General features: G+C 29.0%; 64 protein-coding genes, 3 tRNA genes and 1 riboswitch (2 of these 68 only partly in view). Of the genes, 32 read left to right on the top strand and 35 right to left on the bottom strand.

Annotated features, from left to right (window positions below; all coding sequences use genetic code 11):
• A protein-coding gene (locus tag AC5SLO_RS00615) for a M23 family metallopeptidase (protein ID WP_494573288.1) crosses the window boundary here: on the top strand, window positions 1-508 show its end. The gene continues 797 nt to the left of window position 1, outside the view; 508 of the gene's 1,305 nt are visible here — the last part of the coding sequence; its start codon lies beyond the left edge, outside the window; the stop codon is at window positions 506-508.
• Here the strand turns inward: AC5SLO_RS00615 and AC5SLO_RS00610 are convergent.
• Genes AC5SLO_RS00610 through AC5SLO_RS00590 form a run of 5 tightly spaced genes read right to left on the bottom strand, consistent with a single transcriptional unit; the run spans window position 505 to window position 5,230 of the window.
• A complete protein-coding gene (locus tag AC5SLO_RS00610; protein WP_494573287.1) occupies window positions 505-981 on the bottom strand; it encodes a DUF4167 domain-containing protein in 477 nt (158 codons plus the stop codon). The genes AC5SLO_RS00615 and AC5SLO_RS00610 overlap by 4 nt on opposite strands.
• Before the next feature lie 15 nt (window positions 982-996).
• A complete protein-coding gene (gene prmC / locus AC5SLO_RS00605) occupies window positions 997-1,839 on the bottom strand; it encodes a peptide chain release factor N(5)-glutamine methyltransferase (RefSeq protein ID WP_494573286.1) in 843 nt (280 codons plus the stop codon).
• 2 nt (window positions 1,840-1,841) lie between these two features.
• Window positions 1,842-2,915 carry a peptide chain release factor 1 gene (prfA, locus tag AC5SLO_RS00600; protein WP_494573285.1) on the bottom strand — a complete coding sequence of 358 codons (1,074 nt, stop codon included), beginning with the start codon at window positions 2,913-2,915 and terminating at the stop codon, window positions 1,842-1,844.
• Window positions 2,915-4,015: a flavodoxin-dependent (E)-4-hydroxy-3-methylbut-2-enyl-diphosphate synthase gene (gene ispG / locus AC5SLO_RS00595; RefSeq protein ID WP_494573284.1), complete on the bottom strand. Its 1,101-nt coding sequence runs from the start codon at window positions 4,013-4,015 to the stop codon at window positions 2,915-2,917. Before ispG ends, prfA begins: the two co-directional genes overlap by 1 nt.
• A gap of 3 nt (window positions 4,016-4,018) precedes the next feature.
• A complete protein-coding gene (locus tag AC5SLO_RS00590; RefSeq protein ID WP_494573283.1) occupies window positions 4,019-5,230 on the bottom strand; it encodes an aspartate kinase in 1,212 nt (403 codons plus the stop codon).
• A 67-nt stretch (window positions 5,231-5,297) separates the two neighbouring features.
• On the opposite strand from AC5SLO_RS00590, the gene ubiG reads away from it, so the two are divergent.
• Window positions 5,298-6,020 carry a bifunctional 2-polyprenyl-6-hydroxyphenol methylase/3-demethylubiquinol 3-O-methyltransferase UbiG gene (gene ubiG / locus AC5SLO_RS00585; RefSeq protein ID WP_494573282.1) on the top strand — a complete coding sequence of 241 codons (723 nt, stop codon included), beginning with the start codon at window positions 5,298-5,300 and terminating at the stop codon, window positions 6,018-6,020.
• Here ubiG and AC5SLO_RS00580 read toward each other — a convergent pair.
• Window positions 6,017-6,445 carry a DUF1178 family protein gene (locus tag AC5SLO_RS00580; RefSeq protein WP_494573281.1) on the bottom strand — a complete coding sequence of 143 codons (429 nt, stop codon included), beginning with the start codon at window positions 6,443-6,445 and terminating at the stop codon, window positions 6,017-6,019. The two genes, ubiG and AC5SLO_RS00580, sit on opposite strands and share 4 nt — an antisense overlap.
• A gap of 41 nt (window positions 6,446-6,486) precedes the next feature.
• Window positions 6,487-7,788, bottom strand: a complete 1,302-nt coding sequence (gene argJ / locus AC5SLO_RS00575) for a bifunctional glutamate N-acetyltransferase/amino-acid acetyltransferase ArgJ (RefSeq protein WP_494573280.1) — start codon at window positions 7,786-7,788, stop codon at window positions 6,487-6,489.
• 65 nt (window positions 7,789-7,853) lie between these two features.
• On the opposite strand from argJ, the gene secA reads away from it, so the two are divergent.
• Window positions 7,854-10,418 (top strand): preprotein translocase subunit SecA, encoded by a 2,565-nt coding sequence (gene secA / locus AC5SLO_RS00570; protein ID WP_494573279.1) that lies wholly within the window; start codon window positions 7,854-7,856, stop codon window positions 10,416-10,418.
• Here secA and AC5SLO_RS00565 read toward each other — a convergent pair.
• Window positions 10,413-11,519 (bottom strand): acetyl-CoA carboxylase carboxyltransferase subunit alpha, encoded by a 1,107-nt coding sequence (locus AC5SLO_RS00565; RefSeq protein ID WP_494573278.1) that lies wholly within the window; start codon window positions 11,517-11,519, stop codon window positions 10,413-10,415. The two genes, secA and AC5SLO_RS00565, sit on opposite strands and share 6 nt — an antisense overlap.
• Before the next feature lie 89 nt (window positions 11,520-11,608).
• Window positions 11,609-11,695, top strand: a riboswitch (glycine riboswitch).
• A gap of 83 nt (window positions 11,696-11,778) precedes the next feature.
• Here AC5SLO_RS00565 and AC5SLO_RS00560 point away from each other — a divergent pair.
• On the top strand, window positions 11,779-13,965 hold the full coding sequence (locus AC5SLO_RS00560; protein ID WP_494573277.1) for a malate synthase G: 2,187 nt from the start codon (window positions 11,779-11,781) through the stop codon (window positions 13,963-13,965).
• Here the strand turns inward: AC5SLO_RS00560 and recR are convergent.
• From recR to kdsB, 5 genes are all read right to left on the bottom strand, one after another.
• A complete protein-coding gene (gene recR / locus AC5SLO_RS00555) occupies window positions 13,952-14,563 on the bottom strand; it encodes a recombination mediator RecR (protein ID WP_494573276.1) in 612 nt (203 codons plus the stop codon). The two genes, AC5SLO_RS00560 and recR, sit on opposite strands and share 14 nt — an antisense overlap.
• 4 nt (window positions 14,564-14,567) lie before the next feature.
• Complete coding sequence (locus AC5SLO_RS00550; protein ID WP_494573275.1) at window positions 14,568-14,885, bottom strand: YbaB/EbfC family nucleoid-associated protein; 318 nt, start codon at window positions 14,883-14,885, stop codon at window positions 14,568-14,570.
• On the bottom strand, window positions 14,878-16,566 hold the full coding sequence (gene dnaX, locus AC5SLO_RS00545) for a DNA polymerase III subunit gamma/tau (protein ID WP_494573274.1): 1,689 nt from the start codon (window positions 16,564-16,566) through the stop codon (window positions 14,878-14,880). The genes AC5SLO_RS00550 and dnaX overlap by 8 nt, the downstream gene beginning before the upstream one ends.
• 142 nt (window positions 16,567-16,708) lie before the next feature.
• Entirely contained in the window at window positions 16,709-17,539 is an 831-nt protein-coding gene (locus AC5SLO_RS00540; RefSeq protein WP_494573273.1) for a prephenate dehydratase domain-containing protein, read from the bottom strand.
• Window positions 17,540-17,543: 4 nt separating this feature from the next.
• On the bottom strand, window positions 17,544-18,284 hold the full coding sequence (kdsB, locus tag AC5SLO_RS00535) for a 3-deoxy-manno-octulosonate cytidylyltransferase (RefSeq protein ID WP_494573272.1): 741 nt from the start codon (window positions 18,282-18,284) through the stop codon (window positions 17,544-17,546).
• Between the two features lie 104 nt (window positions 18,285-18,388).
• On the opposite strand from kdsB, the gene AC5SLO_RS00530 reads away from it, so the two are divergent.
• Window positions 18,389-18,928: a c-type cytochrome gene (locus AC5SLO_RS00530; protein ID WP_494573271.1), complete on the top strand. Its 540-nt coding sequence runs from the start codon at window positions 18,389-18,391 to the stop codon at window positions 18,926-18,928.
• Here AC5SLO_RS00530 and argF read toward each other — a convergent pair.
• Genes argF through AC5SLO_RS00515 form a run of 3 tightly spaced genes read right to left on the bottom strand, consistent with a single transcriptional unit; the run spans window position 18,920 to window position 21,834 of the window.
• Window positions 18,920-19,849, bottom strand: coding sequence for an ornithine carbamoyltransferase (gene argF, locus AC5SLO_RS00525; protein ID WP_494573270.1), 930 nt, complete (start codon window positions 19,847-19,849; stop codon window positions 18,920-18,922). The genes AC5SLO_RS00530 and argF overlap by 9 nt on opposite strands.
• Before the next feature lie 2 nt (window positions 19,850-19,851).
• A complete protein-coding gene (locus tag AC5SLO_RS00520; protein WP_494573269.1) occupies window positions 19,852-21,018 on the bottom strand; it encodes an aspartate aminotransferase family protein in 1,167 nt (388 codons plus the stop codon).
• 3 nt (window positions 21,019-21,021) lie between these two features.
• Window positions 21,022-21,834 carry an ABC transporter permease gene (locus AC5SLO_RS00515; RefSeq protein WP_494573268.1) on the bottom strand — a complete coding sequence of 271 codons (813 nt, stop codon included), beginning with the start codon at window positions 21,832-21,834 and terminating at the stop codon, window positions 21,022-21,024.
• Window positions 21,835-21,958: 124 nt separating this feature from the next.
• On the opposite strand from AC5SLO_RS00515, the gene AC5SLO_RS00510 reads away from it, so the two are divergent.
• Complete coding sequence (locus tag AC5SLO_RS00510; protein ID WP_494573267.1) at window positions 21,959-22,459, top strand: GcrA family cell cycle regulator; 501 nt, start codon at window positions 21,959-21,961, stop codon at window positions 22,457-22,459.
• A 159-nt stretch (window positions 22,460-22,618) separates the two neighbouring features.
• On the opposite strand, the gene AC5SLO_RS00505 is transcribed toward AC5SLO_RS00510, so the two are convergent.
• Window positions 22,619-23,587: a complex I NDUFA9 subunit family protein gene (locus AC5SLO_RS00505; protein WP_494573266.1), complete on the bottom strand. Its 969-nt coding sequence runs from the start codon at window positions 23,585-23,587 to the stop codon at window positions 22,619-22,621.
• A gap of 16 nt (window positions 23,588-23,603) precedes the next feature.
• Between AC5SLO_RS00505 and AC5SLO_RS00500 the strand changes: the two genes are divergently transcribed.
• Genes AC5SLO_RS00500 through AC5SLO_RS00430 form a run of 15 tightly spaced genes read left to right on the top strand, consistent with a single transcriptional unit; the run spans window position 23,604 to window position 36,015 of the window.
• Window positions 23,604-24,215 (top strand): ribonuclease D, encoded by a 612-nt coding sequence (locus AC5SLO_RS00500; protein WP_494573265.1) that lies wholly within the window; start codon window positions 23,604-23,606, stop codon window positions 24,213-24,215.
• The gene (locus AC5SLO_RS00495; protein ID WP_494573264.1) at window positions 24,216-25,187 is read left to right on the top strand and encodes a KpsF/GutQ family sugar-phosphate isomerase; all 972 of its coding nucleotides are present in this window, start codon (window positions 24,216-24,218) and stop codon (window positions 25,185-25,187) included.
• Window positions 25,188-25,775: an LPS export ABC transporter periplasmic protein LptC gene (lptC, locus tag AC5SLO_RS00490; protein ID WP_494573263.1), complete on the top strand. Its 588-nt coding sequence runs from the start codon at window positions 25,188-25,190 to the stop codon at window positions 25,773-25,775. It abuts the gene before it with no gap.
• 1 nt (window position 25,776) lies between these two features.
• Window positions 25,777-26,259, top strand: a complete 483-nt coding sequence (locus AC5SLO_RS00485) for an ATP-binding cassette domain-containing protein (protein WP_494573262.1) — start codon at window positions 25,777-25,779, stop codon at window positions 26,257-26,259.
• A gap of 32 nt (window positions 26,260-26,291) precedes the next feature.
• On the top strand, window positions 26,292-26,552 hold the full coding sequence (locus AC5SLO_RS00480) for a hypothetical protein (protein ID WP_494573261.1): 261 nt from the start codon (window positions 26,292-26,294) through the stop codon (window positions 26,550-26,552).
• A gap of 3 nt (window positions 26,553-26,555) precedes the next feature.
• Window positions 26,556-27,884, top strand: coding sequence for a 3-phosphoshikimate 1-carboxyvinyltransferase (gene aroA, locus AC5SLO_RS00475; protein ID WP_494573260.1), 1,329 nt, complete (start codon window positions 26,556-26,558; stop codon window positions 27,882-27,884).
• A complete protein-coding gene (locus AC5SLO_RS00470; RefSeq protein WP_494573259.1) occupies window positions 27,881-28,534 on the top strand; it encodes a (d)CMP kinase in 654 nt (217 codons plus the stop codon). Before aroA ends, AC5SLO_RS00470 begins: the two co-directional genes overlap by 4 nt.
• Window positions 28,534-30,264 carry a S1 RNA-binding domain-containing protein gene (locus AC5SLO_RS00465; protein WP_494573258.1) on the top strand — a complete coding sequence of 577 codons (1,731 nt, stop codon included), beginning with the start codon at window positions 28,534-28,536 and terminating at the stop codon, window positions 30,262-30,264. Before AC5SLO_RS00470 ends, AC5SLO_RS00465 begins: the two co-directional genes overlap by 1 nt.
• Window positions 30,265-30,267: 3 nt before the next feature.
• Entirely contained in the window at window positions 30,268-30,558 is a 291-nt protein-coding gene (locus tag AC5SLO_RS00460) for an HU family DNA-binding protein (protein WP_271516542.1), read from the top strand.
• On the top strand, window positions 30,548-31,225 hold the full coding sequence (gene pyrF / locus AC5SLO_RS00455; RefSeq protein ID WP_494573257.1) for an orotidine-5'-phosphate decarboxylase: 678 nt from the start codon (window positions 30,548-30,550) through the stop codon (window positions 31,223-31,225). The genes AC5SLO_RS00460 and pyrF overlap by 11 nt, the downstream gene beginning before the upstream one ends.
• Complete coding sequence (locus tag AC5SLO_RS00450) at window positions 31,226-31,849, top strand: phosphoribosylanthranilate isomerase (RefSeq protein ID WP_494573256.1); 624 nt, start codon at window positions 31,226-31,228, stop codon at window positions 31,847-31,849.
• Window positions 31,839-33,071: a tryptophan synthase subunit beta gene (gene trpB / locus AC5SLO_RS00445; protein WP_494573255.1), complete on the top strand. Its 1,233-nt coding sequence runs from the start codon at window positions 31,839-31,841 to the stop codon at window positions 33,069-33,071. The genes AC5SLO_RS00450 and trpB overlap by 11 nt, the downstream gene beginning before the upstream one ends.
• A gap of 1 nt (window position 33,072) precedes the next feature.
• Window positions 33,073-33,870 (top strand): tryptophan synthase subunit alpha, encoded by a 798-nt coding sequence (gene trpA, locus AC5SLO_RS00440; protein WP_494573254.1) that lies wholly within the window; start codon window positions 33,073-33,075, stop codon window positions 33,868-33,870.
• Window positions 33,867-34,796 carry an acetyl-CoA carboxylase carboxyltransferase subunit beta gene (locus AC5SLO_RS00435; protein WP_494573253.1) on the top strand — a complete coding sequence of 310 codons (930 nt, stop codon included), beginning with the start codon at window positions 33,867-33,869 and terminating at the stop codon, window positions 34,794-34,796. The genes trpA and AC5SLO_RS00435 overlap by 4 nt, the downstream gene beginning before the upstream one ends.
• Window positions 34,750-36,015, top strand: a complete 1,266-nt coding sequence (locus AC5SLO_RS00430; RefSeq protein WP_494573252.1) for a bifunctional folylpolyglutamate synthase/dihydrofolate synthase — start codon at window positions 34,750-34,752, stop codon at window positions 36,013-36,015. The genes AC5SLO_RS00435 and AC5SLO_RS00430 overlap by 47 nt, the downstream gene beginning before the upstream one ends.
• Here the strand turns inward: AC5SLO_RS00430 and AC5SLO_RS00425 are convergent.
• The 16 genes from AC5SLO_RS00425 to AC5SLO_RS00350 form a co-directional block, all read right to left on the bottom strand.
• Window positions 36,012-36,329, bottom strand: coding sequence for a thioredoxin family protein (locus AC5SLO_RS00425; RefSeq protein ID WP_494573251.1), 318 nt, complete (start codon window positions 36,327-36,329; stop codon window positions 36,012-36,014). The genes AC5SLO_RS00430 and AC5SLO_RS00425 overlap by 4 nt on opposite strands.
• Window positions 36,330-36,401: 72 nt before the next feature.
• Window positions 36,402-37,829 carry an exonuclease domain-containing protein gene (locus AC5SLO_RS00420; RefSeq protein ID WP_494573250.1) on the bottom strand — a complete coding sequence of 476 codons (1,428 nt, stop codon included), beginning with the start codon at window positions 37,827-37,829 and terminating at the stop codon, window positions 36,402-36,404.
• 1 nt (window position 37,830) lies between these two features.
• Window positions 37,831-38,520: a hypothetical protein gene (locus AC5SLO_RS00415; RefSeq protein ID WP_494573249.1), complete on the bottom strand. Its 690-nt coding sequence runs from the start codon at window positions 38,518-38,520 to the stop codon at window positions 37,831-37,833.
• Between the two features lie 37 nt (window positions 38,521-38,557).
• Window positions 38,558-39,655 carry a DNA recombination protein RmuC gene (locus AC5SLO_RS00410; protein ID WP_494573248.1) on the bottom strand — a complete coding sequence of 366 codons (1,098 nt, stop codon included), beginning with the start codon at window positions 39,653-39,655 and terminating at the stop codon, window positions 38,558-38,560.
• Between the two features lie 178 nt (window positions 39,656-39,833).
• Window positions 39,834-40,526 carry an ATP phosphoribosyltransferase gene (hisG, locus tag AC5SLO_RS00405; protein ID WP_494573247.1) on the bottom strand — a complete coding sequence of 231 codons (693 nt, stop codon included), beginning with the start codon at window positions 40,524-40,526 and terminating at the stop codon, window positions 39,834-39,836.
• Window positions 40,526-41,578, bottom strand: coding sequence for an ATP phosphoribosyltransferase regulatory subunit (locus AC5SLO_RS00400; RefSeq protein WP_494573246.1), 1,053 nt, complete (start codon window positions 41,576-41,578; stop codon window positions 40,526-40,528). Before AC5SLO_RS00400 ends, hisG begins: the two co-directional genes overlap by 1 nt.
• Entirely contained in the window at window positions 41,556-42,950 is a 1,395-nt protein-coding gene (gene hisS, locus AC5SLO_RS00395) for a histidine--tRNA ligase (RefSeq protein ID WP_494573245.1), read from the bottom strand. The genes AC5SLO_RS00400 and hisS overlap by 23 nt, the downstream gene beginning before the upstream one ends.
• 4 nt (window positions 42,951-42,954) lie before the next feature.
• A tRNA-His gene (locus AC5SLO_RS00390) sits at window positions 42,955-43,029 on the bottom strand.
• A gap of 235 nt (window positions 43,030-43,264) precedes the next feature.
• Complete coding sequence (locus AC5SLO_RS00385; RefSeq protein WP_271516577.1) at window positions 43,265-43,477, bottom strand: cold-shock protein; 213 nt, start codon at window positions 43,475-43,477, stop codon at window positions 43,265-43,267.
• Window positions 43,478-43,569: 92 nt separating this feature from the next.
• A tRNA-Phe gene (locus AC5SLO_RS00380) sits at window positions 43,570-43,644 on the bottom strand.
• A gap of 6 nt (window positions 43,645-43,650) precedes the next feature.
• Window positions 43,651-43,866 (bottom strand): translation initiation factor IF-1, encoded by a 216-nt coding sequence (gene infA, locus AC5SLO_RS00375; RefSeq protein WP_006997427.1) that lies wholly within the window; start codon window positions 43,864-43,866, stop codon window positions 43,651-43,653.
• Between the two features lie 2 nt (window positions 43,867-43,868).
• Window positions 43,869-45,155: a histidinol dehydrogenase gene (gene hisD, locus AC5SLO_RS00370; protein WP_494573244.1), complete on the bottom strand. Its 1,287-nt coding sequence runs from the start codon at window positions 45,153-45,155 to the stop codon at window positions 43,869-43,871.
• Window positions 45,155-45,550: a DUF2948 family protein gene (locus AC5SLO_RS00365; RefSeq protein ID WP_494573243.1), complete on the bottom strand. Its 396-nt coding sequence runs from the start codon at window positions 45,548-45,550 to the stop codon at window positions 45,155-45,157. Before AC5SLO_RS00365 ends, hisD begins: the two co-directional genes overlap by 1 nt.
• Window positions 45,550-46,803, bottom strand: a complete 1,254-nt coding sequence (murA, locus tag AC5SLO_RS00360) for a UDP-N-acetylglucosamine 1-carboxyvinyltransferase (protein ID WP_494573242.1) — start codon at window positions 46,801-46,803, stop codon at window positions 45,550-45,552. The genes AC5SLO_RS00365 and murA overlap by 1 nt, the downstream gene beginning before the upstream one ends.
• 2 nt (window positions 46,804-46,805) lie before the next feature.
• On the bottom strand, window positions 46,806-47,363 hold the full coding sequence (gene dcd / locus AC5SLO_RS00355; protein WP_494573241.1) for a dCTP deaminase: 558 nt from the start codon (window positions 47,361-47,363) through the stop codon (window positions 46,806-46,808).
• 97 nt (window positions 47,364-47,460) lie between these two features.
• The gene (locus AC5SLO_RS00350) at window positions 47,461-47,661 is read right to left on the bottom strand and encodes a hypothetical protein (RefSeq protein WP_494573240.1); all 201 of its coding nucleotides are present in this window, start codon (window positions 47,659-47,661) and stop codon (window positions 47,461-47,463) included.
• A 103-nt stretch (window positions 47,662-47,764) separates the two neighbouring features.
• On the opposite strand from AC5SLO_RS00350, the gene AC5SLO_RS00345 reads away from it, so the two are divergent.
• A tRNA-Thr gene (locus AC5SLO_RS00345) sits at window positions 47,765-47,838 on the top strand.
• A 185-nt stretch (window positions 47,839-48,023) separates the two neighbouring features.
• Here the strand turns inward: AC5SLO_RS00345 and AC5SLO_RS00340 are convergent.
• Both AC5SLO_RS00340 and AC5SLO_RS00335 read right to left on the bottom strand, forming a co-directional pair.
• Window positions 48,024-49,292: a hypothetical protein gene (locus AC5SLO_RS00340; RefSeq protein ID WP_494573239.1), complete on the bottom strand. Its 1,269-nt coding sequence runs from the start codon at window positions 49,290-49,292 to the stop codon at window positions 48,024-48,026.
• The gene (locus AC5SLO_RS00335; RefSeq protein ID WP_494573238.1) at window positions 49,289-50,008 is read right to left on the bottom strand and encodes a TVP38/TMEM64 family protein; all 720 of its coding nucleotides are present in this window, start codon (window positions 50,006-50,008) and stop codon (window positions 49,289-49,291) included. The genes AC5SLO_RS00340 and AC5SLO_RS00335 overlap by 4 nt, the downstream gene beginning before the upstream one ends.
• Window positions 50,009-50,100: 92 nt before the next feature.
• Between AC5SLO_RS00335 and rpmH the strand changes: the two genes are divergently transcribed.
• The 10 genes in view from rpmH to AC5SLO_RS00285 are tightly spaced (at most 29 nt apart) and all read left to right on the top strand, a layout consistent with a single transcriptional unit that may run on beyond the window.
• Entirely contained in the window at window positions 50,101-50,265 is a 165-nt protein-coding gene (gene rpmH, locus AC5SLO_RS00330) for a 50S ribosomal protein L34 (protein WP_271516905.1), read from the top strand.
• A gap of 10 nt (window positions 50,266-50,275) precedes the next feature.
• On the top strand, window positions 50,276-50,620 hold the full coding sequence (gene rnpA / locus AC5SLO_RS00325; RefSeq protein ID WP_494573237.1) for a ribonuclease P protein component: 345 nt from the start codon (window positions 50,276-50,278) through the stop codon (window positions 50,618-50,620).
• Entirely contained in the window at window positions 50,620-50,871 is a 252-nt protein-coding gene (gene yidD / locus AC5SLO_RS00320; RefSeq protein WP_494573236.1) for a membrane protein insertion efficiency factor YidD, read from the top strand. The genes rnpA and yidD overlap by 1 nt, the downstream gene beginning before the upstream one ends.
• A complete protein-coding gene (gene yidC / locus AC5SLO_RS00315; protein WP_494573235.1) occupies window positions 50,871-52,547 on the top strand; it encodes a membrane protein insertase YidC in 1,677 nt (558 codons plus the stop codon). The genes yidD and yidC overlap by 1 nt, the downstream gene beginning before the upstream one ends.
• Window positions 52,548-53,414, top strand: a complete 867-nt coding sequence (argB, locus tag AC5SLO_RS00310) for an acetylglutamate kinase (RefSeq protein ID WP_494573234.1) — start codon at window positions 52,548-52,550, stop codon at window positions 53,412-53,414.
• Window positions 53,411-54,082, top strand: a complete 672-nt coding sequence (locus AC5SLO_RS00305) for a pyrimidine 5'-nucleotidase (protein ID WP_494573233.1) — start codon at window positions 53,411-53,413, stop codon at window positions 54,080-54,082. The genes argB and AC5SLO_RS00305 overlap by 4 nt, the downstream gene beginning before the upstream one ends.
• A 29-nt stretch (window positions 54,083-54,111) precedes the next feature.
• Window positions 54,112-54,939 (top strand): 2,3,4,5-tetrahydropyridine-2,6-dicarboxylate N-succinyltransferase, encoded by an 828-nt coding sequence (dapD, locus tag AC5SLO_RS00300; protein WP_494573232.1) that lies wholly within the window; start codon window positions 54,112-54,114, stop codon window positions 54,937-54,939.
• Window positions 54,940-56,094: a succinyl-diaminopimelate desuccinylase gene (gene dapE / locus AC5SLO_RS00295; RefSeq protein WP_494573231.1), complete on the top strand. Its 1,155-nt coding sequence runs from the start codon at window positions 54,940-54,942 to the stop codon at window positions 56,092-56,094.
• Complete coding sequence (locus AC5SLO_RS00290) at window positions 56,094-56,288, top strand: hypothetical protein (RefSeq protein WP_011281728.1); 195 nt, start codon at window positions 56,094-56,096, stop codon at window positions 56,286-56,288. Before dapE ends, AC5SLO_RS00290 begins: the two co-directional genes overlap by 1 nt.
• Window positions 56,289-57,139 carry the 5' portion of a histone deacetylase family protein gene (locus AC5SLO_RS00285; RefSeq protein WP_494573230.1) on the top strand. The gene runs 79 nt beyond the window's last position, so the window shows 851 of its 930 coding nt (coding positions 1-851); the start codon lies at window positions 56,289-56,291; the stop codon falls past the right edge of the window. It begins immediately after the preceding gene.

Raw genomic sequence — 57,139 nt, 5'->3', positions numbered from 1 at the left:
AAAGAGTGTTGAAAAAGCTTTAATGAAAACTCCTATTAATGGTGCAAGACTTTCCTCTTCTTTTGGAATGAGAAAACATCCAATAGATGGTTATAATAAAATGCATAGAGGAACAGATTTTGCAGCACCAATGGGCACACCTATTATGGCGTCAGGAAGTGGTGTCGTTACTAGAGCAAGATGGTGTGGTGGTGGTGGAAACTGTATAAAAATAAAACATAACTCAACATATGAAACTATTTATGCTCATATGAAAAATTTTGCACGAGGGATTAAAGAAGGTGTCAGAGTTAAGCAGGGTCAAATAATTGGCTATGTTGGCTCAACAGGAAAGTCTACTGGACCCCATTTACATTATGAAGTTATAGAAAATGGAAAAAAAATTAATTCACAAAAACTAAAGCTACCTTCTGGAAAAATTCTTAAAAGTAAAAATAGAGAATTGTTTGAGGTTACACGAATTAAATTAGATGTTCTAAAGTCAGAGCTTATTATTGGCTTAAATTAAACTGCTGCAGATTTTTTTTCTACGATTTTTTTCTCAATTGTTTTTGAAGCCTTTTTTAATTCTGTCTCTTGAGTATCTTTTTTAACAATGGGGGTATCTATTTTAGCTTCTTTTACAATCTGATCTGCTGGTGTAATAGGCTTTATTATCTCTGTTGGAGATGAATTTACTCTTGCCATTCTAAGACTTTCTTGTTCATTTTGAACTCTTTGAAAGTGATCAGCATGTTGAAAATAATTTTCAGATAAAATCTTATCTTCATTGGCTAGAGCTTCTCTTGCTAAATCATTGTATTTTTCAATTAATTTAACGGCATTATGATTGTTTCTACCTGGAACTTTTCTTTGAAAATTATCATTATTAGAAAATTTTGATCCTTCATTGTTATTTCTAAACGAGGGTCTTCTGTTATTATTATTTCTAAATGGAGGTCTTCTGTTGTTATTTGAATTATTACTTCTAAATGTTACCATAATTATATTTTTAATTTATATTTTAGTGCTGATTATGCAGCGATCATTATTGCCATAGTCTCTTACAGCCTTATTTATATAAAAACCCTCTTGTTTTAATATTTCTTTAACTTTATTTTTTTGATTAAAACCTATCTCTAAAATAAATTTACCATTTTTCTTTATCAGATAGTTTGCTTTATTAATAACTTTTCTGATTTTTGAAAAACCATCAAATCCACCACTCAAAGCTAATTTTGGTTCAAAATTAATTATATCTTTTTCCAAATATTTTAAACTTTCTAATTTAATATAAGGAGGATTTGAAACAATAAGATCATATTTGCCTATAGTGAAATTGTCAACACTAGAGTGAAAAAATTTAGCCCTATTTTCTAAATTTAGCTTTTTTGCATTGAATTTACTCACATTTATGCTTTTTTTAGAAATATCTATTCCTGTTCCATAGAAATATTTTCTTTCTTTTAATATTGATAACAAAATACATCCCGATCCTGTACCTATGTCTAAAACTTGAAGATGAGTATTTTTTGAATATATTTTTAATACTTCTTCAATTATTAATTCTGTATCTGGTCTTGGAATTAAAACATCCTTATTTACAAAAAATTCATTATTCCAAAATTCTTTTTTATTTATCAAATAAGCTATGGGTTCTCCTTTTTTTCTTTTTTCAATAAGACTATTAAAATCACTTAATTGCCCATCATTTAAAATTTGTTTCGGATTTAGGATGATATATCTTTTATCTTTATTAATTGAGTTAGATAATAAAATTTCACAATCTAGCTGTGGATTTGACACACCACTTTGCTTTAAAGTATTGGTTCCCTCAATTAGGATATTTTCTATATTCATTTCTATGTAAGATTGCTTAGTTTTTCTTCCTGTGCTTGGAGAGTTAAAGTTTCAATCATTTCATCAAAAGCTTCTCCTTCTAAAAATTCTTCAAGTTTATGTAGTGTTAAATTGATACGATGATCAGTAACCCTTCCTTGAGGAAAATTATAAGTTCTAATTCTCTCTGATCTGTCTCCAGTACCTATTTTACTTTTTCTATCCTGCGATCTTTCTTGGTCTATTCTTGATCTTTCTAAATCATAAAGTCTGGATCTTAAAATTTTCATTCCTTTAGCTTTATTTTTATGTTGAGATTTTTCATCCTGTTGAGAAACTGATAAACCTGTTGGAATATGGGTTATTCTCACTGCACTATCAGTTGTATTAACAGATTGTCCCCCTGGTCCTCCGGCTCTAAAGACATCAATTCTCAAATCGGAATCATTGATTTTTACATCAACTTCTTCAGCTTCTGGTAAGACGGCTACTGTTGCAGCAGAAGTATGAACTCTTCCTTGTGTTTCTGTATCTGGCACTCTTTGAACACGATGTACTCCACTCTCATACTTTAGAGTTGAGTATATATTCTTTCCTCTAATAGAGGCGATAACTTCTTTAAGACCTCCTGCTTCACTCTGAGACATGCTAATTAATTCTAATTCCCATTTTTTTTTATTACTAACTTTTTCGTACATCTTAAAAAGATCTGAAGCAAATAAACTAGCCTCTAGACCGCCTGTACCAGCTCTAATTTCTATAATAGCATTTTTTTTATCAGCTTCGTCTTTTGGTAATAAAAATAATTTTAATTTTTTTTCAATTGTTTCATTTTCTAACTTAAGATCTTTCAACTCTTTTTCTGCCATTCCTATAAAGTCGTTATCACTACTTGGATCTTCTAGAATTTTTTCTAAATCTTTTCTTTCTCGGTCATATGAAAAATATTTTTTAGCATCATCAATTACATCATTTAAATCAGAGTACTCTTTAGATTTTTCAGCAAATAGTTTTTTATCGACTTCGCCAGTTGACAATTCTTTTTCCAAAGCAGAATGTTTAGAGATTAAATCTTCAATTGTTTTTAGAGGTATCATTATAATTTTTTATCAAGTTCAGCAGCTTTTTTTTCAACTTCTTTAACAACTCTTGATATTATATCTTCTGATAAAACTTTTTCACTTTGAATGCCAGATAAATAAAGCATATTGTTTCCTTTGCCACCACCCGTTATTCCTATATCAGTCATCGCAGCCTCACCTGGTCCATTAACCACACATCCAATAATTGATAAAGTTAGAGGAGTTTTTATATGTGAAAGTTTTTCTTCTAAGGTTTTGACTGTATCAATTACTTGAAATGCTTGTCTTGCACAAGATGGACAAGAAATAATTTTTACCCCCCTATTTCTCAAATTTAATGATTTAAGTATTTCATTGCCTATTTTAATTTCTTTAACTGGGTCATCGGAAAGAGATATCCTTATAGTATCTCCTATACCATCTAATAAAAGTGAACCTAGGCCTATAGATGATTTAATACTTCCCGAAACAAATCCACCTGCTTCGGTAATTCCTAAATGCAAAGGATAATCTGTAACTTTTGAGAGTTGTCGGTATGCCGCCATAGATAAAAAGATATCTGAAGACTTAACACTAATCTTAAAATTAAAAAAATCTTGATCTTCTAATATTTTTATATTTCTTTGAGCACTTTCAACTAAAGCTTCTGGACATGGTTCTTTATATTTATCTAGAATATCTTTTTCAAGAGATCCGGCATTGACACCAATTCGAATGGAACAGCCATTATTTTTGGCAGCACTTAAAACATCGTGAATTTTTAATTTGTCTCCAATATTTCCTGGATTAATTCTTAAACATTTTGCTCCATTTTCAGCTGCTTCTATTGCTCTTTTATAATGAAAGTGAATGTCGGCTATAATGGGTACAGAAACATGTTTGGTAATTTCTTTAAGTGCCACTGAAGATTCTTGATCTGGGCAAGAAACTCTTACAAGATCCGCTCCCTCTTCATGAATGTCATTTATTTGTTTTATGGTGGCCTTAATATCAGTCGTTAAAGTATTGGTCATTGATTGAACGGATATAGGATTATCTCCGCCAACCTTAACGTCACCTACATTGATAACTTTAGTTTTTTTTCGATGGATATCTCTAAATGGTCTAAGGCTCATAAATTAATCTAATTTAAATTCTTTATGAAGTACTGCTACAGCTTTTTTTATCTGTTTATTAGAAATTAAAACTGAGATCTTAATTTCAGATGTTGAAATGACCATAATATTAATTTTTTTAGAAGCTAATGCTTGAAACATTCGATAAGTAATTCCAGGAGTGGTAATCATGCCCACACCAACAATGGAAACCTTCGATACATTATTATCATATGAGAATTTTCTAAAAGAAATTCTTTTATTTTTTTTAATTATTTTTTCTGTCTTTTTCAAATCCTCAGATTTAATGGTAAATGTTAGATCTGTTTCTTTTCCATTTAATGATATATTTTGTACAACCATATCAACATTAATTTGATTTAGTGATAATGGTTTAAAAACAGCTGCAGCTACACCTGGTTTATCTTTAACACCTACTATTGTAACCTTTGCATCATTTTTTGTAGATGTAATTCCTGTAATTATTTGATTACTAAATATTTTTTTAGTACCTGTAATTAATGTTCCTCTTTTTTTTTCATAAGATGATTTTACTGAAAAATTTATATTATTCAATTTAGCATCTTGTACTGAAGTTGGCTGCATAACTTTTGCCCCAAGTGATGCCATCTCTAACATCTCATCGTATGAAATTTTAGAGATCTTTTTTGCTTTTGAATGATTTCTTGGATCTGTTGTATATACACCATCTACATCAGTATAAATATTACATGCATCTGCATTGAAGAATTTTGCAAGCATTATGGCTGAAGCATCTGTTCCTCCTCTGCCAAGTGTTGTTATTCTACTATCTAAATTAATTCCCTGAAAACCAGTTATGATAGGAATGCCGCCTGTTTTCATAAAAGTTAGTATTTTAGTTTTATTGATTTTACTTATACGTGAAGCACTATAAGGACCTTCAGTAATTATTGGAAGTTGCCAAGACATCCATGATCTTGCTTTCAAACCTAAATGTTTAAGTCTGCCAGCAATTAATGCACATGAAGCTTGCTCACCTGATGAAAGTAAAACATCATACTCTGCAGAGTCAAAATTATTGCTTAATTCTTCTGTTTTTCTAATAAGATCATTAGTAGTTCCGCTCATTGCAGAAGAAACCACAATAACATTAAGTTTTTTTCTTTTATATGAAGCAATTATTTTTGCTACTTTTTTAATTCTATCTATATTTCCAACAGACGTTCCGCCAAACTTTAATACTACAATTTTCATTGATAATTTTGTTTAATTTTTGTTTGATAAAATACATCTTAATTGTTATGTCCACAAGTCATCTATTATGAATTCAATAAATAAAAAAGAAATAGAAAAATTTTCAAGAATTGCAGAAGAATGGTGGAATCCTGATGGAAAATTTAAACCTTTACACAATTTTAATCCTATAAGAATTAAATATATAAAAGAAAATATTCTTAAAGATTTCAAAATTAAAGACTTAGATAAACCTTTAAAGAATATTAAACTGTTAGACATTGGTTGTGGTGGTGGCTTGTTATCTGAGCCAATGCGAAGATTAGGTGCTGATGTAACTGCGATAGATGCTTCGAAACAAAATATAGAAGTCGCTAAATTTCATGCAAAAAAAAATAAACTTAAAATTGATTATAGAGTTAGTTCGCCTGAAAAATTAAAAACTACAAATAAATTTGATGTAATTTTAAATATGGAAATAGTTGAACATGTTAATGATATAGATTTTTTTATTAAAGAGAGTTCTAAATTATTAAAAAAAAACGGTATAATGTTTGTTGCTACATTAAATAAAACATTAAAATCATATATTTTTGCAATTATTGGTGCTGAATATGTTTTAAAATGGCTTCCAATAGGGACACATGATTGGGAAAAATTTGTAAAGCCTGAGGATTTAACAGAGATTTCAAAAAGAAATAAACTATTGTTAAAAAAATTAGATGGTATGCAATTTAATATATTAAATAATAGCTGGAAGGTCAGTGATGACACTTCAGTTAATTATATTACAAAATTTATTAAAACTTAATTAGTATTTTCTTTTATCCAGGGAATTACCTCGGCTTCTATTCCCTCTTCTCTCAATTCTTTTATATCTTCCTTTGTAGCAGTGCCATAAATTCCCTTTGAAAATTTTTTATCTTTATAGTGGATAGATCTAGCCTCATAAGCAAAATTTTCACCAACATATTGAAAATTTTTTTTTATAAAATCTTGATATTTATTTATTGTTTTTTTGATATTCTTATATTTTTGGCTTGATGTATCAATGCCAATATCTTTTTTTGACATTAGTATATTCGGTGACATCAAAGTCTTTTCAACATTTAGTGAGTTGCACATATGACAATTGAGAAATTTTTTCTTTTTGAGTTTTTCATACTCTTTAGAGGTTGAAAACCAACTATCAAAAGTTATTTCACAATCTTTACATACAAGCTTATATTTGATCATGCTATATAGATAATAACATAACTATTTAATTCAATATTAAATTAACTTCTATAATCAGCATTAATTTCTATATATTTTTTTGTTAAATCCATAGTATAGGCTGTGAAATATTTTGATCCTGAATTCAGGTTTATTGATATATCAATTGATGAGCTCTTCATGTAGCTTGCAACTTCACTTTCATTATAATTGCTAAAAATTTTTCCATTTTCTACAACTTTTATATCGCCAAAATTAATTGATAATTTATTTGTATCAAAATTAATTCCTGATTTGCCAATTGCCATTATTATTCTTCCCCAGTTTGGGTCTTCTCCTGCAATAGCGGTTTTGACTAAATTAGAATTTGCAATGGAAAAAGCTACAGATTTTGCATCACTCTGAGTTTTTGATTTTAAAACACTTATTGATATAAATTTAGTAGCACCCTCTCCATCCGCAACTATTCTTTTGGATAAATTTAATAATACTGAGTGTAAAGCTTTATCAAAATTATAAAGTTTTTTATCTGTAATATTCCTAACTATTGGATTTTTTACTCTACCAGTTGAAAATATTGAAACCATATCGTTTGTGCTGGTATCACCATCGCATGTAATTGCATTAAATGTTGTATCAATATTTTTTTTTAACAATTTGCTTAAGATATCATTTGAAAGATCTGCATCTGTAAAGATATAGCCTAGTGTTGTAGCCATATTTGGAAAAATCATTCCTGAGCCTTTTGCAATTCCATATATCTTTATTTTTTTATCACCAATTTTACACTCTTCCATTGCGAGCTTTGGTTTTAAATCTGTTGTCATTATTCCTAAGGCTGCTTTTACCCAAATTGATTTATTCTGTGTGTATCTAATTTTTTTTATTAATTCTGGAATATTGCTTTTTATTTTTTTTGTAGGATATCTTTCGCCTATTGTGCCAGTGCAACCAAAAAGTATCTCCTTTGCCAATACTTTTTCGGGGAAATCTTCGTCTTCATTTTGTTTTTTTGAAAGCTGTATTGAAAGCTCTTCTGCTATTTCTTTTAAAGCCTTATAACCTTCAGATCCTGTGAATGCATTAGCATTTCTAGTGTTTACCAAAAGTGACTTTATTTTTTTACATTTTATATTTAAGTTCCATTTTATGTTTTCTGAAATTATTTTAGATTGTGTGAAAACAGATGCATAATTTGCTCCATCTCTAAAATAAAACATAACAAGATCATCTCTTGGTTTGTTGTATAAATTTGCACAAATTGTTGAAATCGAAAGTCCATCTATATGGTCTAAATCTTGAAAGTCTTGCATTTTTGACATTGAGGCCAATGAGATTGCAAAGTTTTTTAAATTTAATGGCATATATTTAAAATATTTATTTAATACTTATATTAAAAGCTGTAATTAATTATATATCAAAAAATAAGATGCTTAATCCATTAAATTTTATCTCAAAATTCATAAAATCAAGCAATCAAAAAGAGCTTGATAGAGTTGCAAAGATTGTTGAAAAAGTTAATTCTTTTGAAGACAAGATTAAAGACATTCCAGATGAAGACTTTCCTAAAAAAACAATAGAACTTAAAAAACGGTTAAGTGATGGAAGAGATATAAATGATCTTTTGCCTGAAGCTTTTGCACTTGTGCGTGAGGCATCTAAAAGAACAAGAAATGAAAGGCATTATGATGTTCAAATAATAGGGGGTATTGTTCTTCATGAAGGCAAGATAGCTGAGATGAGAACTGGAGAAGGAAAAACATTAACTATCAGTTTGGCAGCTTATCTAAATGCTTTACACGGTAAAGGTGTGCACATTGTTACTGTAAATGACTATTTGGCAAAAAGAGATTCTCAAGAAATGGGGGAAATCTATCAATTTCTTGGGCTAACATCTGGATACATTAATAATGACCAAGATGATCATGAAAGAAAAAAGAATTATAATTTTGATATTACCTATGCAACTAATAGCGAGCTTGGCTTTGATTACTTGAGGGATAATATGAAATTCTCTAAGGACCAAATGGTTCAAAGAGGTCATGTGTATACAATTGTTGATGAAATTGACTCTTGTTTAATTGATGAGGCTAGGACGCCACTTGTAATTTCAGGTGCTGCAGAGGATAAAACTGAACAATATCTTGCTATTGATAAATTGGTTAAAAAACTTACTCCTGAAAATTATGAGATAGATGAAAAAGATAAAAATATATTATTAACAAATGAAGGAATTAATAATGTTGAAAAAATATTTTCAAATGCTGGAATATTAAAAAATAATAATTTCTATGATCCTGAAAACCTAAGTCTCGTACATCATGTAAATCAATCTTTGAGGGCTAATCATTTATTTGAAAAAGGAAGAGATTATATTGTAAGAGATGACTCTTTAAAAATCATTGATGAATTGACAGGTAGAATATTAGAAGGAAGAAGATATGGTGATGGACTTCATCAAGCACTTGAGGCAAAAGAAAGAATAGATGTACAGGCTGAAAATCAAACCCTTGCATCAATAACTTATCAAAACTATTTTAAGCTTTATGAGAAAATTTCTGGATGTACAGGAACGGCTGCAACTGAATCTCAAGAATTTTATGAAATATATAATTTAATGGTAGTTGTTATCCCTACTAATAAAGAAATGATCAGAAAAGATTGGAATGATCAAATTTTTCGAACTGAATTAGAAAAAAATAAAGCAATTATAGATAAAGTTTTAGAATGTCATGAAAAAGGTCAGCCAATTTTAGTTTTCACTTCAAGCATCAACAAGTCTGAAATCTATTCTAAACTATTAGATAAAAAAAAAATTAAACATGTAGTATTAAATGCAAAAAATCATGAAAATGAAGCTGAAATCATTGCAAATGCTGGAAAAATGAAGTCAGTTATAATTACAACAAGTATTTCAGGAAGAGGTGTTGATATTCAGTTGGGTGGCAAGAAAGGTAGTCAGCCTGATGAAGAATTACTACAAAATAAAAATAAGATTAAATCACTTGGTGGACTATTTGTAATTGGTACTGAAAGGATGGAGTCAAGAAGAGTCGACAACCAAGCAAGAGGAAGATCTGGGAGACAAGGTGATGAAGGTAGCTCAATATTTTATGTTAGTTTAGAAGATGATCTTATGCGAATTTTTGGTTCTGAGTCTATGAATAATATTCTTCAAAAACTTGGGCTAAAAGATGGTGAAAGTATCGATCATCCCTGGATAAATAAAGCCCTTGAGCGTGCACAACAAAAAGTTGAAGCGAGAAACTTTGATATAAGAAAAAACTTATTAAAATTTGATGATGTTTTGAATGATCAAAGACACGTTATTTTTTCTCAAAGAAATAATGTGATGAATAATGAAAAAGTTTTTGATTATTCTGATGAATTTTTATCAGAGATTACAAATCATCTTATTTCTTTAAAAACTCAAAAAATATCAAAAACTAAAAATAATGAATTCAATAATCAACTAAAAATTCTAGTTGGAAAAAGTGTAGATGATGACGAATTTAAAAATCTTGTAAATTTAAATGATAAAGAATTTAAGGAAAAGATAGACTCTAAATTTATCGAAGCTAGAAATGAGAGAATTAATATGCTTAATGAAGAAAAAGCTAAAGAAATTGAAAAAAGAATTTTACTTCAGTGCATTGATTTAAATTGGAAATCTCATATCCAATATCTTGAGCAATTAAGACAAGTAATTGGCCTAAGGTCTTATGGTCAAAGAGATCCCCTGGTTGAATATAAAAAAGAGGCCTTTTATCTTTTTGAAAATTTACTAAATAAATTAAAAATTGATTTTGTTACAATTTTAATGAATCTAAAAATAGTTCAAGAACCAAGTGAAAATACAATTAAACCTATTAGGAAGCAAATTTCGAATGACCCCAAATGTTTATTGATACAAAAAAAAGATCAGAAACTATCAAGAAACGAAAAGTGTGAAGCCACTGGTAAAAAATTTAAAAATTGCTGTGGCGCTTTATAGAAAAAAAACTAAATAAGAAAACAAAACAATTGCTGCAACAAATATTGATAAAAAAATCTTAGCGTTAAAAAATTTTTCAATAAAGCTACTAAGCTTATTTTTTTGCATATTTAGTACACTTAGATTATCTGGTTGACTTACAAAGCCCTTTGTTCTTCCAATGCTTAAAAATTTATTTTTTCTATGGTTAAAAATTTCTTCTCCACTCATATTCTCAAATTCATTCAAATTATTAGTGATTGACCTTCTAACGTTATCCAAAATTAAATCTCTATCTCGGTGGGCACCACCAATTGGTTCTGCAATGATCTCATCAATTACCTTTAGCTCAAGGAGATCTTTTGATGATAATTTCATTGCTTTTGCAGCCTCTAAGGTTCTCTTTGGATCTCTCCATAAAATGGTTGCACATCCTTCTGGAGATATGACTGAATAGATTGCATTTTCTAACATAATAACTTTGTTAGATGAGGCTAGTGCTATTGCTCCTCCTGACCCACCTTCACCAATTACAACAGCTAAAGTTGGAACATTTAATGACATACAACATTCAATTGATTTTGCGATTGCCTCTGCCTGTCCTCTTTCCTCGGCTCCAACACCAGGATAAGCCCCAGGAGTATCAACAAATGAAATTATTGGGATATTAAATTTGTTTGCCAGATTCATTAATCTAATTGTTTTTCTATAACCCTCAGGTCTCATCATTCCAAAGTTTCTTTCCATCCTAGTTTCAAGAGTGTCACCTTTCTCTTGTCCAATAACCAAAACTGATTTTTCATTAAACTTTGCAAACCCAGCTATTACTGATTTATCTTCCCCATAAAACCTGTCTCCAGACAATGAAATAAAATCTTCAAATAAATTATCTATAAAAAATTTTGCTTTAGGTCTATCTTCATGTCTTGCAACTAAAGTTGTTTGCCAAGGATCTAGATTTGAATAAATCTCTTGTAACTTTTCATCTATTTCTTTTTGTGATTGTAAGATTTTTTTTGTGTCTACTTCTGATAGCCCATCTTGATTATATGGATCCTTTAGTTTTTCCAATTCATTTTCAAGATTTTTTATATCTGTTTCAAAGTTTAAATAATTTTTCATAAACAACTTTATTAATATTTAATTAACAAAAAAGGCAATAAAATGTTTTAAATAATTTATATTTGACATAATCTTGTTTAAAGGTACTCTTAAATAAATCGGGAGAGACTAATAATAATAGCGCCGAAGGAGCAACCACCCCGGAAACTCTCAGGCAAAAGGACCGATAAAAACATAACACTCTGGAAAGAGATTAAATCTCGCCGATGGAGCAAAACTCTCAGGCAAAAATACAGATGGGGTAATTATTAAGGGTGCTATGAAAGAACAATATACAAAAATACACAATCTATCAGTTTCTAATCAATTACTTAACTTCATTAATGAAGAATTGCTTAAAGATACAAATATTTCTTCTGAAAAATTCTGGGAAGGCTTCGACAAAGCAGTTCATGAGCTAGCCCCAAAAAATAAAGAACTATTAAAAATAAGAGAAGATTTACAAAAAAAAATAGACAATTGGCATATTGCTAATGAAGGCAATGAAATAAATTTAGAGGAATATAAAAAATTTTTAAAGGAAATTGATTATCTAAAAGAAGTAGGTCCAGATTTTAAAATTCAAACAAATAACGTTGATGAAGAAATAACTAGTATTGCTGGACCGCAATTAGTAGTTCCAATCATGAATGAAAGATATGCACTGAACGCTGCAAATGCTAGATGGATGAGTTTATATGATAGTTTGTATGGCACAGACATAATTGAACAATCTGAAGATAGTGCCCATCAAAGATATGATCCTTTAAGAGGGGAAATGGTTATAAAATATGGAAGAGACTTTTTAAAAAAATATTTTCCTCTAGAAGATTTTGAATGGCATAATATTACAGGGTTTAAAATTGATAATGGTTCTTTAACAATATTAAAAGATAACACTGAAACATCTTTAAAAAATAAAGATAAATTTATTGGTCATAGAGGAGAGGCCAATGATCCTTCAGCAATAATATTAAAAAATAATAATCTCCATATAGAAATAATTATAGATCCAAATGCTTTTAGTTCTAAACAAGATCCTGCTAAAATTAGCGATATAATTGTTGAAGCTGCAGTTTCAACTATTTGTGATAATGAAGATAGCGTTGCTGCGGTTGATGCTGATGACAAAGTTATTTGTTATCGTAATTGGCTTGGTCTTATGAAGGGTGATTTAAAATCGACTTTCGAAAAAAATGGAAAGACATATGAACGTAAATTAAATCCTGACAGAAGTTATATTTCTAAAGATGGAAAAGGATTAAAACTACATGGAAGGAGTTTGTTATTGATAAGAAATGTCGGACACCTTATGACTAACTCAGCAATCACTTTAAAAGATGGTTCTGAAATACCAGAAGGTATTATGGATGCCTTTATAACTTCAGCAGCTTGCCTTCACGATATCGAAAAAAAAAGTAATTCAAGAAAGGGTTCCATTTATATTGTTAAACCAAAAATGCATGGTCCTGATGAAACTTCATTTACAGATTTAATCTTTACTAAAGTTGAAGAAGTTTTAGGATTGGAAAAATACACATGTAAAATTGGAATAATGGATGAGGAAAGAAGAACATCGTCCAATCTTAAAGAGTGCATCAGAACTCTGAAAAATAGAGTATTTTTTATCAATACAGGTTTTTTAGATAGAACTGGTGATGAAATGCATACATCAATGGAAGCAGGTCCAATGATAAAAAAAGGAGATATGAAGTCTTCGAAATGGATTAATGCATATGAAAATAACAATGTGGATGTAGGACTTGCGTGTGGTTTTTCAGGTGTAGCACAAATTGGTAAAGGTATGTGGGCCATGCCAGATAAAATGAAAGATATGATGGAGCAAAAAACTGGCCATCTTAAAGCCGGAGCTAATTGTGCCTGGGTACCTTCTCCTACAGCAGCAGCTCTTCATGCTCTTCATTATCACGAAATAAATATTTTTGATCAACAAAAAGAATTACAGAAAAGACATGCTGCAAAGTTAGATGATCTTTTAACGATTCCAGTAGCTGATAGGCCAAACTGGTCTGTTGATGAAATAAATTCTGAAATTGCAAACTCTGCACAAACTCTATTGGGATATGTTGTGAGATGGATTGATCATGGCGTTGGTTGTTCAAAGGTACCTGATATTAATAATATTGGATTAATGGAAGATCGAGCTACTTTAAGAATTTCATCTCAACACATTGCTAATTGGGTTCATCATGGTGTTTGTTCTAAGGAACAAGTAATAAAAATTATGAAAAACATGGCAAAGATTGTAGATGATCAAAATAAGAATGATGGCGCTTATACTCGATCTGGAAGAGGTAGCTATGAAATGATGTCTGATAATTTTGATCAATCGGTTGCGTTTAAAACTGCTTGTGATTTAATTTTTAAAGGAAAAGAACAGCCTTCTGGATATACAGAGCCTTTACTACATCTAAACAGATTGTTAAAAAAGTCTAATCAGAATTAGTTTTAATTCCCGATCTATTTTTAAAGGCAGAATATAAAGTTCCATCATCCAGACTTTCTATCTCACCCCCAACTGGCAGACCTTGTGCTAGTTTTGTTATTTTTGTTTTAGTTTGCTTAAGACTATCTTGGATATAATAAGCTGTTGTTTGACCTTCGACAGTTGCACTTGTGGCTAATATAACTTCCTCTATATTTTCTCTACTAACTCTCTCCACCAATGAATTAATTAAAAGGTCTTCTTTTCTCTGACCAGCGGATGAAATTGTTCCACCAAGAATATGGAAGTATCCTTTAAAAATATTTGAATTTTCTATAGACCATTGGTCAGCTATGTCTTCAACAACACATATTTTGTTATATTTCTCTTTTGTATTTTCACAATTATTACAACCGTCAGAGTTTGATTTTAAAGTTCCACAAGATTGACATCTAATTACATTTTTATAAACCTGGGCTAATGTATTGGCCATTGGTTTAACCAACTCATCTCTATTGTTTATAAGTTTTAGTACAATTCTTTTTGCAGATTTAGGACCTAATCCTGGAAGCTTAGCAATTAATTTAATTAATTCATCTATTTCACTAATATTTTGCATTGAATTAAAGTGGCCATTTAAAACCAGGAATGTCAAATCCACTTGTGGATTTTGAAAGTTCCTCAGATGTTTTAGACTTTAGTTCTGATTTTGCATTATTGTGAGCCGCTACGATTAAGTCTTCTATTATAACTTTATCCTCTTTCATAACTTCATCAGATAAATTTATTTTAATCATTTCGTTTTCACCATTTAGTATAACTTTTACTGAGTTGGAACCTGAAGTTCCCTCCGCCTGAATATTTTTAATTTTTTCCTGGCTCTCTTTCATTTTGGCTTCTAATTCCTTAGCTTTATTTAAAATTTTTGTAAAATCAGTCATTTTTTTTGTTATCTCTTTGCTTAATATCAATTAGCTCAGCATCAGGAAATTTTTGTAAAATATCCCTATAAATTGAAGATTTTTTTACAGAGTCAATTAACTCTTTTTTTAAATTTACTTCCTCTTCTTTTTTAGATGGCTGACCCTTTGTTTTACTTAATGTTATTATCCACCTTTCATTTGTCCACTCATAAAGTTTTAAAGACAAGTCTTTGATAAAATCTTTATCAAGATCTTCATTAAAAGAAATTTCTATTCTTTTGTTTTCAAAACTTACAAGGTTAACATTCTTTTCTAATTCATATTTTAATTTAATTTCTTTTTTAGATGAACATAATTCCAATAGATCATCAAATGAATTTAAAAGTTTTGTCTGTAGTTTAATTTCTTTCCCCTCATCTTTTATTTTTATATCTTTTTCTTGAACAATATTTTTCATTTGACCTATTGTTTCTGCTTTGTCTTTTATCCCAAACAAATCATCATCATCTTTTGTTTGTAAAGAAGAGGCATAATTAACTTTTTCAGTTTTTTGAGATGCTTCTACGTCATCAATATCTAATACTTGCTTATTCATTTCTTTTAAATGAGTCAGTCTAATTAAAAACATTTCCATAGATAAATGTTGATTAGAAACAATATCTAGCTCTTCCAAAGTCTTAATTGTAAATTGCCAAAATAATATTAAAGTTTCATTATTAACTTTTCCTGAGATTTCTTGAATCTTTTTAAATTCTTCATCATTTAAAGAAAAATTTGTTCCATCAATATCTAATGAATTAATATTTTTAAAATAATAAAGTAATTCTAGGAAATCATTTATAAATATTTTAGGCTCAACTCCCTGATTATATATTTCCCTGTAAGTGCTTAAAACTTCTTTTTCTTTGCCCTCAAATATAAGTTCAAACAAAGTAATTAGTTGTGATTTATCGAAATAACCAAATATTTTTTGAGCAGCACTTAAATCTAATTCTCTATTTTTATCTAATGTCAGTAATGCTCTATCAAGTAATGATAAGGCATCTCTAACTGACCCTTCAGAAATTTTAACAATCAATTTAAGTGCATCATCTGATGCATTGCCATTTTCTTTATTTTTAATTTCTTTAATAAAATTAAATAATTCAAATGATTTAATCCTAGATAGGTCAAATCTTTGACATCGTGATACTACTGTAATTGGGATTTTTTTTATTTCAGTTGTTGCAAAAATAAATTTTAAATATTCTGGCGGCTCCTCTAATGTTTTTAACAAAGCATTAAATGCTTGTTTGCTGAGCATGTGAACTTCATCTATTATGAATATTTTATATTTAGCTGTAGTTGGACCATACCTTGAGAATTCAATAAGGTCCCTTACATCATCAACTCCTGTCTTACTTGCTGCATCCATTTCTAACACATCAATATGATTTGAATTTGAAATTGCAGTACAATTTTCACAAAAATTTTCTTTGCATAGGTTATCAGTGCCATTTGAACAATTTAAAGACTTTGCAACTATTCTTGCTGTGGTAGTTTTTCCAATTCCTCTAATTCCTGTGAAAAGGTAAGCATTTGGAACTTTATTAGCCTTAATTGAATTAGATATAGTTTCTGCCACCACATCTTGACCTATAAGGTCATCAAATGTTTGGGGTCTATATTTTAAAGCTAAAACTTTTGTATTTTTATTCATTTTTTTAAGGAGACTAGAACCTGAAAAACTGTCTCTACGACTGCTTCCGTTAAGATCTGGTCGGGTTCAAGCAGCATTCACCTCTAGCCTCCAAAACTATTATAGCAGTAATGTTTTCTAATCTACAAGAAAAGTTTCTAGGTTATTTTTCTCTAAATTTATCAGCCTCAAAAACACCTAGCACGTGAAAGTCTTGACAATGAAGTCCCAATTCCTCCAAAGATTTTTGAACTTTTGCATCTTCTATGTGGCCATCTAAATCACATAGAAAAAAATAAGATTCGAATGAATTCTGCTCTGGATAACTTTGAAGCTTTGTAAGATTAACACCATTAATAGCAAAACCTCCCAACGACTGATAGAGGGCAGCAGGTTTGCTTTTAAGTTTAAATAAAAAAGAGGTTATGTATTTTTTATTTTCAAAATTAGGCTGTAAAACTTCCTTTCCCATAATTAAGAACCGAGTTGCATTTCCACTTTCATTTTCAATATTGGGAGCAAGTATTTTTAAATTATAAATTTCTGCACTCAATGATGATGCTATTGCTGCTTCACTTTTAATTTTATTCTTTGAAATATTTTCAGCAGATCCCGCTGTGTCAGCTCGAACATGCTCAACAAAGTTATTCTTTTTAATAAATTTTGAACATTGAGATAATGCCTGAGCATGAGAGAACACGTCTTTAATATCACTTAGCTTACTATCAGGCTGTCCTAACAAATTATGTTCAATCTTTTGAAAATGTTCTGCATAAATATTTAGTCTGTATTTAAAGATTAAGTACTCTATTCCGATATTTCCTGTAATACGATTTGATTCTGGTATTACTATTCTAGAATTTGTCTCAGATAAAGCTTTTAAAAAACATTCATCAAATGTTTTACATGGAATAATTTTTGAATTTGGATCTATTTCTAAAGCTGCCAAATGTGAGTAAGCTCCAAAAGTTCCCTGAAAATATATTTTTCTCATTCTATTATGATTTATATTCCATAATTTTTTTTATAGCCAGATAATCCTCTTCTGTATCGACTCCAATAGGAGAATATTTTGCTAAAGCTACATTAATTTTTATATTATTATCAAGCGCTCTTAATTGTTCTAATCTATTTTTTTTTTCATTTATAGTTTGATCTAAATCTATAAATTTTTCTAATATATTTGTCTTATATGAATATATTCCAATATGATGATAAACATTTAGATTGCTTGAAGGCATACTTTTTCTACTAAAGTTTATTGCTAATGGAAAATTATTATTTACTATCTCTTTTTCTGTAAAAACTTTAACAACATTTTCATTTTCAAGCATAGCATCATCTTTTAATTTTGCAGCCAATGTTCCAATTGCTGAATTATTGTTAATCATAAAATTATTTAAATTTATGATATCATTTTTATCAATATCAGGTTCATCCCCCTGAAGATTCAATATGTAATCAATATTTTTTAGATTAAGTTTTTTATAAGCTTCAAAAACTCTATCTGTACCAGTTTTATGATGACTGCCAGTTAAAATTGCTTTTCCACCATTCTTGGTTACATCCTCTAATATTTCCTGATCTTCTGTTGCAACTACCACATCACCAATATTGGCCTCCTCAGCTCTTTTAAAAACATGAGAAATAATTGATAAATCATTAATTTTTAAAAGAGGTTTTCCAGGTAATCTGGATGCTGACATTCTTGAAGGAATTAAAATTAATGTTTTAACCATTATAAAACCTGTAACTTATGCGTCTGTTAGACGCAAAATTAAAAATTAAAATTTGAGTTTTTTTTTTATTATCATGTTATATCTGCAAAATTAATTAAATAAATATGGATTCGTTTGAGTTAAATAAAATAATTGCATCAATTCTATTAGTTGCTCTTTTGGTCATTGGCTTAGGTAAACTTGCTGATGGTGTTTTTCATGTAAAACAACCAAAAAATCCAGGGTATCAAGTCGAGATTGAAGACCAGTCTACTTCTTTAGCAACACAAGTTTCTGAAGTGGAAGAAAAAATTGATATAGTTGCTATCATGGCGCTAGGAGACGTGACAGCTGGAGAAAAGATATTCAAAAAATGTGCAGCTTGTCATTCTATTGAAAAGGGTGGAGCTAACAAAATTGGACCTGCACTTTATGGTGTAGTTGGAAGTAAAGTTGGTCATGTATCAGATTATAAATATTCCAAAGCTTTAGCGACGTATGGAAAAAAATGGTCATTTGAAGAACTAAATGGTTTTTTAACAAAACCAGCCTCTTACCTTAAGGGAACAAAAATGTCCTATGCTGGTTTAAGAAAAGAAACAGATAGAGCTTCTGTTATCAAATACTTAAATCAAAATAGTGATAACCCAATACCATTACCTTAATTTTTCAAAACAGTATAAAAGAATACTTTTTTGAACATGTACTCTATTGAGTGCTTGTAACCAAACCTCTGAATTTTTCCCTAAAAAAACTTCATCGGTAACTTCTTTGCCTCGAGGAAGACAATGTAAAAAAGTTGCATCTTTTTTTGCAAAACTAATTAATTTAGAATTAATCTTAAAATTGTTAAAAGCTCTAATCTTATTTGTTTTATTTACATTGTCATTTAATGAGATAACCTTATCTGAAAAAATCACATCTGCATTTTTAACAGCTTTTTTAGCATCATTAAAAATGAAAATTTTACCTTTGTTGTTTTTTGCCCAATTAATTACAAGCTTTTTAGGTTCATAATTTTTTGGACAAGCAATGTTTAATTTAAATGAAAACTTAACTGATGCTGCAATTAAACTATTCAAAACATTGTTTGAATCTCCAACCCAACAAATATTTAATTTTGAGATTGATTTTTTCTTTATCTCTTCGACTGTAAAAATGTCTGAAAGAACTTGAGTTGGATGAGATGAGGGGCTCAAACCATTGATAACAGGCATTGTTAAATATTTACTAAATTCTTCAATTTTTTTATCACTATCAGTTCTCAACATAAAACCATCTCCATAGGTTGATAAAATTTTTGCTGTATCTGCTAAACTTTCACCACCTTTTCCAAGATGCAACTCATTTGCTCTAAGAGTTATGGTTCCTCCACCTAATTGTTTTATTGCTAGATAAAAACTTAATCTTGTTCTTAAACTTGCTTTTTCAAACATTTGAATGAGTAATTTACCCTTTAGAGGTTGGTCTTTATCTACATCTAAAGTGTTAAATTTTTTTCTTTTTAATTTTCTTTTTTTTGCATCAGTAATAATTTTTCTTAGATCTGCTGCTGGAATATCTTTAAGAGTAATAAAATGTTTCATTGTTATTTAAAAGTTGAACAAACTTTTTTAATGATATTTATAGCTAAATCTATTTCTTGTTTCTTAACATTGAGTGGTGGTAATATTCTTACTACATTTTCTCCAGCCCTGATTGTTAAAAGCTTATTATCCATTAACTTTTGAATAAATTTTGTCTGATCCCCATGTAGTTGTAATCCAATAAGTAAACCAACTCCTCTTACCTCTTTAATAACATTAGGGAATTTTTTTTTAATTTCATTTAATTCTTTATTAAAATATTTTGATAATTTTTTAACATTATTAAGGAATCCTTTTTTAAATATTTGATCTAATACCGCATTCCCAACAGACATTGCCAGTGGATTTCCTCCAAAGGTTGATCCATGAGTACCCACTGTCATACCTGATGCAACTTTTTTATTCATCAAAAGTGCGCCGAGCGGGAATCCCCCTCCTATGCCTTTAGCTATTGGTACTATATCTGGTTTAATTTTTGAATTTTCAAAAGCAAAAAAATTTCCAGATCTTCCTATGCCACACTGAACCTCATCTAAAATTAATAAAATTTTTTTCTTATTACAGATTTTTCTCAACTCTTTTAGGCACCAGTCTGGTATTGCTTTGATTCCTCCTTCACCCATAACAGTTTCAATCATTATAGCTGCTGTTTTTTTTGTGATAGAATTTATTAAACTTTTGTGATTTCCAAATTCAAAATGATCAAATCCATCAACTTTAGGACCAAACCCTTCAGTCATTTTTTTTGATCCACTAGCATAGATTGCTGCTAATGTTCTGCCATGAAATGAATTTTTAATACAAAGAATTCTGTTTTTTGAAGGTTGCCCTATTGAGTAAAAATACCTTCTGGCAGCCTTGATTGCTGCTTCTGTTGCTTCAGCTCCACTGTTTTGAAAAATAACAAAATCAGCAAAAGTTTTTTTTGTTAATCTTTCAGCCAATCTTTCTCCCTCTGGAATTATAAATGCATTTGATATATGCCATAATTTTTTTGATTGTTTATTTATTGCTTTTATTAAATATGGATTAGCATGTCCTAAAGAATTAACTGCGATGCCTTGAACAAAATCTAAGTATTTTTTTCCATTAGTTGAATATAAAAAACTACCTTTTCCATATTTAAATGAAATAGGTCTTCTGTTATAGTTTTTTGCTAAAGCGCTCATTTATTAAGATTTAATTTTATAACCTTTTTTGTAAAGAAAAAAAGCTACATACCACATTAAAATACTTAGTATTAATAAATATATTAAACCTATACTTATTGATCCATCAGACCTTCCTAAAAAACCATACCTAAAACCATCAATCATATAAAAAAAAGGATTAAGATGACTTATGGTTTGAAAAAATTGTGGAAGCTTATCAATTGAATAAAAAACTCCTGATAAAAAACTTAAAGGGGTAATAACAAAGTTAGTTACTGTAGCTGTATGATCAAACTTTTCGGCCCATAGTCCTGTTATAAAGCCCAAGCTTCCTAAAATAAATGCACTTAAAAAACCAAATATAAAAATATATAAAAAATTATTAATAGGTATTTCAACTATCAAAGAAAAAACTCCAATTGAAATGATTGCAATCAAGAAACTTCTAGTCAAGGCTGCAAGTATTATTGCCATTGAAACCTCAAATGCAGATAAGGGTGCGTAAAGCATATCTACGATATTTCCTTGAATTTTTCCTATCATTAATGATGAAACTGAATGACTAAATGATTGGGTTAAAATGCTCATAGCAATTAATCCCGGAGCTAGAAAACTAATAAATGAGTAACCAAGAACATCTCCCCTATTATTTCCTAGCGCCAAAGATAATACTGATAAAAATAAAAGACTGGATACAAGTGGAGATAGTAATGTTTGTTGCCAAACTGCCATGAACCTATTGCATTCTTTAAGCCACAAACTTCTAAAACCAATCCAATTAACAAGACCAAATTTCTTTACAACAATATGATATTTTTTATTCAATTCAACCATAAGTAATCATTTATAAGTTTTAAAAATAATTTGTGTACAAAACAAAAATATTTATTGTTTTTTTTTAATTCTCATGTGATCTGTATATAGTTATTAAAATTAAGTAACACACTAAATATAGATTATGAGTTGGACAGAAGAAAAAGTTGTAAAATTAAAAGAGCTTTGGGGCAAGGGAAGTACAGCAAGTCAAATTGCAGAAATAATTGGGGGTATCAGCAGAAATGCTGTTATTGGTAAAGCGCACAGACTTAACCTATCGTCGAAAATCAAAACTCGTAATGCTTCTTCAATTCAAAATTATGATAATAACTCAGAAGAAAATAACTCAAAGCAAAAAAGAGGAAGAAAAAGTAAATTTAAATCATTAATAATTGAAAAAGACTTTGAGCCTGAAAATCCAAAAAAATTAGAAGAGCTAGACGAAAGTTCATGTAAGTGGCCTATTGGGCACCCAGAAGAAGAGAGTTTTTATTTCTGTGGCAGATCTTCTTTAAAAGATTTTTCATACTGTAAACTTCACTTACTTTATGCTTATCAACCAAAAGGAAAAAAAGAAGAGCCTGTGAGTGACAAAGATGAAGAGACTACTCAATATATTGAAAAGAAAATAAATACATCTTAGCGTATTTTAAAATTTTTTTTATTTTTTTTTTACCCTCTAAACCTCTAATAAGAGATTTAATAATTAAATAGATTAAGAACGAAAAAATTAAAAATATTAATAAATAAATTATTTTGATCACGACCAATAAATTATAACGTTTTAGTGTTTTAATTTCTATTAAGAATTACTAGTTCTATATTTTTTTGTAGAAAATTGACCACTTTCTCTCCACATATAACAATACTTTTGAACTTCTTGGTCAAATATTTTTGAACTTGGCACTCCTAAATCAAAATTAGTTTGATATTTACTTGAAGGAATATTGTCATATTTTAAAAGAGTCAATTGATCTATTGTCAATAATGGTTTTGGGAATAATTGAAAAAATTTTGCTGATATTTTGGCCGCAAATAAAGGCATGGGTATTAAGAGTCTTTTTTTATTAATTAGTACTAATAGTTTATTGAGAATTTTTTTTAAAGTAAAAGTTTCAGGCCCAACACATTCCACTATCTTTGAATGAATATTTTTTGAAATAATATAATAAATTATATCTGTTAAATCAGAACAATGTATTGGAGTAAATTTAGTGTCACCATTGTAATAAAGTGGGAAAAATGGAAGTCTGCTTAATAAGGTCATAAAACTTGTTGTAAAGTTATCGTCAACTGAATAAACGACTGAAGGTCTTAATATTGTAGCTAAAGAAAAATTTTTTTGAATATTAAGCTCACCCTCTAATTTACTTTTTGCATATTCTGAGTCTGTCGCTTTATTAATGCCTAATGCTGATAAATGAATAAATTGATTAACTTTATATTCCTTACAAAGCTTAGCTAAAATAGACGGAAAAATAGAATGAATATTTTTAAATGAATTGCCTTTTCTACTTTCATATAAAATTCCTATTAAATTTATACAAATGTCAGCTTTAGAAAATAATTTTCTTATTTTGTTTTCATCAAAAATATTAGCTTCAACAATGTCAATGTATCCAGCATTGCCTTGGGTTTTAATTATGTAGCCTTTTTGATGAAGGTTTCTAGTAACAATAGTTACTTTATAATTATTTTTAGTTAGCTTTCTGATTAAATGTCTACCTATTTGACCGCTGCCGCCAAAGATTAGACAATTTTTTGCTTTCATATATATATATTTAAAAATGAATATTGATATTAAACTTCACAAAGGGGATCTACCAGAAGATTTAGATTTAGGCAATATTATTGCTGTTGATGGAGAGTTTATGGGGCTTAACGTTAAGCGTGACCCCTTATGTCTGATACAAATATCAACTGGTAATTCAGATGCACATATAATCCAACTAGATAGAAAAAATTATATTGCTCCAAACCTAAATAAAGTTCTATCAGATGAAAAGATTACAAAAATATTTCATTACGGAAGGGCTGATATAGCGCACATTAAATATTACCTAAAAACAGAAACTAAAAATATTCTAGATACAAAAATTGCATCAAAACTAGCTAGATCTTATTCAGATAGTCATTCTCTTAAAACTTTAATTAAAGAATTCATGAATATTGATGTTAGCAAACAATTTCAAAGTTCAGATTTTGGTGGTGAATTATCGCCTGCTCAACTTAAATATTGTGCTAACGATGTTATTTATTTGCATAAAATACACGCGGAATTAAATAAAATCCTAGTTAGAGAAAAGCGGATTGATTTATACAATAATTGCTTAAAATTTTTAAAAACAAGAGTTGATCTTGATTTGGCTTTATTCAAAGATGATATATGGGCTCACTAAATGAAAAAAAAAGATTATAAAAAAATTGCAAAAGAGGTAATAGATTTAGAAATAAAAGCCCTAAAAAAACTTAAAAGTTCAATCAACCAATCATTTAATGAGGCTGTTGATGCAATAGCAAAATGTCAATCTAAAGTGATACTCTGTGGTGTGGGAAAAAGTGGTTTAATAGCATCAAAAATTTCCGCAACACTTTCTTCTGTTGGAACTCCTTCTTTTTCATTATCTGCTAATGACTGTTCTCACGGGGATCTTGGAAGCATATCTAAAAAAGACATTTTAATTTTAATTAGCTACTCAGGATCTACAGAAGAGCTTAAAAATATTATTAAATATGCTAACAGAAATAAGATTACCTTAATTGGCATAATGTCAAAAAGAAATTCTATACTGTATAAAGCGTCTGACATAAAACTACTTATACCAGAAGTAACTGAGGCTGGTCTTGGAATAGTGCCAACTTCAAGTACTATTAATCAACTTAGTATTGGAGATGCTTTGGCTGTAGCTGCCTTAAATAAAAAAAAAATAAGTAAGAAAGATTTTAAAAAATTTCATCCATCTGGCAATCTTGGGGCGCAGTTGAGAACAGTGGAGGAACTAATGATTATAGGAAAAAAAATACCATTTGTTGATGAAAACTTGAAAATGAAAAAAGCTTTACAGATAATATCAAATAAAAAACTTGGAACTTTAATTGTTCAAAATAAAAAAAAAATAACAGTAGGAATTATTACAGATGGTCAAATTCGTAGATTTAATGAAACAAATGCAAATCTTCAAGATTTAACAGTTAAAAAAGTAATGACAAAAAATCCTATAAGTATTGAAAAAGATACTCTTGCAGAAAAAGCATTATCAGTAATGAATGCAAAAAAAATTACCTCACTATGTGTTCATAACCAAAAGAAAATAAAAAAAACTATTGGAATTATACATATACACAGCATATTGCAGTCAAATATTCATTAAATGAATAAAAAAACTACAATTCAGATATTATTAATTTTTCTTATTTTTTTATTTTCAATATTATTTTATTTAAGATATTTTAAAAATAGTCAAAAAATTTCAGAAAATATTCCAAAAGAAGAAAAACAAATTATCACTAGTCAAAATGATAACTCGACCTATATAGATAACGTAAATTATATTTCTTTTGACACGAGGGGAAATAGATATCAAATTACTGCAGAGCAAGCTGAAATTAAAATTGAAGACTCAGATGTTATGTTATTAGAAAATGTGGTTGCTTACATTTCTATTAAAGACTCTGACACTATTATAATTACTTCAAATTTTGGCGTATATAATTCAAAAAATTATGATACTATTTTTTCTGAAAATGTAATAATTCTCTATCCAAGTCACAAAATAACAGGAGAATATTTAAATCTTTCATTTTTAAAAAACCTTGGAACTATTTCTAAAGATGTTATTTATAAAAGAAAAAAAACAAGTTTATTTGCTGATAAAGTTGAAATAAATCTTACTACAAAAGATACAAAAATTTTTATGGATGATAAAAATAAAAAAGTTTTAGTAAAAGGTACAAAATAATATGGGTGTAATAAAAAAATTTCGAATAAAATCATTTAAAAACCCTCAACCTATTATTTCATTAGAAAATATATCTTTGTCATTTGGTAATAGAAAAATTTTAGACAATGTAAGTTTTAAGATAAATCAAGGACAAATTTTAGGTATGTTAGGACCTAATGGTGTAGGAAAATCAACAATCTTCAATTTAATTACTGGTTTAATAAAACCTGATTATGGTAAAATTAAATTTAATGGAATAGATGTGGTTGATTACCCAATTTATTTGAGAACTACTAAATTTAAAATAGGCTATGTTCCACAATATGGTGGTTATTTTAGTGATCTGACACTGTTTGAAAACCTCAAAGCAATTGGAGAAATAGTAATTCAAGATAAAAATTTAATTTATCATAAAATTGATCAGTTGATTGCTAAGTTTGAACTTGATGCCATACGAGATATTAAAGCAAAATTCTTGTCCGGAGGACAAAAAAAAAATTAGTAATAGCTCTCTCTCTATTAAGTGATCCAAAAGTGCTTTTATTGGATGAGTGTTTTGCAGCGCTAGATGTACTTACAATAAAAATGCTCCAAGAAGTTATTGTAAACTTACAAACGGAAAATAATATAACAATTTGTATTTGTGATCACCAAGCTAGAGATTTACTTTCTTGTATTGATGTTGGAATAATTTTATCTAATTGTAAAATTGTGGCTCAGGGGTCTCCAAATGATTTAATAAATAATATAGAGGCAAAAAATGCATACTTTGGTGACTCTTTTAGATTTAATTAATCAATGTCAAAAACACTATTAATTAAAAAAAAGATTACTCCATTTAATAAGAAAATAAGTGTTAGTGGAGATAAAAGTTTAAGCATTAGATGGGTTCTTTTAGCGTCACAAACTATTGGAAATTCTAAAGCTTATAATTTATTGATGTCTGAAGATGTTATTGCTGCATTAGAAGCTATAAAAAAATTAGGCATAAAAGTACTAATTAAAAAAAAATATTGTGAAATATTTGGAAAAGGTCTGAATAATTTTACTTACAAGAATGGCTTAGTAATAGATGCTAAAAACTCTGGAACACTTGGAAGATTAATATTGGGCTTATTAATCAAATCAACAAAAAAAATAAAGTTAATAGGTGATAAAAGTCTTTCAAAAAGAGATTTTTCAAGAGTAACTGAACCGCTTAAAAAATTTGGTGCCAAGTTTCAATATAAAGTAAAAAATAAACTCCCTTTATCAATTATAGGGTCTAATAATTCAAAAGGCATATATTATGTAGAAAACAAAGGATCTGCACAGTGTAAAAGTAGTGTTATGTTGGCGGCGCTTAACTCATCAGGCACAACATACATAAAAGCAAAAAAATCAAGAAATCATACAGAACTACTTTTTAAATATCTTAAAGTACCTATCAAAATAAAAAGAACAAAAAAATATGATTACATAAATATAATCAAACCAAAAAAAATTAATTCGTTTAATTATAATATTCCAGGAGACATAAGCTCTAGTGCTTTTTTTATGGTTCTTACAATGCTGTCTGAAAATTCAAAACTTTTAATTAAGAATATAAACATTAACCCCTCTAGAATAGGGGTGATTACTATTTTAAAAAAGATGGGTGCTAAAATTTTATTAAAGAATAGAAGAAATTATAAAGGTGAAAAAATTTCTGATATTCTAATACGAAGTTCAAAAAACCTTAAAGGGATAAATTGTCCATCAGAATTAAATAGTTGTGCTATAGATGAGTTTCTAATTATTTTTATTGCTGCAGCTAAAGCTAAAGGAATATCTTATTTCAAGGATATTTCTGAGCTTAATCAAAAAGAAAGTCCAAGATTAAATTTGGGATCAAAAATTTTGAATATGATGGGTGTAAAAACTGAACTAACTGAAAGTTCAATAAAAATTTATGGTCAACCAAATTTAAAAATCACAAAAAAAATTATTATTAAGAATTATTTAAAGGATCATAGAATTTTTATGATGAGTACTATTGCAGCTTTAACATGTGGAGGTGTATGGAAAATTCATGATAGAGACTCTATAAATACATCTTTTCCCTCTTTCTTGAAATTAATCAAAAATATAAATAGTAAATCTTTATGAGATTAAAAAAAAAAATTAAAGTTGCAATCGACTCTCCAGCCGCCGCGGGAGCTGGTACTCAGGCAAAATTAATTTCTAAACATTTTAACTTGTTTTATTTAGATACCGGAAAGATTTATAGATTAATTGCTAATATGAAATTAACTCAGCCTAAAAAATATGGGCACACATTAATTAAAAAAAAAATGAACCAATTAACAATGAAGGATTTACAAAACAAAAAGCTTTTATCTGATGAAGTTGGTACTATGGCGTCTATTATATCAAAAGATAAGAAAATAAGAAAACTTGTTCATGCTTTTCAAATTAAGAGCGCTTATCATCCCCCAAAAAAGTATAATGGTTCATGTTTAGATGGAAGAGATATTACCTATAAAATAATTCCAGACGCAGATTTTAAATTTTTTATAACAGCAAATTCAAAAACAAGAGCGCTAAGAAGATATAAAGAGCTAAAGGGCTCTAATAAGAAAATATCTTTTAACAACATATTAAAAAGCATTAAAAAACGTGATAAAAGTGATTATAATAGAAGAATATCACCATTAAAGAAAACGCAAGATTCGATCTTGATTAATACTACAAATTTAACTAAAAGAGCATGCTTTTTAAAAATTAAACAAATTATGGATAGGAAACTCAAAGCTTAATGGAAATTTATAAAGACCTTTCAAACCCCGCGTCAAAAGAATTCGAACAACTACTTAACTCACAGTTTACCAAAACAGCAAACCTTGAAGAGGGAAAAATAATTACAGGTATAGTAAACAAAGTAACTGAAAACTTTGTTTTTCTTGAAGTACCTGGTTTAAAATCTGAACCAATTCTAGACATAAATGAATTAAAAAGCATGGGTATGCTTGATAAGGCAAAAGTAGGTGAAAAAATCTCTGTACTTCTTGAGAGATTAGAAGATAAAAAAGGTGAAGTTTTAGTTTCTGCTTCTAAAGCACAAAAAATTCAGGGATGGGATAAGCTTGTTGAGGCTTATGAAAAAAATGAACCTATCAATGGTAAAATTACTGGACGTGTTAAGGGTGGATGCATTGTTGAACATGTTGAAACTGGTTCTTTAATGTTTTTGCCTGGCAGCCAAATTTCGGATAAGCCGCTTAAAGATATTTCTCACTTAATGGGTGAAGTTCAGAAGTTTGCTCTTATTAAATTAGATAAAGTTAGAGGAAATGCTTGTGTTTCAAGAAGAGAAATTATTTCATCTTTCAAAAAAGAGGATAAGATTAAAATCATAGAAAAATTCAAAGTTGGAGATATTATTAAAGGTGCAGAAGTAAAAGGCTATAGTTCATTTGGATGTTTCTTCAATGTTAATGGAGAGTTAGATGTTCTAGTTCACTTGCAAGAAATATCTTATTCAAGAGTAAATCATCCTGATGAAGTTTTCACAATAGGTGAAAAACATGATTTATTAGTCATTTCAGTTGATAAAGAAAAATTACAAGTTGGTTGTTCGGTAAAACAACTTTCGCCAGATCCATTTGAAAATATTTCTAACTACGAACTAAACAAAGCTTATAAAGTCAAAGTAGTCAAATTAATGGATTTTGGTGCATTCTGTGAACTTGAAAAAGGTTTATCAACCTTACTACATTCGAGCGAATTAAGTTGGACTAAAAAAAATATATCTGCAAAAAAAATGTTTAAAGTGGGTGACGAGATAGATTGTGTAATTACTGAAATTGATAAAGAAAAAAGAAGAGTTGCGATTTCACATCGTTTAACTACTGAAAATCCATTTGAAACTTTTGAAAATAAATATCCTATTGGATCTGAGGTTGAAGGAGAAGTGGCAAGTAAAAATGAGTACTCAATTTTCTTAAAAATTAATGGATTAGATATTGATGCATTTCTTCACTGCAACGACCTAACATATTTAAATAATGGTGAAGAGGAATTAGCTAAATATAAAATTGGCGATAAATTAAAGGTTAAAGTTCTAGAAGTAAAAGCTGCAGAACAAAAAGTTAGAGTTGGTCTAAGACAAACTCAGCCAGACCCATTTGATTGGTTTAATGATAAAAAAATTAAACAAGCTATTACAGTTAAGATTATTTCAACTGATAATAAAGGGCTTACTGTAAGACCCGAAGGTTGTGAAATGGATTTTATCATCAAAAAATCTGCAATAGCTATTAATGTTGCAGATGCTAGACCAGCTAGATTTACTGGTGGAGAAAGAATTGATTGCGCAATAGCAGAGCTAGATTTAGAGAAAAGAAAAGCAACACTTAGTATCAAATTACTTGAAGAAATCGAAAGAAAAGATGCATTAGAAAAATATGGTGCTGAGGGATCAGGAAAAAATCTTCCCTTCTCTTCTCTTTCTGATGACTTAGAGAAAAAGAAAAAAGAAGACGAATAAAAATTGGCTATTGTAAAATCAAAACTTCTAAAACAACTAGCAAAAAACTACCCAAATTTTTTAAAAAAAGACTTAGAAAAATTTACCAACATAATTCTTAACGAGATTAAATTTGCTCTTAAACGAGGTGATCGAGTTGAGTTGAGAGGTTTTGGGGTTTTTTCTACCAATATTCAAAAAGCAAGAATATCTAGAAATCCTAAGACTGGTGAAAAAGTAAATACCCCCCAAAAAAAAACAATTCACTTTAAAATGGCAAAAGATATGTTTAAAAAATTAAACAATGAAGAATAAAAATATTTTTGTAGCCTGTGATGTATCAAGTCAAAAAGAAATATTAGATTTATTAGAATTAATTCACGAAGACATATCTGGCATAAAAATTGGGCTTCAATACATCACCCAAAGAAGTCCCAATGAAATAAGAGAGCTTTCAAAATTTAATAAACCTATATTTTATGATGGTAAATTTTTTGACATTAAGAACACACTAGTTGAGTCTATTAAGTCTCTTGAGGAACTTAATGTAAAATATGCAACAGTACATTTGTTGAATGGATTAGATGCTCTTAAAGCTGCAAATCTAGCTGCTAAAAATATTAATATAAACCTTTTAGGTGTTTCAGTTTTAACAAGTTTTGGAGACGAAGATCTATCTAGATTAGGTTTTAATAATAAAGTTGAGGATCAAGTTAAAACTTTAGTCAAAATTGCAATGGATGCAAATTTATATGGAGTCATTTGTAGTCCACTTGAAATAAAAATGATTAAATCTATTGCACCAAAACTTAAATGCTTTACTCCAGGAATTAGAATGGATGACTTAAAAGATGATCAAAAAAGAACTCTTACTGCTAATGAAGCAATTGAAGAAGGTAGTGACTGCTTAATAATTGGCAGACCTATTACTAAAGGTAACCCAAAAGAAAATTTAAAAAATATCCTTTCATCAATTAAATAAATGAAGTGTAAAATTTGTGGAATCTCAGATTCTAAAACATTAATTCATTTAACAAATCACTCTTACCCTCCTCAATATATTGGTTTTATTGTCAATTACCCAAAATCTAAAAGATTTGTTCCTTACGAAAAGCTTAAGCAAATTTTAAATGTAGATAAAAAAAAATCAAAATATGTAGCTGTATTAGTTAAACCAAATGAAAATATTCTAGAGGAAATAAAAAATTTACCTTTTGATTATTACCAGATTTATGACGCCACCCCATCTGAAATTAATTTAATTAAACAAACATATAGAAAAAAAATTATTGTTTCTCTAACCATTAGCGGTAAAGAAGATGTAATGAAATATTTAGACTACTGTGATATTGCGGATATAATTTTATTTGATAGCAAAGGTTATGAAAAAAGTATGTCTTTTGATCATCAATTAATTCAAGATATTAAAATCAACAAAGAATTGATGTTAGCTGGAAATATTCAAGTTGAGGATAACCTTGAAAAATATAAAAAAATAGCTGATATTATAGATATTTCTGGTGGCCTAGAAACATCTGGAATAAAAGATATTTCAAAAATAAATAATTTTTTAGATAAATTAAAACGAATTAATAATGAAACTTAAAAAGAAAATTCCTTTAATAGACCAGCATGATAAAAGTGGATTTTGGGGAGGAAAATTTGGTGGAAACTTTATACCTGAGACTTTAAAAAAGCCTGTTGAAGACTTAACGATATTATTTCAAAAACTAAGACATGATAAACAGTTTCTTAAACAAAGAGATCTATATTTTAAAAATTATATAGGCTCACCTACTTCATTTGTAAAACTTGAAAACCTGTCTAATCATCTGAGAGGGGCTCAAATATACGCTAAAATGGTATCTGAGGCGAACGGAGGCGCACATAAAATCTATAATGCAACAGTGCACTGCCTTATTGCCAAAAAGGCAGGAAAAAAATACGTCGTTGGTGATACTGGTGCGGGCTATGCTGGAAAAATGCTAAGTATGGCAGCAAAAAAATTTGGTCTTAAATGTAAAATATTCATGGGTGCGAAAGATATAAAAAGACAAAAACCAAATGTAGATGCAATGAAAAAAAACGGTGCTGAGGTGGTACCTGTTTACTCTGGAAGTCAAACATTGGTTGATGCTGTAAGTGAGTGTATGCGTTACTGGGTTTCAAATTGTGATAATACTCATATGTGTGTTGGTTCAACTGTTGGTCCAAATATATTTGTTAAAATTTGTGGTTGGAGTACTGCTCAAATTTCAAGAGAACTAAAAATTCAAATTAAATCAGAATTCAAAAAAATTCCAAAGAAAATTAAACTAATTAACTGTGTGGGCGGCGGAAGTTCAGCTTATGGATTTTGGAGTGAGTTTATTGACTATGATAAAAAACAAATTGAGTTAATAGGTGTTGAAGCTGGTGGACCAAAAAAATCAAAATTACATGCCGCTCCTTTAACAAATGGAGCTAAACTTGGTATTTTACATGGTGCGGCTGCTTATGTTTGTCAAAACAATGAAGGTCAGATTAATGATACTGCGTCTATTTCTGCTGGACTAGATTACCCTGGCGTATCACCTATTCACTGTTTTTTAAAAGATACCAAGAGAGCTAGATACACATCAGCAACTGATGAAGCTGCATTAAATGCCTATCAATTAGTCACAAAACTTGAAAAAATAAATCCTAGTTTAGAACCAAGTCATGCTTTTGCAGAAGCTATAAAAATTGCTCCTAAATTAAGTAAAGATACAATTATTATAGTAAACTCATGTGGGGATGCAAAAAAAGATCGTGATATTTTAAAAGCAAGATTGGGGAGAATTAAATAGTATGTCTTTAATTAATCTTGCATTTAAAAAAATTAGAAATGAAAAAAGACCTGCATTACTAACTTACACAGTAGCTGGAGATAACACTAAAAAGAAATCTCTTCAGATACTAAAGTCAATTGCAGCTTATGCTGATATTTGTGAGATAGGGTTTCCACACAACACTCCAATTGCTGATGGGGGTCAAATACAATCTAGTGCTTATAGGGCCTTAAAAAATGGAATTAAAATTAAAGATGTTTTTTCAATTGTAAAAGACTTTAAAAAATTTAATAAAACTAAACCTGTAATATTGATGGGTTACTATAATATGATCTATCAATATGGAGATAGTAATTTTATAAATATTTGTAAAAAAGTTGGCGTTGATGGATTAATTGTTGTTGACCTTCCCTATCCTGAAAATAAAGAATTTGCAAAAAAATGTAAAAAAAAAAATATTAGTTTTATTCAGTTATTATCCCCAACTACCTCTACTAATAGGATGAAACAAATTGTCAAAGACTCACATGATATGGTCTATTATATAAGTATGCTATCAACTACAGGTGGCAAACTTAAAGTTTCACCAAAAGTTATTCTGGATAGATATAATAAAATTAAAAAATTAAATAAAAATAAAAATATTGTAATCGGATTTGGAATTACTGAAAAAACAATAGCATCTCTCCGAAAAGCCGATGGATTAGTTGTGGGTAGCGCTTTATGCAAAGAAATATCAAATTCAATAAAAAAAAGACAAAATCCTGTCACAAATGTAACTAATATTGTAAAAAGATTAAAGAATAAAATATTATGAATTGGATAAAAAAAACTTTACGTTTTGGTGAAAAAATAAAAACAATTATTAAGCAACGTGCCAGTAAAGCTGAAATTGCTAACAGTGATTGGACCTCATGTTGTAAAGGGCCAATTTTAAAAAAAGATTTAGAAGATAATTTATGGGTTTGTCCCTCTTGTAATAAACATCATAGAATTAGTCCCCGTCAAAGATTTGATATAATTTTTGGGAAAAATAATTATGAAGTTTTAAAAACTCCAATACCTCAAGACGATCCTTTAGAATGGCATGACTCAAAGCCATATAAAGATAGGTTAAAATCTGCGAGAAAAAAAACGGGAATGGAATGTGGAATGATGGTAATTAACACAAACATTCAAAGTATAAAAGTGACAGTTATAGCGTCTGATTTTGATTTTGTAGGTGGATCTATTGGCGCTGCTGAAGGTGAAGCTTTTTTATACGGTATTCAGCATGCTATTGAGAACCAACAACCTTTTGTAATTTTTACTTCTGGTGGGGGAATGAGAATGATGGAAAGTCTTATTTCATTAAGTCAAATGACTCGAACAACTTTAGCGATTAATGAACTTAAAAAGAATAATCTTCCTTATATAGTTGTATTAACGGACCCAACCGCTGGAGGTATAACAGCATCATATGCAATGCTCGGTGATATACATATCGCTGAACCAGGTGCTTTAATAGCTTTTGCTGGAGCTCGTGTAATCCAAGGAACAGTTCGAGAAGAATTGCCGGTTGGCTTTCAAAGAAGTGAATATGTTGAAAAAACTGGTTTTGTAGATTTAATAGTTGAAAGAAAAGATTTAAGAGAAAAAATTAGAGTATTATTATCAATATTGTTAAAGAAAAATTCTGCTATAAATTCAGATACAAATGAAACTTCAGAAGATAGTAGAACACTTACAAAAGCTGCATCCTAAAGAAATAGATCTTAGTTTAGATCGTGTTAAAGAACTCTGTAAAAAATTAGGTAATCCCCAAGACAAAATCAAAGCTATATCTGTAGTGGGTACCAATGGTAAGAACAGCACAATTAATGCAATCTTTTCTATTTTAAAAGAAGCTAATTTCAAATGTAATATTTACACAAGTCCTCATATTCTAAAAATAAATGAAAGATTTGTCTTCAATAATGAGCAATTAAGTGATGATGAGTTAGCTGATTTATTTGAAGAAGTAGAAAGTATCAATGAAAATAAACCCATTACATTTTTTGAAATATTAACAGCATCTTATTTTTATAAAGCTGTTCAATACCCAGATAATATTAATCTTGTAGAAGCTGGCTTATTTCACCGGTTTGATGCAACTAATATACTAAAAGAAAACTTAGCTAGTGTTGTATGTTCGTGTTCTATTGACCACACAGACTGGCTACCAAAAGATGAAAGAACAATTGAAAAAATTATATTTGAAAAAACATCTACACTTTTAAATTCAAATATTATTGTAGCTAAACAAAGCGCTAAAGAGACAATGAATTGTATTAAAAAAACTATCTCTCAAAACCCATCTGGTAAAGTATTTTTTAATGATGATTTTAGTTACTCAATTAATGAAAATGGTTTCTTCTATTATGAGGATAAATTAGGTGGATTAAAACTTCCAAAGCCTAATGTTCTTGGTCAATATCAATTAGAAAATATTTCAACTGCAATAGCGACCTTAAGAACCTTGGATATTGGTATCAAGGACGAACATATTCAAAGAGGTGTTACAAAAATATCTAGCTTAGCAAGACTTCAGGAAATTAAATCTGGTAAATTAAAAGAGTTAGTCAAAAACAATAAATTAATAGTTGATGGAAGCCATAACGAAGGTGGTGCTAAAGCATTAAACGAATATCTTCAAACCTTAGATTGTAACAAACATGTTATTATTGGAATGATGGCAAACAAAGAACATGAAAAATACATCAATTACCTTAAAGATGTTTCGTCTATAACCACCATAGATTTAAAAACTCAACCAAACTCTATTAGTGGAAAAGATTTAAAAGAGAAATTTAAAAGTATACCTAATGTTCAATATCAACCAGATATTAAGCAAGCTATTAAATCGATTGATTTAAAAGAAGGTGATCTTTTATTAATTACAGGATCTTTGTATGGTGCCGCTGAAGTATTAAATTTAAATTAGATATTTTTATCTAAAAACTCTTTCATTTGACTTTCGGCTACTCCTCCAACCTTCCTGTCGATTTCTACACCTTTTTTATAAACAATAACGGTGGGCACGCCTCTTATTCCAGCAGCCGAACCTGTGTTAATTCCACCATTTTCAATATCGGCATAATAGAAACTAGCTTTATCTTTATAATTTTCAGATAACTTTTCCATTACAGGTTTTAAAGCTTTGCAAGGTTGGCACCATTCTGCAGAAAATTGCACAATAGAAACATCTTCATTTTTTATTTTTGTTTCAAATTGTTCGTCTTGAAAGTCAATTATCATATTAGTTTTATAAATTTTTATTCTATAAATTCAATATCAAAAAGATATTTTTTTGTTTAATTCACAAAGTAGTTATGCTTGTTCATATTTTTTCTGTATTCCTTCAACAAATTCGTTAATTTCATCCAAAAACTTAAGTTTATCCTCATCTTTTTCATTTGTATATCTTTCCCTTAAATTATCACATTCATAATAAAATTCTTTGCAAGTCCACCATTTCTCTTTTTCATCGCTTAAAATTCTTTCAGCTATTCCTCTTTTAATCACTTTATACATATCTGGTGGTAACGTTTCTGGTGACTCTTGATATATTATTTTTTTTCCAAAACTCACCATTCTCTCATCCTCAAATTTATCTAATAATATTAATTTATCCTTCCATGATGCTGCATGCCATTTTGGAAATAAAGCTGTATCTTTTTGAGGTGTAAATTTTTTATAAATAGTTTCTTCAGCTAGTAAATCAACCTGTGAGTCAAATTGAGCTTTTTCTTCAGCAGCTTCTCGTAATGCGGTTAAAACATTTTGAGAGAATTTTTCATTACTATTTACTAATTTTGCACGCTCTTTAATTAGATCGGGATCAAGATTGCTATATGGTTCAACTTGCAGTCCATAACTTGCATCTAAAATTATAGGAGCTTTATTTGATCGTATAGTTCTTAGAAATTTTAATTTTTTAATAGCACTTTTAAGTTCAGAAATTGACATATTAAATAATGGGATCGGATCAATTTTAAGATCAAACGCTTGACCCCACTGATAGATTGGATGAATACAATGTTTTGGGTGGAGTGGTGCAACTACAAATCTATAGTTTTTACCAAAATGATATTCAGCTAATGTAAACATTTTTTCAGTTTTAAATATTGTCTCAGTATCACTCTTGTTTGCTGTTCTTAAAAATGTATTCCAAGTCTGAGGTTGATTTTTTTTAATTAATCCTAAAACCTTAACTGTTAGTTCTGCATCGAATAAAGCACTATGGGCACCACTTGATTCAAAGCCATTCATTCTAGCTAGCGACTCTAGTTTCATTACTGGATTACCTTTTGCATTTATTTCAGTTTTTACAACACTTTCATCGACTGCATGAGCACCTCTTGCAATGTTTAAACCATCATGTCTTTTGTTGGGGGTTGCATTGGTGATATAAGGATATCTAATTCCTCTAAAAAATTCGTTTCTTATCATCTCATCATCAAAGCCAATGTTTGACCAGCCCATAAATATTGCTGGGCTCCATTTTTTAAATGTAGCTTCTAACTGAGATAACATTTGGTAGTGACTTAAATTTCCTTTAGTTAATAAATCAACACTAGTTTTGTTAACTATTAATGCCATTGCTTGAGGAACTTCTCCTTCTGGCAATCTACATCTAAAATTAAAACGATCTAATTCTTTAAAATTTGGGTCAACTAAAATACCCCCTACTTCAATAATACTTCCCCATGAAGTATTGGCTGAACTACTTTCTATATCCCAAATTGCTAAATTCATATTAGTTCATATTCCGTTGATGATAGTATTGTTCTACTTTTTCTAAAAACTTGTTTTGATATTCTTCTAGTTTTTCACCTTGAATTCTAAAGTCTTGAAATAAATTATCTACAGTACAAAGTAAAACAATTCCTTGAGTTATTTTTGAATTATGGACAATGTTATGAGCTAATGAATAGGCACCTAATTGAAGATAATAGTCTTCAATCCACTCTTCTTTTTTTGGTTTATTGGACTGCTTAAAATCTATAATAGTTTCTTGTCCTTCATACACACCTACTGCATCACATGTGCCCGCGTATTTGCCTGGATAATATAATGTTGCTTCAATACCATAAATTTCCGACAATTTTCCTTTAATACCTTGTTCGATAATTTCATCTGCCATTTTTTTAGATTTACTAGCCTCTTCTTCTATTAGCTCTAAATTTAATTGACCTAATAAGTATTTTTCTAAATGAGAATGCATTGATGTACCTCTGCTTGAAGCATCATTTTTAATTCTATTCGCTTCTGCAGCACCTACTCTTGCTTTCCAATTTGCAAGGGATGCTTTTTTTTCTTCACTTTGTGTTGCTTGTAATATGGAAGTTACCGATGGAAGTTTTTCTTGATTAACTGAATACATTCTCGAACCACTTACAATTGACCTCATAGATTTTGGATAAGTAAATTTATTATTCCATTGCATATATTTTGTTATAAGCGTTATTTAGAAAAAAAAGAAATTAATTTTTGGCTTGTTTTGAGTGGTCAACAAATTTTTCTACATTTTCTGTTTGAATTGCTTTTTCGATTTGTTCAGGATCTTTAATATTCTCTAACGTTCTAGTAATTGATCTTGCGTCTGTCCCAAACTTGTCAACAACCATCATTGCTTCTTCTAATTTTTTTCTTAAAGCAACTATATTTTCAAAATGTTTTCCAAATCTTGAGCTAATTGTTTTTAAATGATCATAAATTTCTGTTGCACCTTTTTGAACCTTTAGAGATTGAAAGCCCATATGTAGTGATTGCAGATATGCTGAAAGTGTATTTGGTCCACAAATTACAACTTTATGTTTTTTCATTAACTCTTGAATTAATAATTCTTTGCTAGTTGGGTCTTGGTATTCAGTTAGTTCTTTATATAAACTTTCAGTTGGTGCATAAACAATTGCAAAATCTGTAGTTTTAGGAGGAACAATATATTTCTCATTAACACTTTTAGCTTTAGCTTTAAAAGCAGTGGCTAATTTTGCTCTGGCATCTGCAACAGCTCTTTTATCATCCGCGTCATAACCATCAGTAATAGCTTTAAATTTTTCTACTGGGAAATGACTATCCACTGGAACTAGAACATCGCCTTGAAGCTTAATTGCAAATTCAACATTTTCACTTGTGTCCTCTTTCATCTTAACATTGGTCATAAATTGAGAAGCAGGTAATAAGTCTTTAATCAGTGCATCTAATGAAAACTCTGCAAGTGTTCCATATTTTTTAACTCCAGCCAAAATTTTTGTTATACCTTCTTGGCTTTTATTTAATAACTCTACTTGGTTATTGAAGTTACCAACTTTTTCATCAACTTTTGTTAAAGCTTCTGTCATATCTTTAGTAACCCCAGTTGATAGATTGTTAAACGAGGTCGACATAGATCCTAGAGAAGTATTAATAGTAGTATTTAAGGTATCTTTTAATGAGGTGATTTCGGTTTTTAAATTTGCTATTTCTTCATTTTCCTTATTTTCACTTACATCATTAGGTTTTGATCTTAAATTTAGATAAAGAATTGAAGATGCTATGCCAACTAATATGATCAGTAAAATTACTAAGATTATATCCATGATTCTATTATATTATTTTATAGTAAAAATTTGATTAATATATTTAAATATTTACAATTAAATTATGGACTTAATCTTAGTATTCAAAATAATATTTATTATTGCAATTATCGTTGCATCCTATGCTGTAATTAGAAATCTTGATATTATTAAGATTATTTTGATTTATTGGAAAGATCTAATTCTTCGAAAGTAGTTTAACTAGTTTTTTAACTTCTGGTTTTTTTACAGATGATTTAGATATCATCATGCAAGCTACAGATTCTAAAATTTCACCATCTTTTAAAATACGTAAGTTATTAGCTTTTAAAGTCTCACCAGTTGAAGATATATCTGTAATAATTTCGCTTGATCCTGTGAAAGGATAAGCTTCAGTTGCCCCTAAACTTCCAACTAACTTAAATTGAGTAACTCCTTTTGAAAATAAAAATTCTCTAGTTAAATTTGGATATTTTGTTGCTACTCTTAGTCTTTTCTTTTTCTTATCTTTAAACTCAAATGCAATTTCTTCTAAATCTGCAACGGTTTGAACATCTATCCATGGGTCTGGTATTGCAACAACTAAAGTTGCTTTTCCAAAATTATACTTTTTAGATACGCTAACTTTATTTTGAATATTTACTTCACTCTCTTTTAATAAATCATAACCTGAAAATCCAAGGTCTAATGAACCATCTGCAAGTCTCTCTATAATCTCTCGTGCATGTAAATATAAAGCTCTAACGTGAGACAATTGTTTTATCGATCCTAATAAATCCCTTTCTCCTCGTTCAGAAATCAGATTAAATTTATTCTTTTTAAATATTTTTAGAACATCTTTTCTAAGTCTACCTTTACTTGGAATACCAATATTAATTATATTTTTTTTCATTAGTAATTTAAATTTAAGGCAGCTCCTACTGCAGCTACTTGATTTTTTGAACCTAAATCAGAAATTAATTTATCGTATCTTCCACCGTTAATTATATTTCTATTCTTTGACTTAGACTTAATATCAATTTTAAATACCATGCCGGTGTAATATTCTAGTTGTCTTCCAAATGAAGCAGAAAAAACTACATTTAGTTTTGAAATTTTATTTTTTGAAGTTGGAAAATATTTTTGATCAACTGCTAAATTAATCTTGTTTTTTTTAAAAAATTTATTTAGTTCATTTGCAGCTTTATTAATTGGACATTTGATTTTAAGAAACTCTTTTATAATCTTTGATATATTTTTACCCTTACTAGCTCCTCTCGGGTCTCTAATTTTATTATCAAACCTTTTTAAAATTTCATTAATTGATCGACCTGCAATAACTTTAGACTGACCCTCTTTTAGCATTTTAAAATATCTTTTTTTGTCAATCTCAACGATTGTGGGATCAACATCTGAATTAGTCTCTAATCTTTTTAAAAGATCATTAAAATATTTCTCCCTCCAAAAATGCCTTGATAATCTTAACTTCCATCGCTTTGGAATATCTAGTTTTGAAATTAACAAATTAAAAATTTCAACATTGCCAATTGTTAATGTGCCTGATGTATATTTTATATTTTGAAGTGATTTTAAGGATGTATTAATGATATCTTTGTCATCATTCTTTTCATTTTTTGACCCAATGATTTCAAATCCAACTTGATCTCTAATTATAGAGTCTTTTTTATTTTGTGATTTTCTATAAGCTTGGCCACTGTAAAAAATCTTCTCTTTTCCCTTTAAGTTATTTTCTAAATATCTAAGACATGATGCAATGGTTAAATCAGGTCTTAAACAAAGTTCACTTCCATTTTGATCTATGAATGAAAATATAAATTTTCTAAAGTTTTCACCTGATCTTTGAACAATATGGTTAGCTTCAATTACTGAAGGTAAATCAATATACTTAAATCCTTTAGATTTTACTGATCTAAGGATTTTTTCAGATAAGTTTTTTGACTTCATTAATTAAATCAGCTTTTGGAATTGTTCGATTATTTTCACCTTTAACACCTTTAAGGTTTTTAATAGTGACTGTGTTGTCATTAAACTCATTTTCTCCACAAATTATTGCAACTGGTAATTTACGTTTATTTGCAAAGGTTAATTGTTTACCTAGATTTTTTTTGCTATCTAAAAAAATTTCAGCATTAATATTATTATCTCTTAACTGATCAACTAATTCATAATAATTTTTTAGGTATTTTTCATCCATTACACAGACTAAAACTGGTTTTTGATCCTCTATTTTAATTTGATCTAGTTGCATTAAAGCAAATAATAATCTGTCAACACCAAAACTTATTCCTGTTCCTGGAATATCAACACCTCTAAATCTTGATATCAATTTTGCATAAGCTCCCCCTGAACATATGCTTCCAATATCTACTTCTTTGCCTTTATTGTTTGAGACTTTAAAATTTAAATTAGTCTCTACAATAAAGTCAGAATAATAAGCAAGGCCTCTAACGATTGTAAAATTAGTTTTAACCCGATTTAAATTTGATCCATATCCAAGTACTTCAAATACATTTTCTAACTCACTTATTCCTTCTTGGGATAATGGATTTTTTAAAGTTTGTTTTAGTTCTTTTAAATCTTTTATTTTTAGAAAATTTAATATTTGTGCTGCTTGATCATCAGATAACTCAGCTCCTTTAGTAATGGCGCCACTTTGATCTTTTCTCTCTTTTTTTAATAAATCTTCAACTCCCTTTAAGCCAAACCCTGGTTTATCTAATTTATCGATTGCTCTGATAACTTTTATTTGTTTTTCTTCAGAAATTTTTAATTCATCAATTAAACCTTGTACAATTTTTCTATTACTCACATTGATTGTAAATTGATCTTTGTTTAAACCACAATCTGATAATGTGCTTGATATTAAATTACAAAGTTCTGCATTAGCTTGAGCAGGATTAACGTTTCCAACAATATCAAAGTCTGCTTGGATAAATTCTCTGTAACGGCCATTTCCAGCTTTTTCATTACGAAATACATTTTGGATTTGATACCGCTTAAAAATAGATGGAAGTTCTTGATTGTTTTCAGCTACAAATCTTGCGAGTGGGCTTGATAAATCATATCGAAGCGTGATACTTTTTTCACCATCTTGGAACGAGAATACATCAGACATAGGATTGCTATCGTCCTCTGCAAGAAAAGATCCTATGTTTTCACTAATTTCAAACGAAGGGGTTTCAAGAGCTTCTGCTCCAAACTTAATAAAATTATTCTCAATAGCTTTTAATAGCTTTTTTTTGAGAAGAAGTTTTTTATCCCAACGATCTTCAAATCCTGAAGGTAATCCAGGAACTAATTTATTTTCTTTATTCATTTTTTGGTACCCGGGCTGAGAATCGAACTCAAACTTAAAGTTCCACAAACTTTCGTGCTAACCGTTACACCACCCAGGCATTCCTTGTTTTTATATTATTTTTGTGTGGATTAAAAATTATATTATAAATAAATAGCCTACAGGCTATGGAAACAGATTCTATGAGTACTTCTTGAAGTCTCTCTATATGTAATATTTATAATCATGAGCATCTTTTAGACAATAAATTATAATTTTCAATACCTAAATACAAAAAGGACGTTATCTTATTTTTCAAAGATAAAACGCCCTTTTAAATATGTGAAATTAAAGAACTAATCTATTTTTTTTAGATTTATAGCTGAAGGGCCTTTTGGGCCATCCTCCATCTCAAATTCTAGCTTATCACCTTCATTAAGAAAACGCATACCAGCATTTTTGACAGCTGATGCATGAACAAATGCATCTTTTTCTTTGTCGTCTCTTTCAATAAAGCCATAGCCTTTTTTGCCATTAAACCACTTTACTGTTCCTTTTAGCGTGCTCATTTTTTACTTATCCTTTTATTATTTATATGAAAAAAATTATTTTATTTTTTTAATCATTTCAATAGGAAATTAAAAAATGGATATTCAAGGTATGGTGCCTCGAGCATGATTCGCACATGCGACACAAGCCTTTTCAGGGCTCTGCTCTACTCCTGAGCTACCGAGGCATTTGTTTACCCTCTAAAAGTGATCCGACCTTTAGTTAAGTCGTAAGGTGTCATTTCGACTTGAACCTTATCACCTTGAAGTACTCTAATTCTGTTCTTACGCAATTTGCCTGCTGCATGAGCTGTTACAATATGGCCGTTCTCTAACTTTACTCTAAACATTGCATTTGGTAATAAATCCTCAACAATTCCTGAGAACGATAGCATTTCTTGTTTTGACAAATTTATTTTCTCCTAATTCTTTTTTCTACTGACTTAGCGTGTCCCACTAAACCTTCGTAGTTTGCAAGTGTTATAACTGATGGTCCAAGGGTTTCAATCCCTTTTTTTGATAGGTTTATATATGAAATTCTTTTATAAAATTCATTAACACTAATACCACTGGAATATCTTGCTGAAGAATTAGTTGGCAAAACATGGTTGGAGCCCGCGTTATAATCTGTCATAGCCATGACTGCATATTTACCTAAGCAGATAGATCCTGAATTTCTAATTTTTCCTACCATTTTTTTATAGCTTTTAATATTTAATTCTAAATGTTCGGGCGCAATTTTATTTACTGTATCAATAATTTTTTGATCTGACTGCATGTGAATTAAAATTCCATTGTTACGTAAACTATTTTTTGCAATTTGAGATCTAGGCAACTTTTTTAATTGTTTAATGATTTCATCATTAACCTTTTTAATAATCTTTTTATCTTTTGAAATTAATATGCATTGGGCAAGACTATCGTGCTCTGCTTGGCCTATTAAATCACTTGCAACCCATTCAGGATTTGAAAATTTATCACAAACAATTGTAACTTCTGAAGGGCCTGCAATCATACCTTCAATTCCAACATCTCCAAAAACTTCTTTCTTAGCTGCCGCAACATAAGAGTTTCCTGGACCAACGATTTTATCAACTTTTTTAATTTTCTTAGTGCCATATGCCAAAGCTGCTATAGCAGAAGGTCCACCTATGGAATAAATCTCTCTAATTTTACATTTTTTTGCAGCATATAATACTGCAGGATTTTGAACCCCTTTTTGTCCAGGATTAATCATGACAAGTCTTTTTACCCCAGCAACAATTGCTGGCACCGCATTCATTAAAACACTTGAGGGGTATGATGCTGTAGAGCCAGGCACATAAATAGCAACCGCTTCAATAGGCACATATTTATATTCAAGCTTGTTTTTTAAATTATCAGTATAAGAAATATTCTTAAATTTTTGAAATGAATGAAATTTATAAATTCTATTATAAGCAAGATCAATTGCTCTCTTCACTTTTGGATCTAGAGATTTAATAAGTCGATTAATCTTTTCTTTATTTGGGGCAATTATACTATTTTTATTAAATCTTTTTTCATATTTTAAAATAGCTTTATCACCATTTGCTTTAACATCTTTTATAATTTTAATAACTGAAGCTGAACTAAGTTGAATTTTATTTTTTCTTTTAGATAATAAATTATCTAAAATATTATCAAAGTTTTTATTTTTACTGTCTAATATTTTAATCATTAATTAGCTTTATTTTGGTCATCTAGAGTTACTTCAATTATCTCAGCTGACAATGCAATATATGCATTATTTTCAAAAATTAAATTTATTTCATAATTGTCATTATTTTTTAAATAATCTATGCCAATTAACTCTAATTCTTCATCTGAATTGTTTTGTTTTATATTTTTAGACTTAACTTTATCTACAAATTCAAACTTACAAATACTGTTAACTTTTTTATCTTTTTCATCTGTTTCTATTTTCAATCTATTTAGCGAGAGTAAAAAAACTTTGTTTAACGGAAGGTATTTTATATTATCAATCTTAACTTTGGCCCCAGAACAACATGCGGATATCAACTGTAATCCCTCATTATCTGTAGCTATTATTTTTGATAAATATTTTTTATCCATTAATTAATCCTTCTTATTTTTACCCCTACCCTTTTTAATTTTTTTTCAATATCTTCATATCCTCTATCAAGGTGATAAATTCTATTAATTATAGACTTTCCTTTAGAAGCAAGTGCTGCAAGAATTAACGATACAGAAGCTCTTAGGTCAGTAGCCATCAATTCAGCTGCTTCAAATTTAATATTTCCTTCTATTATTGCTTTGTTTCCATTAATAGAAATTTTAGCACCCATTCTATTTAATTCTGCAACGTGCATAAATCTATTTTCAAATATATCTTCTTTAATAGAGGACTTTTTATTAGCTTTACATAATAAGACCATCATTTGAGCTTGGAGATCTGTTGGAAATCCTGGATAAGGAGATGTTTTAATATTTATACTTTTAATTTTTTTACTTCCATGAATTACAATTTCATTTTTTTTTAATATAATTTTTGATCCTATTTTCCTTAAAACATTAATTTCAGTATTAATTATTTCAGGATTAATTCCAGTAACTTTTAAATTTCCTTCAGTCAATGCAGCAGCTATCAAATAAGTGCCTGCTTCTATTCTATCAGGCATTATTTTATAACTTAAATCTTTAAGTATATTTACACCCTCAATTTTGACAGTTCTTTTTGCAATCCATTTAATATTGCATCCCATCGTGATTAAAAAATTAACTAAATCTTTAATTTCTGGCTCAATTGCACAATTTGATAAAATAGTTTTTCCTTTTGCTAAACATGAGGCTATGATTAAATTTTCCGTAGCACCAACTGATACTTTTGGAAATTTTATGTTTGCACCTATTAATCCTTTTGGAGCATTAGCATAAACATAGCCTTGAATGATTTTATAATTGACCCCAAGTTTTGAAAGAGCGAGTAAATGTATATCAACAGGTCTAGTTCCAATTGCACAGCCACCTGGTAATGAAACTTTTGCTTTTCCAAATTTTGCAAGTAAAGGACCTAGAACCAAAATTCCTGCTCTCATAGTTTTAACTAAATTGTAAGAAGCAAAAGTTTTATTTTGCTTCTTATTTTTAATAATCAAATTTTTTTTGTTATAACTGATAGCTGAACCAAGAGATTTTAATAAAAGTATCATAGTTTCAATATCTTTTACTTTTGGCAGGTTTGATAAAGATACTTTTTTATTTGATAACAATGTGGCTGCTAAAATAGGAAGAGATGCATTTTTTGAGCCAGAAATTTTAACTTGTCCTTTGAGCTTTGCTGCTCCAAAGACTTCCAATTTTTTCATGATTATACTTTTGGTAAAGTTACTCCAGTTTGACCCATATATTTTCCTTTACGGTCAGCGTATGAAGTTTCGGGAGATTGATCTCCTTTCAAAAATAAAAATTGAGCAACACCTTCATTTGCATAAATCTTTGCTGGAAGTGGTGTGGTATTTGAAAATTCAAGGGTAACGGTTCCAAAAAATTCAGATTCAATAGGGGTTACGTTTACTATAATTCCTGTTCTAGCATAAGTACTCTTACCAACAACAATGCACATGATGTTTCTTGGTATTTTAAAAACCTCTATAGTAGTTCCTAAAGCAAAAGAGTTAGGTGGGATAATGATATAATCAGAGCTTTTTTTAGTTACAAAATTATCTGGTGTAAACTCTTTAGGATCAACAATTGAGGAGTTAACATTGTGAAAAATTTTAAATTCATCTCCTGCTCTCGCATCATAACCAAATGAACTTAGACCATAAGAAATTTTACCCTCTCTGACCTGTTTGTCTATAAAGGGAGAAATCATTGCCTCTTCAACTGCCAACTTTCTTATAGATTTGTCGGAAAGTACTGACATTATTTACTTTTCTTCTTATTTTTTTTTTGAAAAATTTTTCTTTTTTTTAAATTTTTTTTAAGAGCAAGACTTAACTTCTCATTTTTTTCTTTATCATTCATTGTTTATCTGGATTAGTTAGAAAATCTAATGTGATAGGTTTTGATGCATCTAAAACCTTCTCTGGCTCTTGTTGAGCCTTTGGACCTTCTTTAGCTTCTCTTTTTGCTCTTTTTTCTGCAAGCTTTTTTTCTCTCTTAGCTTGCTTTTCCATGAGCTTGTTTCCTTTAGTAGATTTATAATCGTAATGAATTCCCATAAAAATTTTCCTTCAATAGGTATAAATCATTATATGAAAAAAATTAAGGCAATATTTTGAAAAAAATGATTTATTATAAAAATACTCAATAAATACCAAAATAGCCCCTATAGTTAAATGGCATAACGTGTCCATGGTAAGGATAAATTTCAAGTTCGATTCTTGGTGGGGGCACCATAAATCAATTTTTTTCAATTAATTGAACAAAATAAAAAAATTTAAAACTATATAACTTTAAACAGTTTAAAATTCCGAAGATGTTTCAAAATATAGATTTTGTTTACCCTCAAGTCTATCTTTAAAAAAAACTGAGATTGATTTTATTTGTCAAAAAGTAAATCTTATTATTAAATAACAATATTCTATTCTATATATTTTTTATGAAATTTTATTAAGGGATTTTCCTGGAACAATCTGATTCCATTAAAATTGAACATTTTTTTTGAAGTATTGTAGATAATTTTATATCCAATATTTGTGGAAATATCTCCAGTCATCACTGTTTTAGGACTCCAAAAAAATGCAAATAAAAAAAATGCAAATGCACAAAGAGATTTATTATAAAAAAATTTACCTAATATTGAATTATTAATTTCTAATTCATTTTCTATTATGGAATTTTTTATAAGATAAAAATAGAGTAAAATTGCAAACGTATAAGTTATATTTATCCATCTACCCCAATCATACCCAAAAATAAATAACATTAACGCTGGGCAATAAAGAATAAAAAATACTGTCTTTAATTTAAAGTTTTTTGTGATAAAATTATTTTTTTCAATAAACTTAGTTTTTGATATAAGAATGTTTAAAGGTAAAAAACCAACTAAAAAAATTAAAATATATCTAAAATAATGAGTAAAATTTGCATTGTCATGTATCCACAAAGTATCAAAGTGGATTGTGCTAGTGATCAACATGCTTGCAGACATGTAGCATCTTTCGCTATAATTGGTGCTAATAAAATTACACATTAATTCATGTCCAGTATTGCTTAAAGGTGTAATGAATATGTAAATAAAAGTTACAATTCCTGGAAAAAAAACAATTAATGATTTTTTAAGTACTTCTTTAAATGTTTTTAAATTATTTTTAATTATAAATACTGTTAAAAAAAATGGAAAAAATAAAACTACCTGCTCCCAAAGTAAACAAACAACTGGACTTACAAAAAATATTAAATAATTAATGATCTTAGTACTAAATTTATTTGCACAAAAAAAGATGGTAATTAAAAAAAATAAAAATAAAATAATTTCTTTTCTGCCCAATACTTCTAATTCTGCTATTGGATATAATAAAAAAATAGGCGCATAGAGTGCGAATTTTTGTAAAATATTTAATTTTAAATTTCTTAAATAAAAATATATTAATGCAAGATAAGTTGTATGGATTATTGTTTGAATAAAAAATATTGATCTTCTTAACGAAATATCCAACAAATTTGCAAAAATCATAGCGATCTCACCACCAAGTCCTCTTCTGGTAAAACCACCTTGATAGTTAATTAACCATTCTGATATAGATGAGTCATTTTCAACAAGGTGTTTTATGTCTAACCAAAAAATTACTAAGCAAATGTTTACCAAAATGAAAATAAATAATGGTTTTTTTAAGAATTGATATTTCATTTATTAGAAATTTTTTTTTTGAGAATTAATGATATCAATAATATAATAATGAAGCCTATAATTGGAAAGTATATTTCAGGTAGCACCAATAAAGAAATTAATGGTGGAAACTTTTCAAATTTAAATAATGCTTCACTTAAGCCACTTGCAAAGCTGCTTAATATAAACACAGAAGGTAAAATTCCTAAAAAAGTTCCTATAAAATAATTTTTTGCATTTATATTAAATATTACCGGTAATAAATTTGCTATAAAGAAAGGAACAAAACCAACAAATCTAAATATAATCATTACCAATAAATGATTTTTACTAAAGAGAGTTTCAAATTTTTTAAATTTATATAATAATTTTTTTTTTAAAACTTCATAAAAAAAATATTTTCCAATTATATACAATGCTAAAGCACCCATAGATAAACTGAATGTAGCTAACAAAGTTCCAAGCCATTTACCAAATACAAAACCGCCCACTAAGATTATTGGACTTCCAAAACCAAGTAAAAAAACCCATAGTACCGTAAAAAGAAAAAAAAATATCGACATAAGAAATAAGTTATTACTTTTTAACTCATTTAACTTGTCAGCGTTAGATTGAATAATCTTAATACTGTTAATCTCTTTCAAACTAAAATATGAAAAGAAAAAGTATAAAAATAAGCAAATAGATACTAGATAGAAGATACCTAAAGTTATCTTAACTTTTTTTGATTTTTCCATAATTTACTTAGAGTAATATAAAATCTTCTATTTGCTATTTATACATTTAATTACTATAAAGGGCGAAATTTATTAAAAATTAAATATATCCTATGAAAAGAACATATCAGCCTAAAGTTGGAAAACGTCTTAAGAAACATGGCTTCAGATCAAAGATGGCAACTAAAGGTGGAAAAAAACTTCTAAAGAGAAGAAGAGCTAAGGGACGTAAGAATCTTACAGTGTCATCTACCCAAAAAAAACCTCAGGGTAAATAATTCAAACTAAATGAAAAGCAAAATTGTTGCTCTTTCTAAAAACGAAGATTTCAAAAATTTACTAAAGAAAAAGAAAGTCTCAAACAAGTATATCACTCTTTTTTTTAGTCCTCTCGCAGATAAAGATAATAAAAAACTAAATATTAGCTTTGTAGTTAAAAAAAAACTTATCCGTGGTGCTGTAAAGAGAAATAAAATTAAAAGAAGATTAAGAAATATTATGAATGAAGCAGTAAAAAAAATATCAATTAATTTAAATTATTCTTACCTTGTTATTGCGAAAATAACTATGCTAAACAAAGAATATGCTATAATAAAAGATACTTTGTTCAAAGACATAGAAAAAATTAAATAATGAGAATTATATCAAATATTTTAATTGGCCTAATTAAACTTTATAAAATGATTATTAGTCCTTACTTAACGCCTTCTTGTAGATATCTACCAACTTGTTCTGATTATTCTATTGAGTGCTTAAAAACATATGGTCTAAAAAAGGGAGTACTAAAAAGTACTAAAAGAATTCTATCATGTCATCCTATTAAAATATTAGGTGGTGGTGAGGGATTTGATCCAGTTAAAAAAGAAGTAAAGGCTAAAAAGTAATGGATACAAAAAACGTAATTGCAGCAATATCTCTATCAGCAGCTGTAATTGTTTTATACTCTCTTTTTTTTCAGCCTGATCCCGCAACTATAAAACAAAATCTAGCTGAACAAAAAAAAATTGAAAACAATACAGATACTCCAAGCTTAGATAAAAATGAAAACTTTGCAAAACTATCAAGAACAGATGCTTTAAAAGAAAATGATAGAATTCAATTTGAAAATGAAAGTGTTATTGGATCAATTTCTTTAAAAGGTGCAACAATAGATGACTTAACTTTTAAAGAATATAATGTTGAACTGAATAAAAATGAAAAAATAGTCTTACTAAACCCAAGAAATGTTGAAGATGGTTACTTAATTGAAAGTGGCTTTGTAAGCACTAATAAAAATATTGATATCCCTGATGCTTCTTCCGTCTGGGAGATTTCTGGAAATAAAAGATTAACTAATAATAATCCTGTAAAACTAACATGGAGCAACTCTCAAGGCATCACATTTGAAAAACATATAAGTCTAGATGACCAATTTTTATTTACTGTAAAAGAAAAAATAATTAATTCATCAGATAAATCTTATAATTTTTACTCCTACGGGCAAATAATTAGAAATAAAATACCAGAGATATCTGGCTTTTATATTTTGCATGAAGGGTTTTTATCTGTACTTGATGATCAATTAATTGAAGAAGATTACGATGATATCCAGGAAAAGAAATTTACTCAAATTGCACAAGAGGGATTTGTTGCTATTTCAGATAAATTTTGGGTTACATCAGTTATACCACCAAAAGGAAAAGAGTTTAAAACAACTTTTGATTATAAAAATAAATTCAGAGCCAACTACATATCAACTAAAGGTATAGAGGTTAAGGCAAACAGCTCTATTGAAGAAAAAATTCAAATTATAGTTGCAGCCAAAAGAGTAAGTGTCATTGATGGTTATGCTGAAAATTTAGATATCAATAAGTTTGATCTAGCAATTGATTGGGGCTTTATGTATTTCATTACAAAGCCTTTATTCTTTGTATTGGATTACTTCTTTAAATTACTTGGTAATTATGGTTTAGCAATTATTGCTGTCACTATTTGTATTAGATTGGCTTTCTTTCCTCTTGCCAACTTTAGTTTTAAGTCTATGGGAAAAATGAAGTTATTAGCACCTGAAATGGCTCGTCTAAAAGAATTGCATAAGGATGATAAAATGAAATTGCAACAAGCGATGATGGCTCTTTATAAGAAAGAAAAAGTTAATCCTATGAGTGGTTGTCTACCTATCCTAGTTCAGATTCCAGTTTTCTTTGCGCTATATAAAGTATTGTTTGTAACCATTGAAATGAGACACATGCCATTTTATGGATGGATACATGACTTAAGCGATAGAGACCCAACATCTTTATTTAATGTTTTTGGTTTGATTCCATGGGATCCACCTTCTTTCTTATTAATAGGTGCATGGCCAATAATTATGGGAATCACGATGTGGATTCAGCAGAAACTTAACCCAACACCACCAGATCCTATACAGGCTAAAATATTTATGTTTTTTCCGGTATTTCTAACTGTAATTCTTGCACCCTTTCCTGCAGGTCTTGTTATCTACTGGAGCTTCAACAATATCTTCACAATGATTCAACAATATATTGTTCAAAGAAAAATGACTATCAAAACAACATAAATGTCATCGTTAAAAGAAGAAGAATTAACAAACATCCTACCCAAAGACGGCCCAACAGTTAAAGAAGTAAAAAAATATTTAGAAAAGTATAATGATGAATTTATTGTCATTAAATGCGGGGGCAGTGTTTTAATTGATCCAAAATTGTTTAAAATTTTTATTGAAGATGTTGCTGTTTTAAAAAAACTTGGTTTTAATCCCATAGTTATCCACGGTGGTGGAAAAAGGATAAACAACAAACTAGATGAGCTTAATATTAAAAGTGATTTTATTAATGGACTAAGAGTTACAGATAAAAATACTATTAATATAGTTGAAGATGTATTGATTGAATTTAATAAAGAAATTGTCAATGCTTTAAAGGATCAATCTTGTGAAACAAAAGGGATTACTTCAAAAGAATACAATATAATAGCTGTAAAACCTGAAAGTGACAAATTAGGTTTTGTAGGCACTCCCACTCACATTAAAACTAATGTTTTAAAAGAAACTATTAAAGTTAATGAAGTACCCATTGTTGCACCATTAGGGTTAGATGAAAACAATCAAACTTTTAATATAAATGCCGATACTGCTGCAGGATCAATAGCAATTGAGTTAAAAGCTAGAAGATTAATGATTATCAGCGATGTAGAGGGCGTATTAGACAGTGAAAAAAAACTAATCCCTGAAATAAATTCTAAAAAAGCTAATGAATTAATTGATCAAAAAGTAATTTCTGGTGGAATGATACCTAAAATTAAAAATTGTCTAGATGTTGCCAGTAAAGGAGTTAAGGCCGTTGTAATAATTGATGGAAGAAAAAATCACTCACTCCTTTTTGAACTATTGTCTGATAAAGGTTCAGGAACTTTAATAAGAGAATGAAAAATTTAATTAATACTAAATACTGGCTATTCGACTTAGATAATACTTTGTATTCTGGACAAACAAAGGTTTTTTCTGAAGTTGATAAAAAAATGTCTTCTTTTATTTCAAAGAAATTTAATGTGGATTTAATTAAAGCAAAAGAAATTCAAAAAGAATACTTCTATGAATATGGAACAACATTATCAGGATTAATGACTCACGATAAAATTGATCCACATGAATTTCTGGAATTTGTTCATGACATTGATATTAGCTGGCTTCCTAAAGATGAATTGCTGCGGGAAGAATTAATTAAAATTAAAGAAAAAAAATATATTTTTACTAATGGTTCTCATGCCCATGTTGAAAATGTAACTAAACAACTAGGTATAGATGGTTTGTTTGATGGAGCATTTGATATTGTTGATGCTAATTTTATACCTAAACCAAAAATTGAACCTTATAAAAAAATAATTGAAAAATTTAATCTTGATCCAGCAAAATCAATATTAATCGAAGATATTGCTCATAATTTAGAACAAGCTAAAAACTTGGGAATGAAAACTTGCTGGCTTGAGAATGATGAAGTATTTGCAAAAAAAGATGCGGATAAACCATATATTGATTATAAGATTAAGAACTTGCCTTCTTTTCTTCAAGAAATTAATGTATTAAAAGCACAATAAAACTAACCTACTAACGATAAAATAAAACTATGAAAGAATTTGAAAACATTATCAATACAGCTTGGGAAAATAAAGATTCCATAAATGGTCAATCTGATAAGTCTATATTAGATGCCATCAACCAAACGATTGAACTTGTTGATAGTGGTGAACTAAGAGTTGCTGAAAAAAATGGTAATGAGTGGGTAGTCAATCAGTGGGTTAAAAAAGCAATAATGTTAAGTTTTAGGACCCATGATATGGATTCATTGAGTGGCCCATATAGCAGTTGGTATGACAAATCTCATTTACTAAAAGGTAAAACGTCAGGTTGGACAAAAGAAGATCATATAAAAGCTGGTTTTAGAATGGTTCCTAATTCACCTGTTAGAAAAGGTTCTTTTATTGGAAAGAATGCAGTGCTTATGCCTTGCTTTGTAAATATTGGAGCATATGTAGATGAAGGTACTATGGTGGATACTTGGGCTTCTGTAGGATCGTGTGCACAAATAGGAAAGAACTGTCACATATCAGGTGGTGCTGGAATTGGAGGTGTATTAGAACCAATGCAAGCTAACCCTACTATCATCGAAGATAATTGCTTTATTGGAGCTCGTTCAGAGATAGTTGAAGGAGTAATTGTTGGAGAAGGATCTGTATTATCTATGGGTGTATTTATTGGTCAATCTACAAAAATTGTTTACCGAGAAACTGGTGAAGTAATCTATGGAAAAATTCCACCCTACTCAGTAATAGTACCGGGCAGCATTCCAAGTAAAGATGGTAAAGGACCTGCTTTATATTGTGCAGTAATTATTAAACAAGTTGATGAAAAAACTAGATCTAAAACTTCTATTAACGACTTATTAAGAGACTAAATGCCAACTTACAATGAAATCACATTAGCTAAAGAGCTAATAAGATTTCCAAGCATTACACCCGTTGATGCTGGAGTAATGAAATTCTTAGCTAAAAAATTAACTGCTATTGGATTTAAATGTAAGATTTTAGAGTTTAAAGATAAAAATTCTAAACCAGTTAAAAACCTATATGCAAGATTAGGTAATTCTCAACCAAACTTTATGTTTGCTGGTCACTTAGATGTGGTACCTCCAGGAAATATAAAAGATTGGACGATTAAACCTTTTAGTCCAGCTATTAAAAAAAATCACCTTATTGGTAGAGGCGCTAATGACATGAAAAGTGCAATTGCAAGCTGGGTTGTTGCTGTAAATAGCTTTGTATCAAATAATAAAAAAATTAACGGATCAATTAGTTTATTAATTACTGGTGATGAAGAAGGTGTTGCAATTAATGGTACTAAAAAAGTAGTTGATTACTTAAAAAAGAAAAAAGAAAAAATAGATTTTTGTTTAGTTGGTGAGCCGACAAACCCTAATAAACTTGGTGAAATGATTAAAATTGGCAGAAGAGGAAGTATCAATGCTGAATTGACTATAATTGGAACTCAAGGTCATGTTGCATATCCTCATCGTGCTAAAAATCCATCGACTTCATTGATCAAGATACTAAATGAAATAAAAGAAATAAAATTTGATAAAGGCACAAAGGACTTTCAACCAACAAATTTAGAAGTAACTAAAATTAATATAAATAATACAGCTGATAATGTTATTCCAGGGCTTGCAAGAGCTACCTTTAACATAAGATTTAATAATAAACATACATCTTCTAGCTTAAAGAATAGATTAAATAAAATTTTCAAAAAAATTACCAAAAAAAATAAATCTAATTTTAAAGTAGAATATCGTGTATCAGGTGAGGCTTTTTTAACTAAACCCAATAAAACAACTTACATGATTCAAGATGTAATAAAAAAAATTACAAAAATTAAACCTCAATTTTCTACAACAGGTGGAACTTCAGACGCAAGATTTATTAGAAAAATTGCTCCATGTTTAGAATTTGGTTTAGTGGGCAAAACAATGCACAAAGTAGATGAGGCAGTATCTATTTCAGACTTAAAAAAGTTAACAAAGATATATTCTGAAATTCTTAAAAATTACTTTTAATGATTTGCATTAAAACAGATATTCCTAAAGAACTGAATGATATTGATGATGAATTAAAAGCTATTTATCACTCTAAAGATACTGTGTGTTTTTTTGTTTTTAAGAATAGAGAACAGCGTAATGAGTTTGTAGAAAGAACCAAAGGAATGCCAAAAGTAGAACGAGAAACTATTTATCAAGAATATCTATCTTAAATGAAAACTGGTTTAATAACTTCTGATACTTATCAAAATCATAATACGGGCGACGGTCATCCAGAGAAAATTGATAGAGTTGCAGTAGTTATCGATAATTTCAAAAAATTAGATAATAAAGATTTAGTTTGGAAAAAACCTTCAAAATTTGACCGGTCACTTTTAGAAATAACTCATAACTCTGATTATATAAAATTTGTAGAAAAATCTTTTCCTGAAAAAGGATTATCTTTTTTAGATGGAGATACAATTGTCTCTCCAGGAAGTAAGGATGCCACGTCAGATGCCGTAGGTTCAATTATCACAGCTATTGATGGTGTGCAAAATAAAGATTTTAAAAACGCTTTTTGCGCCGTTAGACCTCCAGGTCATCATGCAGAGAAAAATAAGGCTATGGGTTTTTGTATCTATAACAATGTAGCTGTTGGAGCTAATTATCTCATAAATAAATACAAACTTAATAAAATAGCAATTATTGATTTTGATGTGCATCATGGAAACGGCACTCAAGATATTTTTTATGATAATGAAAAAGTTCTATATATTTCTACTCATCAATACCCCTATTATCCAGGATCGGGTACTAATGATGAAAAAGGAAAACACAACAACATATTAAATATTCCTTTGCCAGCAGGAACAACATCAGAAGAATATTTAAATGCCTATGAATCTGTTCTTAATAAAATTAAAGAATTTAAACCTGAATTCATCTTACTTTCTGCGGGGTTTGATGCCCATAAAGATGATCCATTGGCACAACTTCAATTAGAGTCAAAAGACTTTTATAACATTACCAAAAGAACACTTGAGCTATCAAAACAATATTGTGATGGAAAAGTAGTGTCAAT

The organism is Candidatus Pelagibacter sp. PS_44, from assembly GCF_059417735.1.
Note: the sequence above shows the minus strand (reverse complement) of the source record. Positions and strands in the feature narration are given on the sequence as shown.

Coding starts and splice junctions, on each gene's coding strand:
- AC5SLO_RS00610 (WP_494573287.1), bottom strand. CDS start 981: ATGGTAACATTTAGAAGTAATAATTCAAATAACAACAGAAGACCTCCA.
- prmC (WP_494573286.1), bottom strand. CDS start 1,839: ATGAATATAGAAAATATCCTAATTGAGGGAACCAATACTTTAAAGCAA.
- prfA (WP_494573285.1), bottom strand. CDS start 2,915: ATGATACCTCTAAAAACAATTGAAGATTTAATCTCTAAACATTCTGCT.
- ispG (WP_494573284.1), bottom strand. CDS start 4,015: ATGAGCCTTAGACCATTTAGAGATATCCATCGAAAAAAAACTAAAGTT.
- AC5SLO_RS00590 (WP_494573283.1), bottom strand. CDS start 5,230: ATGAAAATTGTAGTATTAAAGTTTGGCGGAACGTCTGTTGGAAATATA.
- ubiG (WP_494573282.1), top strand. CDS start 5,298: ATGAATTCAATAAATAAAAAAGAAATAGAAAAATTTTCAAGAATTGCA.
- AC5SLO_RS00580 (WP_494573281.1), bottom strand. CDS start 6,445: ATGATCAAATATAAGCTTGTATGTAAAGATTGTGAAATAACTTTTGAT.
- argJ (WP_494573280.1), bottom strand. CDS start 7,788: ATGCCATTAAATTTAAAAAACTTTGCAATCTCATTGGCCTCAATGTCA.
- secA (WP_494573279.1), top strand. CDS start 7,854: ATGCTTAATCCATTAAATTTTATCTCAAAATTCATAAAATCAAGCAAT.
- AC5SLO_RS00565 (WP_494573278.1), bottom strand. CDS start 11,519: ATGAAAAATTATTTAAACTTTGAAACAGATATAAAAAATCTTGAAAAT.
- AC5SLO_RS00560 (WP_494573277.1), top strand. CDS start 11,779: ATGAAAGAACAATATACAAAAATACACAATCTATCAGTTTCTAATCAA.
- recR (WP_494573276.1), bottom strand. CDS start 14,563: ATGCAAAATATTAGTGAAATAGATGAATTAATTAAATTAATTGCTAAG.
- AC5SLO_RS00550 (WP_494573275.1), bottom strand. CDS start 14,885: ATGACTGATTTTACAAAAATTTTAAATAAAGCTAAGGAATTAGAAGCC.
- dnaX (WP_494573274.1), bottom strand. CDS start 16,566: ATGAATAAAAATACAAAAGTTTTAGCTTTAAAATATAGACCCCAAACA.
- AC5SLO_RS00540 (WP_494573273.1), bottom strand. CDS start 17,539: ATGAGAAAAATATATTTTCAGGGAACTTTTGGAGCTTACTCACATTTG.
- kdsB (WP_494573272.1), bottom strand. CDS start 18,284: ATGGTTAAAACATTAATTTTAATTCCTTCAAGAATGTCAGCATCCAGA.
- AC5SLO_RS00530 (WP_494573271.1), top strand. CDS start 18,389: ATGGATTCGTTTGAGTTAAATAAAATAATTGCATCAATTCTATTAGTT.
- argF (WP_494573270.1), bottom strand. CDS start 19,849: ATGAAACATTTTATTACTCTTAAAGATATTCCAGCAGCAGATCTAAGA.
- AC5SLO_RS00520 (WP_494573269.1), bottom strand. CDS start 21,018: ATGAGCGCTTTAGCAAAAAACTATAACAGAAGACCTATTTCATTTAAA.
- AC5SLO_RS00515 (WP_494573268.1), bottom strand. CDS start 21,834: ATGGTTGAATTGAATAAAAAATATCATATTGTTGTAAAGAAATTTGGT.
- AC5SLO_RS00510 (WP_494573267.1), top strand. CDS start 21,959: ATGAGTTGGACAGAAGAAAAAGTTGTAAAATTAAAAGAGCTTTGGGGC.
- AC5SLO_RS00505 (WP_494573266.1), bottom strand. CDS start 23,587: ATGAAAGCAAAAAATTGTCTAATCTTTGGCGGCAGCGGTCAAATAGGT.
- AC5SLO_RS00500 (WP_494573265.1), top strand. CDS start 23,604: ATGAATATTGATATTAAACTTCACAAAGGGGATCTACCAGAAGATTTA.
- AC5SLO_RS00495 (WP_494573264.1), top strand. CDS start 24,216: ATGAAAAAAAAAGATTATAAAAAAATTGCAAAAGAGGTAATAGATTTA.
- lptC (WP_494573263.1), top strand. CDS start 25,188: ATGAATAAAAAAACTACAATTCAGATATTATTAATTTTTCTTATTTTT.
- AC5SLO_RS00485 (WP_494573262.1), top strand. CDS start 25,777: ATGGGTGTAATAAAAAAATTTCGAATAAAATCATTTAAAAACCCTCAA.
- aroA (WP_494573260.1), top strand. CDS start 26,556: ATGTCAAAAACACTATTAATTAAAAAAAAGATTACTCCATTTAATAAG.
- AC5SLO_RS00470 (WP_494573259.1), top strand. CDS start 27,881: ATGAGATTAAAAAAAAAAATTAAAGTTGCAATCGACTCTCCAGCCGCC.
- AC5SLO_RS00465 (WP_494573258.1), top strand. CDS start 28,534: ATGGAAATTTATAAAGACCTTTCAAACCCCGCGTCAAAAGAATTCGAA.
- pyrF (WP_494573257.1), top strand. CDS start 30,548: ATGAAGAATAAAAATATTTTTGTAGCCTGTGATGTATCAAGTCAAAAA.
- AC5SLO_RS00450 (WP_494573256.1), top strand. CDS start 31,226: ATGAAGTGTAAAATTTGTGGAATCTCAGATTCTAAAACATTAATTCAT.
- trpB (WP_494573255.1), top strand. CDS start 31,839: ATGAAACTTAAAAAGAAAATTCCTTTAATAGACCAGCATGATAAAAGT.
- trpA (WP_494573254.1), top strand. CDS start 33,073: ATGTCTTTAATTAATCTTGCATTTAAAAAAATTAGAAATGAAAAAAGA.
- AC5SLO_RS00435 (WP_494573253.1), top strand. CDS start 33,867: ATGAATTGGATAAAAAAAACTTTACGTTTTGGTGAAAAAATAAAAACA.
- AC5SLO_RS00430 (WP_494573252.1), top strand. CDS start 34,750: ATGAAACTTCAGAAGATAGTAGAACACTTACAAAAGCTGCATCCTAAA.
- AC5SLO_RS00425 (WP_494573251.1), bottom strand. CDS start 36,329: ATGATAATTGACTTTCAAGACGAACAATTTGAAACAAAAATAAAAAAT.
- AC5SLO_RS00420 (WP_494573250.1), bottom strand. CDS start 37,829: ATGAATTTAGCAATTTGGGATATAGAAAGTAGTTCAGCCAATACTTCA.
- AC5SLO_RS00415 (WP_494573249.1), bottom strand. CDS start 38,520: ATGCAATGGAATAATAAATTTACTTATCCAAAATCTATGAGGTCAATT.
- AC5SLO_RS00410 (WP_494573248.1), bottom strand. CDS start 39,655: ATGGATATAATCTTAGTAATTTTACTGATCATATTAGTTGGCATAGCA.
- hisG (WP_494573247.1), bottom strand. CDS start 40,526: ATGAAAAAAAATATAATTAATATTGGTATTCCAAGTAAAGGTAGACTT.
- AC5SLO_RS00400 (WP_494573246.1), bottom strand. CDS start 41,578: ATGAAGTCAAAAAACTTATCTGAAAAAATCCTTAGATCAGTAAAATCT.
- hisS (WP_494573245.1), bottom strand. CDS start 42,950: ATGAATAAAGAAAATAAATTAGTTCCTGGATTACCTTCAGGATTTGAA.
- AC5SLO_RS00385 (WP_271516577.1), bottom strand. CDS start 43,477: ATGAGCACGCTAAAAGGAACAGTAAAGTGGTTTAATGGCAAAAAAGGC.
- hisD (WP_494573244.1), bottom strand. CDS start 45,155: ATGATTAAAATATTAGACAGTAAAAATAAAAACTTTGATAATATTTTA.
- AC5SLO_RS00365 (WP_494573243.1), bottom strand. CDS start 45,550: ATGGATAAAAAATATTTATCAAAAATAATAGCTACAGATAATGAGGGA.
- murA (WP_494573242.1), bottom strand. CDS start 46,803: ATGAAAAAATTGGAAGTCTTTGGAGCAGCAAAGCTCAAAGGACAAGTT.
- dcd (WP_494573241.1), bottom strand. CDS start 47,363: ATGTCAGTACTTTCCGACAAATCTATAAGAAAGTTGGCAGTTGAAGAG.
- AC5SLO_RS00350 (WP_494573240.1), bottom strand. CDS start 47,661: ATGGGAATTCATTACGATTATAAATCTACTAAAGGAAACAAGCTCATG.
- AC5SLO_RS00340 (WP_494573239.1), bottom strand. CDS start 49,292: ATGAAATATCAATTCTTAAAAAAACCATTATTTATTTTCATTTTGGTA.
- AC5SLO_RS00335 (WP_494573238.1), bottom strand. CDS start 50,008: ATGGAAAAATCAAAAAAAGTTAAGATAACTTTAGGTATCTTCTATCTA.
- rpmH (WP_271516905.1), top strand. CDS start 50,101: ATGAAAAGAACATATCAGCCTAAAGTTGGAAAACGTCTTAAGAAACAT.
- rnpA (WP_494573237.1), top strand. CDS start 50,276: ATGAAAAGCAAAATTGTTGCTCTTTCTAAAAACGAAGATTTCAAAAAT.
- yidD (WP_494573236.1), top strand. CDS start 50,620: ATGAGAATTATATCAAATATTTTAATTGGCCTAATTAAACTTTATAAA.
- yidC (WP_494573235.1), top strand. CDS start 50,871: ATGGATACAAAAAACGTAATTGCAGCAATATCTCTATCAGCAGCTGTA.
- argB (WP_494573234.1), top strand. CDS start 52,548: ATGTCATCGTTAAAAGAAGAAGAATTAACAAACATCCTACCCAAAGAC.
- AC5SLO_RS00305 (WP_494573233.1), top strand. CDS start 53,411: ATGAAAAATTTAATTAATACTAAATACTGGCTATTCGACTTAGATAAT.
- dapD (WP_494573232.1), top strand. CDS start 54,112: ATGAAAGAATTTGAAAACATTATCAATACAGCTTGGGAAAATAAAGAT.
- dapE (WP_494573231.1), top strand. CDS start 54,940: ATGCCAACTTACAATGAAATCACATTAGCTAAAGAGCTAATAAGATTT.
- AC5SLO_RS00290 (WP_011281728.1), top strand. CDS start 56,094: ATGATTTGCATTAAAACAGATATTCCTAAAGAACTGAATGATATTGAT.